We start from the raw sequence: 56154 nt of genomic DNA on the forward strand, positions 1-56154 counted from the left end.
TCCCGGAAGAGTTTTTGTCCACTTACCGCGCCTTCGGGGGCCTCGAAGTCGCTCCATCTGGACAAAAACTCCAAGCTAGCATCTGCGTTCATGTTGTTTTCGTTGACAAACCAACATGAACAAAGATAAAGTCAAACAATTCAACATCATGTGATGGCAGTCACTGGAAGCCGGTCCTGAAGCCAGTCCCAGAACTACCTGCAGTCTTTTACGCAACGGAGGGTAAGTGTTCGCCGAGGAGCGCCAACAGCTGATCGCGGGTCTAGTCGCCGAAAGCGGCCGGGCCAGCGTCACCGCCCTTGCCGAGCGCTTCAACATCACCACCGAGACCGTCCGACGCGATCTTGCCGCGCTGGAGTCAGCCGGTACCGTCCGCCGGGTCCACGGCGGCGCGGTCGCCCCGGACCGGATCAGCACCACCGAGGAAAGCATCCTGGAGCGGACCGTACAGCGGCAGCCGGAAAAACTGCGCATTGCCGAGGCCGCCCTGGCGTTCATCCCGCAAAACCCGGCCGGCAGCATCCTGGTGGACGCCGGCTCAACCACCGAAGCCCTGGCGGACCTGATCGCCCTGCGCCTCTCTGACCCCTCTGCTGCCCCGGACTCCGGTCCGGAGAACGAACTCGTGGTCATCACGCATGCGATCCCCATCGCTGCGAAACTCGCCGGCGAGCCGGGCATCGCCCTCCATCTCCTGGGCGGCAGGGTCCGCGGGCTCACCCAGGCTGCCGTAGGGCAGTCCACCGTGGAGGCAGCCCACCGGATCCGGCCGGACATCGCCTTCATCGGCGCCAACGGAGTTCACTCGGCCTTCGGGCTGAGCACGCCCGATCCTGAAGAAGCAGCCGTCAAGGCTGCCTTCGTCCAATCGGCACGCCGCATCGTGGTGCTGGCCGATTCGTCCAAGCTGGATGCGGAAACGCTGGTCCAGTTCGCCTCGTTGAAAGATCTGGACACCTTGATTACAGATAGTGAACCCAGCCCGGAACTCGCAGCGGCGCTTGCTGACGCCGGCGTGGACGTGGTGATCGCATGATTGTCACCCTCACCGCGAACCCAAGCCTTGACCGCACCGTGTCCCTGCCTTCGCCCCTGCTGCGCGGCGAAGTGCAGCGCGCAACGTCCGTCAGCCAGGAGTCCGGCGGGAAGGGCGTTAACGTCTCCCGCGCACTGGTGGCCTCCGGCCTGGAAACAGTGGCCGTCCTCCCGGGCGGCGACTCCGATCCCGTCCTGGCGGGGCTTCGTGACAGCGGCGTCCCCTTCGCCGCCCTTGCCATCCACGAGCCGCTGCGCACCAACGTGGCGTTGACGGAGCCGGACGGGGTCACCACCAAGATCAACGAACCCGGCCCGGTGCTGAGCGAAGACCAGCAGGAAGCCCTGATCGGGCTGCTGCTGGAGCGTTCCCGCGGTGCCAGCTGGGTCGTCCTCGCCGGTTCGCTCCCACCCGGAGTTCCGGCGGACTTCTATGCCACCGTCACCCGGCGGCTACGCTCCACAGATGCCGGCAACGGCACTCAACAGTCGACGCCGCTCATCGCCGTCGACTCGTCCGGCGCTCCCCTCGCCGCCGCCCTCTCGGGCGACGCGTCAGGCATGCCGGACCTCCTCAAGCCCAACGCCGAAGAACTGGCTGAACTGGCTGCCGCAGCCGGTTTCGCCACGGCGTCCACCGCTGACGAACTGGAAGCGGATCCGGAGGCTGCCGCGGCAGCCGCCGCCGCCGTCGTGCGTTCCGGTGTAGGTGCCGTGCTGGCAACGCTCGGTTCCAAGGGTGCGGTACTTGTGACGGCCGACGGCGCGTGGCTGGCCACGCACCCGCCGGTCAAAGCGGTCAGCACGGTCGGCGCGGGAGATTCATCCCTTGCCGGCTACCTGCTCGCCTCCAGCCTGGGCGCCGCCCCGGCCGACTGCCTCCGTCAGGCAGTGGCACATGGTGCCGCTGCCGCCTCCCTGCCGGGCTCCACAGTTCCGGCGGTCCACCAAACCACCCCTGATGCCGTAACCATCACGGCCCTCCGGAAGGACTGACAGTGACTCAGCTCATTACTACTGATCTGGTCGAGCTAGACCAGAACCTGGGCAACTCGCCCGAGGACGTGATCCGCCATCTGGCCGGCAGGGTTGCCGCCACAGGACGCGCCAGCGAGGCGGAAGGCCTCTTCACGGACGCCTTTGCCCGGGAGTCCAAAACCGCCACCGGCGTTCCCGGCGGCATCGCCATTCCGCACTGCCGCTCTGCAGCAGTGACCGTGCCCACCCTGGCCATGGCCCGGCTGTCGCAGCCCGTGGACTTCGGCGCCAAGGACGGCCCGGCGGACCTGATCTTCTTCATCGCGGCCCCCGAAGGCGCGGACCAGGAGCACCTGAAGCTCCTGTCCAAGCTGGCCCGCTCGCTGATCAAGAAGGACTTCACCGCTTCCCTGCGCGCAGCCACCACCCAGGCCGACATTGTCGAACTGGTGGAGGGCGCCCTTGCCGACAAGCCCGCAGCCGCCGCGGAACCCGCAAGCGCAGCCGCAGCACCGTCCGCCGGTGCCGCCACCGGCGCGCGTTCAGGCGGCCCCAAGCGCCTCGTGGCCGTGACGGCCTGCCCCACGGGCATCGCCCACACCTACATGGCCGCCGACTCGCTCGTTGCCGCCGCCAAGGAAGTCGGGGTGGACCTCCAGGTGGAAACCCAGGGTTCCTCCGGCGCCAAACCGTTGGACCCCGCGGTCATCGCCGCCGCCGACGCCGTGATTTTCGCGGTGGACGTGGACGTCCGCGGCAAGGAACGCTTTGCCGGCAAGCCGGTCATCAATGCACCCGTCAAGCGCGGCATCGACGAGCCGGACAAGATGGTCCAGGAAGCGCTGGCCGCGGCTGACAACCCCCACGCACGCCGCGTCCCGCACTACGGCGCCGAGGAACAGGCAGAGGCCGAAGCCACCGAAAAGGGCGAGCACATCGGCCAGAAGCTGAAGAAGGCGCTCCTCACGGGCGTCAGCTACATGATCCCGTTCGTGGCCGGCGGCGGCCTGCTGATCGCACTGGGCTTCCTGATGGGCGGCTACCTGATCACCCAGTACGCGGACGCCATCGTGGTGGACAACAGCATCTTCAACCTGCCCACCGCATACCCCGAGAACGCTTGGGGCCCGTTCGGCGCCTACCTCGGTGCCGTGCTGTTCAAGATCGGCGCCCTGTCGCTCGGCTTCCTGGTGCCGGCCCTGGCCGGCTATATCGCCTACGCAATTGCCGACCGGCCGGGCATCGCACCGGGCTTCGTTGCCGGCGCCGTTGCAGGGTTCATGGGCGCAGGCTTCCTCGGCGGCATCGTCGGCGGTCTCCTCGCCGGCTACATCGCGCACGTCATCGGCCGGATCAGCGTGCCCCGCTGGCTGCGCGGCCTGATGCCCGTGGTGATCATCCCGCTGCTTGCCTCGCTCGTCGCCTCCGGCCTTTTGTTCGTGATCCTCGGTGCACCGATCGTCGGTATCACGAAGGGCCTGAACGCCTGGCTCTCCGGCCTCACCGGTGCCAGCGCCGTCGCCCTCGGCGTCATCCTTGGCCTCATGATGTGCTTCGACCTTGGTGGACCGGTCAACAAGGTCGCCTACGCCTTCGCCGTTGCCGGGCTGGGTGCCGCAACCCTGGACAACCAGGCACCGTGGCAGATCATGGCCGCCGTTATGGCCTCCGGCATGGTCCCGCCGCTGGCCATGGCACTCGCATCCACGGTCCTCGACAAGAAGCGCTTCAGCCTGGCCGAGCGTGAAAACGGCAAGGCTGCCTGGCTGCTGGGCGCGTCCTTCATCTCCGAAGGCGCCATCCCGTTCGCCGCGGCAGACCCGCTCCGCGTCATCCCGGCCAGCATGCTGGGCGGCGCAGTGACCGGCGCCATCTCCATGGCGGCAGGCGTAGGGTCGAAGGCCCCGCACGGCGGCGTGTTCGTCTTCTTCGCCATCGACAACTTCCTGATGTTCGTTGTCTCGATCCTCGTCGGAACGGTCGTCACTGCCCTGGCAGTCATTGCCCTCAAGCGCTGGGCCGTCCGCAAGTCCGTTGATACCGTGGAGCCGGTTCCAGTAACTGTCTGACCCGGTTCGGTATTTCCCAACCCTCTGTCTCGACCTGATATCCAAGGAGCACAAATGTTCGAACGCACCGCCACCATCGCCAGCCGCGTCGGCCTGCATGCCCGCCCGGCCGCCATCTTTGCCGAGGCCGCCGGCGAGTACCCGCACGAGATCACGATCGCCCGCCAGGGCGAACCGGCCGACGAGGCAATGGACGCAGCCAGCATCCTGTCCCTCATGAGCCTGGGCGCATCGCACGGCGATGTTGTGGTCCTGCGTGCAGAGGGCGACGGCGCCGACACCGCCCTGGACCACCTGGTCCAGATCCTGGAAACCGATCACGACGCCGAGTAGCAGCTCGACGACCGCTTAGGTCAGCGTCAGGCGGCCGGCCCGCTGCGCCACGGTAAGTCCCGAATTCCGGGCACGTGGCGCACGGGCCGGCCGCTGCATTTAACCTCCGGTTACCCCTCTAAACCGGTTTACCGGCTTTTAAGTCCCCTTCCGGTCTCCCCTGCCGCGTCCACGGCATGGTTCACTAAGCCGCCTTAGTAAGTTCCTTGTTTTTGCCGGATGGCCCTACTAGCGTGGAAAACGTGGCGACACACCGTTCAACAGACCGCATTCGGAGCCGTACCCGGACTGAAAGAGGATGAGACAGTGGCTACCCTGCAGGAAACCATCGAGGTGGATGTTCCTGTGTCCACCGCCTACAACCAGTGGACACAGTTCGAATCGTTCCCGGAGTTCATGCGGGGCGTGGAGTCCGTGGAACAGATCGACGAGACGTCCCTTCATTTCCGGACGGACATCGCCGGAGTCAGGCGCGAGTACAACGCCCAGATCACCGAACAACTGCCGGACCGCCGCATCGCCTGGGTCAGCACGGACAAACCGCGCAATTCCGGCGAGGTTTACTTCGAACCCCTCGGGCCGGAGCAGACGCGCGTCACCGTGGCGCTGGAATGGGAACCCGAGGGATTGGTGGAGAAGGCAGGCTCCGCCGTCCACGCGGACAGCCACCAGATCAGTGCCGACCTGAAGCGGTTCAAGCAGTTCATCGAGGAGCGCGGCATTGAAACCGGTGCCTGGCGTTCCGCCGTGGACGGCGGCGAAGTCGAAGAAACCGACGAAGAGGCCGGCTTCGCGGCCGGCGCACCGGCTCCGCACGCCGGAGCCGACGCACACCACGCGCAGTCGCCCCATACGCCCACGCCTTCGCCGCAGCGCCCGGCCGGTGTGGACCCCTTTATTGACGACGCCGAACCATCGGATCCGAGCTGACCATGCCTGAGAAGAAGAACCCCAGCCTGAAAGATCCCGAACTGTATGAGGAACTCCGGGAGGATGGCGCGTCAAAGGAGAAAGCAGCGCGCATTTCCAACGCCGCGGCCAAGAAGGGCCGTTCGGCCGTGGGCCGCAAAGGCGGCAAGGCCGGCGACTATGAGGACTGGACGGTCGCCCAGCTGAAGTCCCGCGCCAAGGAGATCGGCCTTACCGGATACTCCGCCAAGAAGAAAAGCGAGCTGATTTCGGCTCTCAGAAACCACTGACCGCAGCCGCAATGGGTTACCGTACAGGCCGGCGCCGCGCCCGCCACCCCGTTCCGCGCCAGTACGGTGGGATGCACTCCGTTCCGGGCCGCCGCCGTTGCGGTACGGCCGTGTCAGGCCTCTTTGCGCCGGCTCTTGGCCGGTTCCTTGGCTGCAGTCTCCTTCGCAGCAGGCTTTGTTGCCGTTTTGCTGGCAGTCTTCGTCGCCGTTGCCTTGCTGCCCGCCCCTTTCGCTGCGGTGGACCGGGCCGGGGCCGCCTTGGCCCGGGTTGCCTTCGCGGGAGCATCCCCAGCGCTGCCTGTTTTGGACGCGTCGCCTTTGGACGCGTCGCCGGTGCCGCCACCCCGCTTCTTTTCAAGGCTTCGCTTGAGAGCCTCCATCAGGTCGATCACTTCGCCGCTGCCGGCTTCGGCAGCCTCGGCGCCGAACGTCTGTTCCGTGTCCAGGGACTCCCCCTGCTCGATCTTCGCGTCGATGAGTTTGCGGAGCTGCACCTGGTAATCGTCAGTGAACTGGCCCGGATCGAAGTCTCCGGCCATGGAGTCCACCAGCGCCGCGGACATTTCGCGCTCCTGGGCGGAGATGCGGACCGTTGCCTCGAGGGCGGGGAAGGCCGCTTCCCTGACTTCGTCGGACCACAGCAGGGACTGCAGCACCAGGACGTCATCCCGGATCCGCAGGGCGCCAAGCCGGGTCTTCTCCCGGAGGGCAAACTGGACAACGGCCACCCTGTCCGTATCCTCCAGCGCCCGGCGGAGGAGTACGTACGCCTTGGGCGACTTGGAGTCGGGTTCGAGGTAGTAGCTCTTCTCGAACATCATGGGATCGAGCTGCTCGGACGGGACAAACTGCACCACTTCGATCTCGTGGCTGCTCTCCGCCGGGATGGACTTGAGCTCATCCCGGGTGAGGACCACCGTGCGGCCGTCCTCCTCGTAGGCCTTGTCGATGTCCGCATAGTCCACGATCTCGCCGCACACTTCGCAGCGGCGCTGGTAGCGGATGCGCCCGCCGTCGGCGCCATGGACCTGGTGCAGCCCGATGTCGTGATCCTCGGTGGCGCTGTAGACCTTGACCGGCACGTTGACCAGCCCAAATGCGATAGCGCCTTTCCAGATGGCTCTCATGGATCAAGTGAACATCAGAGTTGCCCGGAGGTGAAGACCTTTGGCAGGCAGTAGGGAACGTGTCCGGGTCCAGGGCCGCGAACTGGTGGTCACCAACCTGGACAAGGTGATGTATCCGGCGACGGGCACCACCAAGGCGGACGTCCTGGCGTATTACGCCGCAGTGGCCCCGGTGCTGATCCCTGCCGCGGCCAACCGGCCCGCCACCCGGAAGCGCTGGGTCAACGGCGTGGGCACTGCCGAGGCGCCGGGAGAGATGTTCTTCCAGAAAAACCTGGAAGACTCCACCCCCGGCTGGATTCCGCGCGCTTCCATCCGCCATAAGGAGCGCAGCAACCAGTACCCCCTGGTCAACGACGCCGCCACCCTCACGTGGCTGGCCCAGATGGGATCGCTGGAAATCCACGTCCCGCAATGGCGCGTGGATCCGCACGGGAATCCCATGTTCCCCGACCGGCTGGTGCTGGACCTGGATCCCGGGGAGGGCGCCGGCCTGGCTGAATGTGTCGAGGTGGCCCGGCTTGCACGCGCCATCCTCAAGGACGTGGGCCTGGATCCCGTTCCCGTGACAAGCGGCAGCAAGGGCATCCACCTCTATGCCGGCCTCGACGGCACGCAGAGCTCGGACCAGATTTCCGACTTCGCCCATGAACTTGCCCGCGCCCTGGAGGCGGACCACCCCGACCTGGCCGTCAGCGACATGAAGAAGACGCTGCGCACCGGCAAAGTGCTGGTGGATTGGAGCCAGAACAATGCCGCCAAGACCACCATCGTGCCCTACTCGCTCCGGGGCCGGCTGAAGCCCACGGTGGCGGCTCCGCGGACCTGGCGTGAGCTGGCCTCGCCCGCCCTGAAGCAACTGGACTACCGCGAGGTCATGCGGCGCGTGAAGCACGGCAAGGACCCCTTCGCGGCGGTGTCCGCCCACGGCGGCCACGTCCAGGGACCTTCCGGCGGCGGCGCGGGCGGCAGCACGTCCGGTGGCGCGTCCGGCAACACCAAGCCCGACGACGGCGGAGCGGCTCACGGCGGAGCGGCCAACGGTGGAGCAGCCGAGGGCGGACACGCGGATCCGCGGCTGGAGAAATACCGCTCCATGCGGGACCCGGAAGGAACCCCTGAACCGTTCAGCGCGGACCGGCACCGGGCAGACCCGAACGCCGGCACCATCAGGGAGCGGTTTGTGATCCAGGAGCACCACGCCAGCCGGCTGCATTTCGACTTCCGGCTGGAGCGGGACGGTGTGCTGGTGTCCTGGGCGCTTCCGAAGGGTGTGCCCACGAGCGGGACGCAGAACCACCTGGCGGTCCAGACGGAGGACCACCCCATGGATTACCTCGACTTCGAGGGCACCATCCCCAAAGGCCAGTACGGCGCCGGAACGGTCACCGTCTGGGACCACGGCTACTACGAATGCGATAAATGGATCGCGGGCAAGGAAGTCATCGCCACGCTGACAGGGGCCGACGGCGGCGGCCTGGGTGGAACAAAGAGGTTTGCGCTGATCCGGACCAGCCGGGACATCGACACTGCGCAGGGCACCGAACAGTCCCAGTGGCTCATTCACCTGATGGACCGCAAGGGGCACGGAGCCCCGGCGAAACAAGCTGCTCCGGCAAAGAAGGAACCGGACAGGACACAGCAGTCTTCCGCGGCTTCCCCACGTGCGGCGCAGACTGCTGCACCGTCTGCCGCCCCGGATTTCTCGCCGATGCTCGCTGGCTCCGGGACGACTGCCGATCTTCGCGGCCTGGACTGGCAGTTCGAACTGAAGTGGGACGGCATCCGGGCCATCATCATCGGCGATGCGGACAGGATCCGGTTGATCAGCCGCAACGGGAACGACGTGTCCGCAAGCTACCCGGAACTGACGGACCGCAAGTGCTGGCCGGAGCAGAGTTTCACCGCCGACGGCGAGATCGTCGCCGTCGGGCCTTCCGGGCGGCCCGACTTCGGGCTGCTGCAGACGCGGATGAAGCTGACCAAGGCAGCCGACGTCGCCAAGGCGCGGGCCGCCACGCCGGTCCGGCTGATGGTGTTCGACCTGTTGTCCGACGGCGGCGAGGACCTCCGCCGGATGCCGCTGCGGAAGCGGCGGGCGCGCCTGGATGACCTGGGCTGGCCGGCAGGCTGCCCGGTGCACCTGTCCGAAGTGCTCGACCACGAGGTGGAGGACCTTCTGGCGAGCGCCAGAGAGCTGGGACTTGAAGGGATCATGGCCAAGCGCCTTGACGGCCGGTACGTCAGCGGCGAGCGCAGCAAGTCCTGGCTGAAGCTGAAGTTCGAACGCACGCAGGAAGTGCTGGTGGGCGGCTGGCGTCCCGGCAAGGGGTCACGGCAAGGCTCCGTGGGGTCGTTGCTCGTGGGGATCCCCGAGGGCGGCAAACTGCGGTACGTGGGACGCGTGGGCAGCGGCTTCAGCGACCGGGAGTTGAACGAACTGCGGCTGCAGATGGATTCCCTGTCCCGGAAGACCTCCCCGTTCACCGAGGTACCCGCCGCCGATGCCTCGGACGCGCACTGGGTGACGCCCGGGCTGGTGGGTGAGGTGACGTTCGGGGACTGGACCGGGGCCGGGAAGCTGCGGCATCCGGTGTGGCGGGGCTGGCGCCTGGACAAGAACGCGGAGGACGTCGTGGCGGAGTCCGGCTGACCTGGGACACTTCTTGGGCGCGGAAATGCCCTGACGCCCATCTCCTGCAGGGTGGGCGTCAGGGCATGGCGGGCATCGCCGGCAGTGCGTCCGGTGCCGCGTCCCTAATCGTGGTGCGGAATCTGCGGCCGGCTGGTCCGGTGGATGGCTCCCACCGCAGTCTCGTGATCGCGGCCATGCAGGGTAGCGCGGTCCTTCGGGTGCTTGTGCTTTCCGCTTCCATCCGGCCACTTGGGGCCAGTAGCCGAGGCCGGGACCGCGGCGGGCTCCGTTTCAGGAGCCGGCACCTCGTCCATGGAATCAGCCAAGTGGCTGGCCAGTTCCGGCTCGAGCTGTCCCCCAGGAATTTTCTCAGCCATTGCGCTCTTCCTTTCCGCGTTGAAATGAAGTGTCCACCAATACTAGGTCTGCTGGAACTGCTTGTCTGCAGGAACTACCAGCGGACTTTTTTCTCGGCAGGGCCCTGCTTGCCGCTTGCGTGCGTGGGTTTGTGGCCGTGCGAAACGCTCTTCGAAACGGTGCCTCCACGGGACTTGCTGGCCAGCATTTCCCGCTGGGCGTCCGTCAGCTTGGACTTGATGCCCCCTGCCGCCGGCGCCCCGGCCTTGGGGTCAGTTGCGGGCTCGGCGTTCTGGCTGTTGGTTTTGTCGGTCATGGAAGCTCTCCTTGTGGGACGGAATCGGGTGGCGGTGATGAGATGCGGACGCACACGCTGGAAGATCGCGGTGGGGAGATCACGACGACGGGGGTCGCCAGGAGGGATCAATGCGGGGCGTACGCCTCAACTAGCGCGGATGGCTGGTGAATACGGCAGCGGGACGGGCCAGCAGGTACAACCGCTGACGGCCGCTAGCCTATCCAAAGATCAGTGTTCCCATGGCTCAACCTTAGACAGTGATCCGGTCCGTTGGAAACCCCCGTTTTGGATGGATTCCTGTGCTGCACGAACGCGGCCTGCCTCCGGGTGCAGGGGCCGGATTCCGGCGCATTTTGGCGTTTTTCCGGCCTGTCGGCGGAAAAGGTTTGGTAACGATGCCCGGCACCGCCGGATTTCCAGTGCTGGCGCGGTGAAACGGCGCAAAACAAATTCGGCTTTTGAGCCGAATACCGGCCTGAAACGCGGGATCATACGCCACGGAACTCGGAAACGCCACGGAAATCGCGTAAAATTGAAAGCCTGCCCGGAGCGGGGCAGCTACAAGTCGCAAGCAAATGACCTCCACAGGAGCAGCCCAAATGCCCAAAGACCGAAGCATGACCGACTCTTCAGCAGGCGTGGACAACGCCCGCGGGACCAACCGTATTTTGCCTCACGGCGTTTCGCCTCAAGGCGATTCGCCCCAAGGCGCCAAGAAGCAGAGGCTGTTGCCTCGCCGCAGGCTCAAAGTCTCCGACATCAACGTCGTCAACAAGCCGATGCTTAAGAAAGCACTCGGCGGAACCATCGTGGGTAACACCATGGAATGGTACGACGTCGGCGTGTTCGGCTACCTGATCACCACCATGGGACCGGTGTTCCTGCCTGAGGCTGACAAGTCCGTGCAGACCCTGTTCCTGCTGGGAACCTTCGCCGCCACCTTTATCGCCCGTCCGCTGGGCGGAGTCATCTTCGGCTGGCTCGGCGACAAGATCGGACGCCAGAAGGTCCTCGCCGCCACGCTGATGCTGATGGCCGCCAGTACTTTCGCCGTCGGCCTGCTGCCCGGCTATGCGCAGATCGGAATGTGGGCCGCGGCCCTGCTGGTGCTGCTTAAGCTGGTCCAAGGTTTCTCCACCGGCGGCGAGTACGCCGGTGCCACCACCTTTGTGAGCGAATACGCCCCGGACAAGCGCCGCGGCTTCTTCGCCAGCTTCCTGGACATGGGCAGCTACCTCGGCTTCGCCCTCGGCGCCGCCCTCGTCTCCGTGCTGCAGCTGACCCTGGGTCAGGGCACCATGGAGGAATGGGGCTGGAGGATCCCGTTCCTGGTTGCCGGCCCGCTCGGCCTGATCGCTGTCTACTTCCGTAGCAAGATTGAGGAATCCCCGCAGTTCCAGGCCACCCTGGATGCCCAGGAGAGCCTCGCCAAGGACGCAACCGCCTCGGACACCACAGCCTCCAAGGGCCCGGTGGGCATCGTGAAGGCGTACTGGCGCTCCCTCATCGTCGCGATGATCCTGGTTGCCGCCGCGAACACCGCCGGCTACGCGCTGACCTCCTACATGCCGACGTACCTGACGGAGTCCAAGGGCTACGACGAGGTGCACGGCACGCTGCTGACCATCCCCGTCCTGGTCATCATGAGCCTCTGCATCCCGCTGACCGGCAAGCTCTCCGACCGGATCGGCCGACGCCCTGTGCTCTGGATCGGTGCCATCAGCACCGTCGTCCTGGCCACCCCTGCGTTCCTCCTGATCGGCGTCGGTGAAGTCTGGTCCACGCTGGCCGGCCTTTCCCTGATTGCTTTCCCGGTGACGTTCTACGTGGCGAACCTGGCCTCGGCGCTCCCGGCACAGTTCCCGACTGCCAGCCGTTACGGTGCCATGGGCATCGCCTACAACTTCTCGGTGGCAATCTTCGGCGGAACCACGCCGTTCATCGTGGCAGCGCTGATCACGGCCACGGGCAACGACATGATGCCCGCGTACTACCTGATGGCCACCTCTGCCATCGGCGCCGTCGCGATCTACTTCCTGAAGGAATCGGCCAACCGTCCTCTGCCGGGCTCCATGCCCAGCGTGGACACCGAGGCTGAAGCCCATGAGCTTGTGGCCACCCAGGATGAGAACCCGCTGATCGACCTGGATGACATGCCTTTCGAGGATCAGGCCCCGGAGCCCGAAAAGGTTCCGGCCAAGGTCTGACCGACCCTGTAGTCCAGACCCCCGCCCGGTGAGGCCTGCTTTGCACGATGTTCCTTTGTGACAGCGTGCAAAGCAGGCCTCTCGCGCGTCTGGCAGACTTTTTGACGGCAGCAAGCACAGAAGAAGGGAGGTACGCATGATCGACGCCGGCATGCGGCATCTCCGCGCCCTGCATCGGCTTGGCCCCGCAAACAACGATCACCTATCGGCGCTTCGCGTCGCCGTGAGTGTGGCTGTTCCGTCATTGGCGCTGCTCTTCCTGGGCCGCCCTGAACTGATCATCTACGCCGTCTTCGGCGCCCTGACGGGGATGTATGGACGGTCTGAGCCGCACCAGCTCCGCCTCGCGCACCAGGCGCAGGCCGCACTCGTCCTGCTCAGCGGGGTTGGCGTGGGCATCGTCCTGTCCGTCAACCACCTCCATTCGTGGTGGCTGGTGGGCGTGGAAGCCGTACTGGCCGGCGTCGGCTCGGTGTTCTCCGACCGGGTGAACCTGAAGCCCAACGGTCCGTTCTTCGGCATCCTTGCCCTGGGCGCCTGCGCATCCGTCCCCACGACGGTTCCCTGGTTCGCGGCGCTGCTCATCGCCGCCGCCTCCGCTGCGTTCTCATTGGTTATCGGGTTCGGCGGCTGGGTCCGCGGCCGCAGGTGGCAGCCCGGAGCGGTCCGGACTGCGGTACCCCTGCGCGGACCGCGCAGGCAGGCTGCCATGATCCACGCGGCACGATACACCGTGGCCGTGGGAGCCGCCGGTGCCATCGGCGTCCTGAGCGGCAGCGGCCACCCGCACTGGGCCATGGCCGCCGCCGCGGTTCCCCTCGCAGGGGCCGACCTGCCCAGCAGCGTGCACCGCGGGCTCCACCGCATCATGGGGACTTTCCTCGGGCTGGTACTGGTCGCCGTCGTGCTTCTGCCGGCCCCGTGGGCCCCGCTACAGGTCTTTCCGGGGGCGGAAGCCGCCGTGCTGGCGTTGCTGGTGATCATCTTCCAGTTCACCACCGAGCTTTTCATGACCCGGCATTATGGCCTCGCCATGGTGTCCTTCACGCCCGTGATCCTGCTCATGACGCAGCTTGCCGCTCCCGCGGATCCGTACGTCCTCATCACCGAACGGGCCGTGGAAACGGTTGTCGGAGCGGTGGTCGGCATTGTGGTCATCGTGCTGGTCCGGCGGCGGCGCCGGATTAACTGACCCACGTCGCCTACTTCGCGGGCCTCTTCGCCGGACCTGAGGTGAACCGCGCCGGCAGCATGCGCGAAACGGTGGCCACTATCTTGTACCGCTTCGTGGGGATGGAAACGGCACGGCCGCGGTCGTTGTCCGCCAGCCCTTCCCGGACCACCCGTTCGGCGGAGAGCCACAGCCAGCGCGGGGCCACCGTTTTGTCCATGCCCATGCGGTCATGGAATTCGGTGTGGGTGAAGCCGGGGCACACCGCCGTGACCTTCACTCCGCTGCCGGCATAGGCCAGGTTGGCCCAGCGGCTGAAGGTCACCTGCCAGGCCTTCGCCGCCGAGTAGCTCCCCCGGTTGGCAAAGGCGGCGACGCTGGCCACATTGATGATCCTGCCTGAATGGCGCGCCAGCATGCCCTGCAGGGCCGCGTGGCACAGTTCCATGGGCGTCTGGACATGGAGCCGGAGGTGCCGGCGTTCCTCCTCCATGCTGTTTTTGTCGAAAGGCTTCAGCAGCCCGATCCCGGCGTTGTTGACCAGGATTTCCACCGGCCGTGACGCGTCGGACAGGCGTTCGACGACGGCGGCCACCCCGGCATCGTCCGTCAGGTCCGCGGAAAGCACCTCGGCGGTGATGCTGTAGTTGTTCTCGAGTTCGTGCGCGGCCGCCCGCAGCCGCTCCCTGTCGCGGGCGACCAGCACCAGATGGTGGCCCTGCTCTGCCAGCTGGCGGGCGAATTCGGCGCCAAGGCCAGCCGTGGCGCCGGTGATCAGGGCTGTGGGTCCGGGAACTTGTTCCGTCATGGCAAGATCCTAGCCGGGCGGGCCCGTCCGCGCTGCTGGCGGGCCCGCCGGCCGGGCATCCCTAGGCGAACTTCGCCAGCGGGTTCTCCAGCCTGCCGGCCATCTGCAGGCCTCCGGACGGGTCCGTGAGGTCCAGCATCTGCTGGTTGTTGCGCAGCTGCAGCCTGTTGAGGCAGGAGAACTGGAAGTCCGGCGCGAACAGGTCGTGGCGGGCAAACTGGTCCGCCAGTTCCGGGTGCTCTGCCTGGTAGCCGTGAACGGCCGCGGCCGCGATGCGCCAGAATTCGTCGCCGCCGAGCACGCCGTCCTCCTCCAGGAGGGCGCCGAGGAACCGGAAGATGCAGTCGAACACGTCGGTGAAGATGGCCAGCACCTTCTCGCCGTCGGGGATATCGACCTTGATCCGGGACACGGCCTCGGGCAGGTCAAGCCTGTCCCCCATCACCACGATTTCCTCGGCGATGTCCTTCATGACCGCCCGGACCGGCACGCCGTTTTCCAGGACCAGGATCACGTTCTCGCCGTGCGGCATGAACGCCAGCTCGTAGCGGTACAGGCAGTGCACCAGCGGGACGAGGTACGCCTCGAAGTACCGGCGCAGCCACTCCCCGGCCTGCAGGCCGGACCGTTCGATCAGTGCTGACACCATGGGTTTACCCGCCGCGTCGACGTGCAGGAGCGAGGCCATGGTGGCCAGCTGCTGTCCGTCCTCAAGCAGCGGCAGGGGACTTTCCCTCCACAGGGCGGACAGCATCTTCCGGTACGGCGAACCCTTCGCGGATGCCGCCTCGTAGTAACCGTTGTGGTACCCGATGGCGGCCACTTCGCGGATCATGGCGAGCCCGCGGTCCTGCAGGGCCTCGTCGCTGACGATCAGTTCCTGGAGCCAGTCGTTGATGGCCGGTGTTGCCTTCATATACTGCGGCGACAGGCCACGCATGAAACCCATGTTCAGCACGGACATGGCCGTCTTCACATAGGCCTTTTCTGGTGCGGCCGTGTTAAAAAAGGTCCGGATGGACTGTTGCGCCTGGTAGCTGTCCGCCCCGGTCCCGAGGTGGACGATGTGCTGCTGGGCGATCTCGGCGGCGAAAGTCACCGTCAGCTTGTTCTCCCACTGCCACGGGTGCACCGGCATCAGGAAGTACCGGGCCGGGTCGAGCCCGAGCGCGCCGAGTTCGGCGTCGAAGTAGGCCAGGGCCCCCGCCCCCAGTTCGGCGTCAAGGTGGGCGGCGTAGTCCAGGCCCTCGCTGGAGGTGAACACGGCCCTGGTCCGGTGGACCGCGATCCATTCCAACTGCACGGGGGCGCCGGTTTCCGGAGCAAACGCACGGTAGTCGCTGATGCCGAAACCCAGCCGGCCGTTGTTGGCCACGAAACAGGGGTGGCCCTCGGTCATGCTGCGTTCAATGGTCTGGAAGTCCGTGGCGACGTCCGCTCCGCGGGTCACGCCGGCTGCCAGTTCAGCGGACGACGGCTGGCCCATCCACTGCTTGTACGCGTGGCTGGAGAGCGTGCTGCTGATCTCCTCGAGGTAGACCGGGAGCATCTCCTCCCGGATTCTCAAGGCGTCGCGGAATTCGGTGATGAACCGGAGCGCATCCAGCGGCGCGTCCTGGCCCTCGCGGCTGCAGCTGATGGAGGCGGCGTCGACGGACCAGTGGTCGAGGTGCAGGACCCTGGCCGAGAACCGGTATTCAACCGAGGCGTCATCGCTGAGCACCCGGTATTCGTGGCCTGTACTCCCGGACGGGTCCCCTGCGCCGGTCCGTTCCGGGCTGAGGATCCGTTCGTGGGAGAACTCGGCGAGCGCTTTGCGGACCAGATGCCGGTTGGCGGCCGCCCAGCGTTCCGGCGTCAGATGGGTTGCGGCGTTGCCTGCGGTCAGGACGGATTCAAGTTCAGCGGTGGTCATAGCGATGCTCCCTGGTGGATCGGGGATGAGTGTAGGGCTGCGCGGGCCGAGTGGAAGGCCTCACGGGTGCAGAAGCTGAGGAGCGCCTGCTTGTCCGGAAGGGTCACTTCCCCGGCGGGCTGGAAACCCAGCCGCGCGTTGAGGACATGGATTTTGTGGTTCCGGGCGTCGGGCTCAACCACCACCCGGTCCACCTTGTCCTTGGCAAAGAGCCTGTCCAGGACCTTTTCCATCACGGCGGCGGTGTAGCCGGTCCGCGGCGGGCCGTCCGGCGGGGCAACGAGGAGGTGCATCCCGATGTCCCCAGGCAGGACGGCGTACAGGCCCGCCAGCGGCGACAGCACCGGAAGGTACTCCTCCATCAGGAAGGCGGGGACGCCGCCGTCGAGCCCCAGCAGCGCATGGTGGTGCCCGCTGGACTGGATTTTGGAGTATTCCTCCACAACGTCGTCCACGGTAGCGGACTGCATCCCCCAGAAGGCGGCGTACGGCCGGGTCACCCAGCTGTGGAGGAGTTCCGCATCGGCTTCCGGGTCGAAACAGCGGAAAGTGAAACTCATGCGTGCACCCCCGCCGATTCACCAAAAGCCGCTTCGCGGACGACGGGTTCGCGGACGCCGGGTTCGCGGACGCCGGCCGGGAACTCCGGCTGCTCCTGCACGCCGAACTCCTGGAACGCGATGCTGCGCTCCACGGGATAGACCTCGCGTCCGGTGATCTCGCGCAGGATGCACGAGTTGCGGTAGGCCGCCATGCCCAGGTCCGGCGTGACGAAGCCGTGGGTGTGGAGCTCGGCGTTCTGGACGAAGATCTCGCCGGGTTCGACGCCGGTGCTGTAGTTGCGTTCGACGGCGAACCTGCCGGTGCTGTCCCGTGCGATCCGGTCCTGCACGCCGGCAAGGAATTCCGGCTCGCGGTAGCCGTAGCCGGTGGCAAGGACCACGGCTTCGGTGTCCAGCGAGTAGTCAGCACCCTGTTCCTCGTGCCGCAGCGCCAGGGTGTGGGACCCGGCTGCCGGGTCCCACGACGCCCCGGTGAGCGCCGAGTGCGTCAGCAGCCGGGTATCCACGATCCCGGAGAGGCTCTTGGCGTACAGCAGGTCGTATATGGCATCGATGAGCTCGGAGTTGATGCCCTTGTAGAGGTTTTTCTGGCTCTTGATGAGGCCGTCGCGCTGTTCCTGCGGGAGCCCATGAAAATAGTCCACGTATTCCGGCGACGTCATTTCCAGGGTGAGCTTGGTGTACTCCAGCGGGAAGAACCGGCCGGAACGGGTGACCCAGTTGAGCTGGTACCCGTGGACGTCGATCTCCTGCAGCAGCTCGTAGTAGATTTCCGCGGCGCTCTGGCCGCTGCCCACGATGGTGATGCTCCGCTGCGTCTTCAGTTCAGCCTTCCTCGACAGGTAATCGGCGTTGTGGAGGACCAGTCCCCCTCTGTCGTTGGCCGCCGCGCCGATTATTCCGTCACAGGCCGCGGGCACGTGGGGCGACGTTCCGGTGCCCAGCACCAGCCGCCGCGCGCGCAGCACCTCGGACCCCGCGGGACCGTCCACGGACAGTGTGTACACGCCGTCGTCGTACGTGATCTCCCGGACGTCCGTGCCGAAGCGCACCGAAGCGAGCTGGCCGGCCACCCACTGGCAGTACTGGTTGAACTCGGCGCGCAGCGGGTAGAAGTTTTCCCGGATGTAGAAGCGGTAGAGCCGGCCGGTCTGCTTGAGGAAGTTCAGGAACGAATACGGGGACGTGGGGTCCGCGAGCGTCACGAGGTCGGCCATGAAGGGGACCTGCAGATGGGCCGGCTCCAGCATCATCCCGGGGTGCCATTCGAACGAATCGCGGCGTTCCAGGAACACCGCATCCACGCCGTCCACCGGTTCGGTGAGCGCGGCGAGCCCCAGGTTGAAGGGCCCGACGCCGATTCCGGCGAAGTCGTAAATGCGGCCTGCGCTGGCGGTGCCGGTTCCGGCTGCAGCAGTGTTGGACTTGGCGGCGCTCATGCTGCCGCCTCCTGTCCGGCCAGCAGGGCTGCGCCGGTGCTGCGGAGCAGGGTGATGATCGCGTTGATGTCTTCAGGCGTGGCCTCGGCGTTCAGCAGGGTGAACTTCAGGTAATGCCGGCCCGCCACCTTGGTTCCGGCCACCACGGCCGCACCCGAGGCGAACACGGCTGCCCTGATGGCCGGGTTGAGGGCGTCCGCCGCATCCTCGTCCAGGCGGGTACCGTCCGCCAGGACCGGGCGGTAGCGGAACACCAGCGTGCTGAGCTGCGGCTTGGCAACGAGCTCAAAGTCGGGGTCCGCGTCCAGTGCCTGCCCGGTGCGGGCGGCAAGGTCGATCGCTTCGTCCAGCAGGGCACCCACCGCGTCGGCTCCCATGATCCGCAGGGTAAGCCAGAGCTTGAGGGCATCAAAGCGGCGGGTGGTCTGGATGCTCTTGTCCACCTGGTTGGGGATGTCCGCCAGCGCGGCGCTCTCCGGGTTCAGGTAGTCCGCGTAGTACGTCACGTGCCGCAGCATGGCGGTGTCCCGCACCAGCAGGGCACTGGAGCTCACGGGCTGGAAGAACGTTTTGTGATAATCCACCGTGACCGAATCGGCCAGCCGGATTCCATCCAGGCGGTGTCCGTAGCGGCCGGAGACCATCAGCCCGCCGCCGTAGGCGGCGTCCACGTGGAACCATGCGCCGTAGGCCTTGGCGAGCGCGGCAAGTTCGGCGAGCGGGTCCACCGCGCCGAAGTCGGTTGTCCCGGCTGTTCCCACCACGGCCATGGGGACAAGCCCGGAGCTGGCGGTCTCCGCGAGCGTGGCGGCCAAGGCGGTGGGGTCCATGCGGTGGTCCGGCCCGTACGCGACCGGCACGACGGCGTCGTAGCCCAGGCCCAGCATGGACGCGGACTTGCGGATGCTGAAGTGGCTGTCCTCGGAGGAGAAAATCCGCAGCTTGTCCAGCAGCCCGGGCAGCCGGAGGGCCTCATTGCCGGGAAGCTTCCGCAGCCCGGCCACCGCGTGGTTGCGCGCGATGAGCAGCGCCTGGAAGTTGGACTGGCTGCCGCCTGACGTGAAGACGCCGTCCGCCGCGTCGCCGAGGGACAGCCGCTCCGCCGTCCAGTCGATGAGCCGGCGCTCGATCATGGTGGCACCCGCGCTCTGGTCCCAGGTGTCCATGGACGAATTCACCGCGGAGAGGATGCTCTCCCCCACCAGCGCCGGAATGACCACGGGACAGTTCAGGTGGGCGGCGTACTTCGCGTCGTGGAAGTAGACGGCGTCCTGCAGGTAAACCTCTTCGAGTTCCGCCAGCGCGGCAGCAGTGTCCGGCAGCGGGCGGTCCAGGTCAACCCCGCCGACGCGTGCTTTGAGTTCCTCGGGCCCGACGCCGGTGAACGGCTTGGTGGTCCGCTCCAGCTTGGTGGCCACGGCATTGACGCCCTGGAGCACCTGCGCCACGTAGCGGGGCGCGTTGCGGGAGTTGAACAGGTGGTTGGTGGCGGAGAGGGCAAGTTCCACCCGGGAGCCGAAATCATGCCCGGCAGTCGGGGCAGGCAGGTCCAGGATCTCATCATCCACACGGGGCAACAGCGTCACAGGTTTTCCTTTGGTAGGCGGTTGGGCGCGCTAACGTAGCAAGGCAAGCCTTACTTAGGGGAACCTTTTAGTCAAACTTTTGTGAGCTAATTGATTTTTTGGCGGAAATCCGGGGTTCTTGCCGCTCAAACAGACGTCATTGACTGTCGCCCGGGCTGCGACTGAGGCAGAATATGCGGCTACTGCGGGGCGGTGGCCTCCGACTCGCGGCGGCAGAGCAACGTCCACCGGTTCCCGTCTTCCTCCTTGGCATAGGAAAACTGGTCCAGTGCCACCTTGGCGAGGGCCAGCCCGCGTCCGCTCGCGGACAGGTCGTCCGGCAATTCGGCTCTGGACAGGTCTATGCCTGCCGGCCTGGCGTTGTCCGTGAACTCTGCGTAGAGCCGCTCCGGTTCGCACTCGAGCGTGAGGACGAAGCGCACGGGGTCGGCGCCGGCAGGCCGGGAGTGCTCAATGATGTTGGATGCCACCTCAATCAGCGCGGTTTCGAACCTGATGCGGTCCATGGGTTCGATCCCGGGTTCGCCCTCCCAGAGCTCGCCGAGCAGGTCATGGACCAGTTCCAGGCTGTCGGGAACGGCCGCGGCACGCAGGCTGAACCGGCTGCCCATCAATAGGCCCCGTCCACGGAGGACACCGGCTGCAGCACCTTGTTCAGGTTGGTCATTTCGAGGACCGCGGTGATCTGCGCCGTGGGGTTGGCCAGCCGAAGGTCGCCGCCCGCCTGCCGGGTCTTTTTCAGGCCCGTGATCAGGGCACCCAGGCCGGACGAGTCAATGAAATCAGTACCGGCCAGGTCCACCACCAGCCGGACCGTGCCGTCACTGATGAGCGCATCGATGTTGGCGCCCAGGTGCGGCGCCGAGACCATGTTGAGCCGGCCGACGGGACGGATCACGCCCACTCCGTTCGCCAGGGTCTCGTTGTTGAATTCGATCACGGATTTCCTTCTTTCTTTTTGGTGCTGTCCAGCCAGGCATCGTAGCCGGGGTAGCGAACGGCCTGGATGACCACGCTGAAGATCAGCAGGTCAAAGGCTATCCACACAAAATTGACGGAACTGCCCAGGAGGTCCCCCTGGCCCAACAATAAACGGATGACGCCCACCGCGGCCGCCAGCACCAGGACAGACATGGCGATCAGCTGGGGCCGGACCAGGTGCCACGGCAGCCGTTTGCGTGCCTGCAGCGTCTTGGGTGTGACCCGGAAATCCAGGTCCCGGCCCAGGAACACGTTCCCGAATGCGGAGGTAACGGACTTGATCCACGTGGGGAACAGTGCCAGCGAGTACTGCTGGCCGCGCCATGTCTTCACGCCCCGTCCCACCACGAGGAACAGGACCTGGTTGACCACCAGGAAGGGGATGAGCCGGAGGAAGAACTCGTTGCTCAGCGACTGCACGGGCAGGATCCCCAGGATGAGGTAGATGACCGGTGCCGCGATATAGGCCACGGCGGCGAAGCCGGCGAGGTAGCTCCACATGGTTGCCAGGTACATCAGCCGCTGGGCCAGGCTCAGCCCTTTTTGCAGCAGCGGGTTCTCCCGGAACATGACCTGCATGGTGCCCTGCGCCCACCGGAGCCGCTGGGTCAGCATCGAATCGAGGTCCTCCGGGGCCAGGCCGTCAGCCAGCTTCTCGTGGTGGTAGGCAGATTCCCAGCCGAGGGAATGCAGCCGCATGCACGTGGCCATGTCCTCAGTGACGGAGATGGTGGCGAGCGGCATGACGGCCTGCGCCTCGCCCGCCTTCTCGGCGTTGACGGAATCGATCAGCAGGCGGACGGTTTCCACCGCTCCCAGCGGGGACCAGTCCCGTTGCGACAGCCTGTCCAGCGCGACATCGTCGACGACGGCGAGTGAACCGTCCACGTCGATGGTCCGGGACAGCCCCTCAATGGAGTTCAGCTCCGCGTGCAGCGCCGCGAAGTCTTCCGCGACCAGGTTCCGTGCCACTGTGTCCACCCGTTCCTGGAAACGGTAGGTGACGTCGGCGATGGCCTGCCCTTCGCTGAGTTCCCGCCGGACCTGCCGGAGGTCCGCCGCCACCGTGGACAAGGCGGCCGCCAGCCGTTCCTGCCCGGGACCAAGCTGGCGCCTCGCCTTGGCCACCACCTTGTCCGCCGTCCGGAGTGCCTTGTTCAGCGCCAGCTCGGTTTCCGAGACATAGCGCATAACGCCCAGCTGCATCAGGGCTTCCCGGCGGATGATCGCGTTCGAACCGCAGAAGAAGGCGGCGTTCCAGCCGTCCTTCCCCTGCTGGATCGGCCCGTAGAACAGTGGCGCCTGGCTGCCCAGCGGATCGTGGGGCGGGACATTCACGAACACCTGGGGTGTTTGCACCAGGGCCATCCTGCGGTCGTTGAAGTAGCCGAGGGTGTGGTCAAGGATCCTGGGATCCGGTATCTGGTCGGCATCCAGGATCAGCATGAACTCGCCGTCGGTGGCGAGCAGCGCGTTGTTGAGGTTGCCGGCCTTGGCGTGGCGCGGGCGGTTGGCCCAGTCCTCGGACCGGGTGATCCAGCCGATGCCTTCCGCTTCGGCGATGGCCCGCAGTTCGGCCCGGTTGCCGTCGTCCAGGATCCAGGTCCTGTGCGGGTACGCGATACTCCTCGCTGCCCGCGCCGTTCCCATCACGAGGTCCAGGGGCTCGTTGTAGGTAGTGATGAAGACGTCCACCGTCAGGCCCGCCGGCGGCGGCGGCGGGGTGTCCCGTTGCCTGTAACGCCACATGGTGACGCCGAACAACAAGGAGTCCAGCAGGGAGTAGGTCTCGGCCAGGACGAGCGGTACCGCGATCCACCAGGCATCCCAGTTGATGGACACCATCCAGCGCCAAATGATGTAGTTCAGGCCCAGGATGGCCGTCGCCAGGACGATCAGCCGAATGGCAAGCTGCCGCGATGTCATAGCCCGGCTGCCCCCTGGATTCTGGTCGGTTCGGCCAGCCGCCCGGTGGGGATCCGGCTCCAAAGTGAGACCAACGGAGCGGAAAAGACGGACTGTCCTGAGTCAGTCCAACCTTATCCGCCCGCCGGGAAAACGGCTAAGGGCGGAGCGAAGTGTCCGACGCAAATGAGGCGGGCCGTCAGCTGGCGGCGACTTCCTCCGGCGACGGACCGTCAGGTTCCGTGAGGTGCCGCTGATGGAGTTCCTCCGCCGCCAGTTCGTACCAGGTATGGGCACCGAACGACGGGTTGCGGGTGTCCAGATGCCGGTACAGGGCATCGGCCAATTTGCTGAGGGCATCATCTGACATGGCCCGGACTGTTGAGGCGGGATCCATGTTCCCTTCGAGGTATTCGGACAGTTCCAGGCCGTTGATGGTGCGTTGCTCACCGGCGGCTGCCAGGACTCCGTCGGGGTCGGGCCCTGGGGTGGTTCCGCCGTCCAGGAGGGCGTTGATCTCCCCGTCCAGGGCGGCCTCGTCGCCGCCGGACAGTCCGGCGTGCTCCAGGCAGATGGGCAATTCCGCGGGCTCGGCCAGTTTGAGGCGGAATGCCTCGGAGCCGGTCGCCACGTCTCCGGGGTTTCCGTTGGCTTCAGCGGCGCTTCCGGCGATGTGGCGCAGGTACATCAGGACTTCGGGGTCCAGATGCGACGCACCGTGGAGGTCTGCCGTGATGTCCTGTTCCGGGGAGAGCCGGCGCGCGCGGCGCATGATGTGCAGCAGCACGGGGTAATTGGCTTGGGTCAGGCAGCCGGCGACTTCCAGGGTTACCCGTCCGGGATCAATATCCACACGGACCAGCACACGCAGTTTATGGTTCAAGGCTTCTCCTACAGAGACTTCCAAGAGCCAGCTTCATAACTCACCTAAACAATACGAAATTGTTGCCCACGCCACAAGCCGCCTCTCCGGCCCCGGCCAATCGGCCCCGGACAGACCTAGACTTGAAGTATGAACGAGAGCACGCTGGACGCATCCGTGGCCGGAGAGCTGCAGGATCTTGTCATCAGCAGTAGCGATGTCAATAGCTTCCTGGCGGAGCTCTGCGAGCTTTCCGCTGTTTCGCTTTCGGACGCCCTCGGCCACGAAGTGTCCTGCGCGGTCACCCTTAACCGGCACCACAGGACCACCACGGCGGCATGGAGCAACCCGCAGGCCCGGCTCTTTGACGAGATCCAGCACAGTTTCGGCGAGGGACCCTGCCTCCATGCGATGACGACGGGCACCACGGTGCTGGTCCGGGACACGCGCACGGACTCCCGCTGGCCCGAATACGGCCTGGCGATTGCCACCCAGGGTCAGCTCAGCGTGCTGGGTGTGCCGCTCACCCTGGACGCAGGGGCTACCGCAGCGCTGAACGTTTTTGCTCCGGCCCCGGACGTCTTCGATGCCACCGCGATCCAAAAGGCCGAACTGTTCGCATCACACGCCGAAAAGGCGCTCCGCCTTGCGGTACGGATCGGCGTCCGGCAGCAGCTGGCCGAGGACCTGCGGTCTGCCATGAAGTCCCGCACCGCCATCGACCTTGCGGCCGGCATCATCATGGGCCAGAACAGATGCTCGCAGGCAGAAGCAATGGCCATCCTCACCAAAGCCTCCAGCGGCCGGAACCAGAAGCTCCGGGACGTGGCGGAAAAGCTGGTGGGATCGTTCGCCGGCGAGGGACACGCCACCCACTTCGACTGCTAGGCGGCTGGCTGCTAGGCGGCTGGCAGCGGCTTCGACCAGGCCGCAGGGGGGCCGGCCGGTTGCCTATGACGCCGTTGCCTATGAAGCCGTCACTTCATCCGTGGGCGGCTGTTCCGGCCAGTCAATGAACTGCTCGTAAGCGTCGTGCTTCTTGAGGTAGGCGTAGATGAAGGGGCAATGCGGGATGATCCGCTTCCCCGAGGACACCACGTCATCCAGGGCGAAATGCGCCAGCACCTTTGCCAGCCCCTGGCCCTTGAAATCCTCCGCGGTGTCCGTGTGGATGAAGTCCACGTGCCCTGGTCTGTCCATAAAGCGCGACTGAACCGCCAACTTGCCGCCCACACGCAGTTCGTAGCGGTGGAGGTCATCATTGCGGATGGTGGTGACGTCCGGGCTGAACGTGTCTTCAGTGGATACCGTGTTCTCCGTCATGGTTCGACATTGGCACTTAAAGGCGCCGGTGGCAATGGCCCTCCGGCCCCGCCCGGCGCGCCGTTGGCCGTGCCCTCCGGGCTGCCGGTCGCGCCGCCGGTCGTGCCCTCCGGGCGGGCATGCAGCGATTGCCCGCGAACCGGAATCCGGCCCAACAGGAGCACGGCCAGGGCAAAGCACGCCGCGCCTCCGCCCAGCAGTCCAAGCGTGAGTCCGTTGATCGCTGCGTCGGCCACCGGGATGAACACCACAACGGCGGCGGTCACCACTGCGGCGGCGGGCCGACGGCGGGAGTGCGCGGACGCCGTCGGACGTTCTTCGAGCCGGCCGAAGGCGGCCAGTACCGGTATCAGGAGCACGATGATGCCGAGCAGGACCAGAGGCCGCGACCACCACCATCCGGCGGTCCCCGCCGCCGGTTTGGGGAAGCCGGTGAGCAGGAGCAGCCCGGACATGGCTGCCAGCAGCGGCAGGTGCCACAGGTAAACGGTCATGGCCCGCCGTCCGGCCAGCCCGACCACCGTCCGCACCCACCGTGACGCGGCCACGCCGGCGAGGACCGGACGGGAGAGCTGCAGCGCCGCGGCCTGGGCCACGCCAAGGAGCAGGAGACAGAAGGTGGGCGGATTCAGGTTCACCAGCATGTTGCCCGAATACAGCCCAAGGCCCGTGACGAGGCCCAGCAGGAGGTTGCTGCCGACGATGACGCCCACCAGCGCGGAGGCCCTGGGCCTCCCTTCGGGGGCGTCGGCGAGGATGAATCCCAGCTGCTGGACGGCGCACCACAGGAAGACGATGTTGGCATAGGCAAGGAGCGGCAGGGCCTCGCGGAAGCAGTCCACTGCCACCACCAGCGTGGTGAGTCCGGCCAGCACAAGCCATGGGGCCCGGTCATGGAGCGCAGCCAGCAAGGGGATATTCAGCTGGGCGGCCAGATACGCGGCGAGGAACCAGAGCGGCATCCCGGCGCCGGTGACGATCAGCTCCACCACCTGGGGTTCCACGCCAAACAGCCGCGCCGCCCAAAGTCCGGCGAACATAACAGCCAGCAGGGCCGCGGCCGGGCGGATGAGGCGCAGCAGCCGGGCCTGGGCGAATTCCGTTCCCGTGCCGCCGTTTGCCTTGAGCCGGCGCCAGGACTGCAGGCCGGTGATGCCGCCGGCCACGAAGAAGAGCGGCATCACCATGAATATCCAGATGATCGGCTCGAACCAGTCCTGCAGGGCCAGCGTGTTTTCGGTGGTCACCGTGCCGTCAGGGTGGAGCACCGGGCTGACCATCATAGTGTGTCCTACCACCACCAGGGCCAGGCAGAAGAAGCGGGCGAGGTCGATCACCGGGTCGCGTTCCCGTGGGGGCAGGTCCGGCACATCGCCTGCCTGCTGGGACTGTCGTTGCTGCGGAACACCCATTGCGCTCCCTGTGGACGCGGATCGATTCTCTGCGTACCTTCCATTGTCCGCCGGGCATCCGTCAAGGGCCACAACCGGGGCGGCGCTCAGGCGAGCAGCAGCCCCAGCAGGCCGAGGACGACGGCGAGCAGCGGCGTCGTGCCTTGCGTGGCGGCCGCACGGAGGTACTTCCGCCCGGTCAGGGCCAGGACGGCGGCAGCCAGCAGCATGGAACCGCACGAGCTGAAGATGAGGGTCCAGCCCACTGCCGGCTGGCCGAGGAGGACTGCGACGGCACCGATCAGCGCACCGAGGGCCAGGAACAGGTTGTAGAAGCCCTGGTTGTAGGCGAGCGGCCGGGTGGTCTCGGCGTCGGACTGCGAGGCGACGCCGAAGCGCTTCCAGGTGGCCGGCCGGGTCCAGGTGACGGACTCCATGGTGAAGATGTAGACGTGCAGCAGGGCCGCGATGAACGCGAAAACGAGGGAGGCCGGGATCATGGCTCGATCCTAGCCTCCCCCGCCGGGAGTTTTTGTCCACTTATCGCGAGCTAATGGCCCTCCAACTCGCGATATGTGGACAAAAACTCCCTTCTCCCTTACTTCGTGAGGGTGGACAGTGCTCCGGCGGCGAAGTCCTTGGCGGAGGCGTTCCAGGTCCCGAGCAGGCCCTGGAGGTTTTCGCCGTCGGCACGGTACGAACCGGTTTGGGCTTCCAGCGTGGCCAGCACGCCGGTGCGGAGTTCGGTGTTGAAGTTCACCTTGCCCACGTTCATGGCGGCGGCCTTGACCAGTTCCTCAGCCGGGATGCCGGAGGCGCCGTGCAGGACCAGCGGGATGTGGGTGCGCACTGCGATGTCCTGCAGCACGTCCCACCGCAGCTGCGGTTCCCCCGTGTACTTGCCGTGCACATTGCCGACGGCCACGGCCAGGAGCTGCGCACCGGTGCGGGCGATGAAGTCCTCCACCTGGGCGGAGTCAGTCAGCCCGGCGGTGCCGGCGCCTGTGTCCATCGACACGGGGCCGGACGCGTCCGCACCGAAGGCACGGTCCTCGTCACCGGCCAGGCCGCCCAGTTCCGCTTCAATCACGACGTCGGCATGGCCTTGCGCGGCCAGCACGGCGCGCGCTTCGCGGACCAGCGCGATGTTTTCCTCGTACGGCAACGACGAGCCGTCCGCGAGGACCGAATCCGCCCCCGCCGCGACGGCGTCGGCTATCACCCGCAGATCGGAGGCGTGGTCCAGCTGCAGCGCGACAGGGACGCTGGCGGCGTCCGCCAGCCCGCGGAGCGCCGTGATCAGCCGCAGCCCGTTTGGGGTGGCGGCAGTCTTGGGTGCCACCAGCAGGATGGCGCCGCGGCCGGCCTCTTCCGCCGCTTCCACCACGGCCAGGGCGGTGGTGAAGTCGTAGCAGGTGAAGGCCGGGACGGCTGCACCCTGCTGGAGGGCGGAAACTACCAGGTGGTCGAGTCGGGCACGCATCAGGCGCTCAGGCCTCCCACCAGGATCCAGGCCACGAAGGTCAGGGCGAAGCCGGCCAGGCCCAGGACGGTGGTGAGGACGGTCCAGGTCCGGAGGCCGTCCGCGACGGTGAGTCCGTAGTAGCGCACCACCACCCAGAAGCCTGCGTCGGTCACATGGGAGAGGCCCAGGGAACCGAAGCCGATGGCGATGACGATCACGGCGATCTGCGCCGGCGTGTAACCGCCGCCGCTGACGGCGGCGGAGAGCAGACCAGCGGTGGTCACGATGGCCACCGTGGCCGAACCCTGGGCGGCGCGGAGGGCGAGCGAGATGATGAAGGCGAGCAGCAGCAGCGGCACCCCCAGCGTGTCAAGGGTTTCGGAGAGTGCCTTGCCGATGCCCGAGACCTGCAGCACGCCGCCGAAGACGCCGCCGGCCGCGACGACCATCAGGATGGAGGCGATGGGCGGCAGTGCGCCTTCGAAGATTTCCCCGGTCTCCTTGAGGGACCACTGGCGGCGGACGGCCAGGAGGAAGAACGAGAGCGCAACAGCCACCAGGAGGGCCAAGAACGGGTTGCCGACGAACGCCGCCACTCCGTACCAGGCGCTGTCCTTACTGATGGTCAGTGTTCCCACGGTGCCAAGGAGGATCTGGGAAATCGGGGCGGCGATCAGGAAGATGATCAGGCCGGGGCGCGGCGGGGCAACCGCCCGGGCTCCGGGGCCGTCGTGGCCCACGTGCACCAGGGAAGCGGAACCGAACTCGTCCACCTGGGCCTTGACGGCGGGCAGCAGATCGTAGTCCTTGCGGTTCATGATCGACGCGACCCAGTAGGACAGGAAGCCGAGCGGCACGCAGATGGTCAGCGAGATCAGGGCGATCAGTCCGATGTCGGCGCCAAACACGCCGGCGCCGGCAACGATTCCGGGGTGCGGCGGTACGGCCACGTGGATGGCAAGCATGATGCCGGCCATGGGCAGGCCGAACTTGACGGGATGGACGTTGGCGATCTTGGAGAAGGCGTAGACGATCGGGACGAGCACGATGATGCCCACCTCGAAGAACACCGGTATCGCGACGAGGAACCCCACCGCGGTGAGGGCGACGGCCACACGCTTGGCGCCCAGTTTGGCGGTGAAGTGGTCGGCGAGGGACTGGACGCCGCCGGAGACTTCGATCATCCGGCCCAGGATGGCGCCGAGGGCGATCAGCAGGGCGACCTTGCCCATGGTGCTGCCCACGCCGTTGGAAACTACGGTGAACACGTCCTTGAGCGGGATCTGGGCCGCCACGGCCACCAGGATACTGACCGTCAGCAGCGCCACGAAGGCCTGGATCTTGAAACGGATGATCATAACCAGCAGGAGCGCGACGCCGGCGGCGGCAATGGTCAGCAGCAGCGGAGTACCCAGCTCCACGGCCGGCTTGATGACGGGGGCGTCAGCCGCCCGCACCATCAAGGAGTTGATCAGGGGGTTCATTGCGGATTGTCTCCTTTGACAGGCCAGAACGGCCGGACGGTGGTTCGACGACGGCGGAGGGGGGACCGCCGTCGTCGGGCTTCAGTTATTGTGGAGTTTTTGTCCAGATAATGGCGCCAAAGGGCGTTCTAAGTCGCATTATCTGGACAAAAACTCCGGGGGAGGGAGCGGGGTTAGGCGGTGCGCTTCGTGGGGGCGACAACCTTGATGACGGCGGAGTCGTCTGCTGCGGCGAGGCCCTGGGCCTGGCCCAGGAGGTACAGCTGCTCGGCTGCTGCCGCGACGGGAGCGGCGAGGCCGGCGGCGCGGGTGGCTTTGCCCACGATACCCATGTCCTTGACGAAGATGTCCAGGCGGCTGAGCACCTCGGCGCCTTCCTCCGTGTAGGCCTCGAGGATGCGCGGGCCGCGGTTGGAGAGCATGAAGGATCCGGCGGCGCCGGCTTCGAGGGCTTTGAGGGTCTTTTCCTGGTCCAGGCCGAGGGCGTCGGCCAGGGCCAGGGCCTCGGCTGCGGCAGCGATGTGGACGCCGCAGAGGAGCTGGTTGACGGTCTTGAGGGCCTGGCCGTCGCCGGGCTTGTCGCCCACGACGGTGAGGGTGGAGGCCAGCAGTTCCAGGGCCGGGCGGGCCTTTTCCTGCGCCTCGGGCGAGGCGCCCACCACGATCAGCAGGTCGCCTTCACCGGCGCGCTTGGGGCCGCCGGACAGGGGCGCGTCCACCAGTTCGACGCCGTATTCGGCCAGGCGGTCCACGGTGGCCGGAATGGCGTCGGTGCCCACGGTGCTGCCGAGGATCACCACGGCGCCCGGCTTGAGCACGGAGGCCACGCCGTTCTCGCCGAAGAGGACGTCGTTGAGCTGCTCGCCGTTGCGCACTGCCAGGAGCAGGGCGTCGGCACCTTCGGAGGCTTCGCGGGCGGAGGCGAAGGTGCGGATCCCGGCTTCTTCGGCGAGCTTCAGGCGCGGCTCGGCGATGTCGAAGCCGTGGACAGTGAGCTGGCTGGCCAGGCGGGTGGCCATGGGCAGGCCCATGGCGCCAAGGCCAAGAACGGTGATGGTGTAGCTGCTGGTCATGGTGTTCTCCGTTGAATGCGGTGTGTGGTGTGGGCCCACACCTGCCGGGTTCCCTGGCCGAGCTTGCGAGGTCAGGGGGCAGGGGGCAGGGGGCAGGTGGGGATTAGAAGGTGTTGCTGAGCTTGCGGGTGACGTCGGCGAGGGACTGGTCGTCCCCCACGTTGCCGGCGAAGACGATGTACGGGATGCCCTTGGCGGGGCCGTCCACCGGCTCCCACAGGCTCACGATGCCGGGGAGCATGGGGCCGCGGACAATGGCGTGCCGGATTTCCAGGCCGTGCGCGGCGACGTCCGAGGACGTGATGCCGCCCTTGGCGATCACGAAGCGCGGCGGGAAGGTCTTGAGCGTGCGGTTCACGACGGCGACGACGGCGGCGGACACCGTGCGGGCGATCCGCAGGCTTTCGGCGGCGTCGTCGGTCCTGATGAGCAGGCGGCTGGTGTGGACGATGACGTCGCCGCTGTGCAGGGCGTTGACGACGGCGGCCACTACCGTGTCGAGGTAGGCGTCCGCTACGTTTTCGGCAGCGAGGAGTCGTTCGACGTCGATCTCCACAATGCGCGCGGCGCTGTGCTGTTCAGTGAGTGCCTTGAGTTGGCGGGTAGTGACGCCGACGTGTGAGCCGACCACGATGAGCCCGCCGGCTTCCGAAGGGTTGTTGCCGGCGTAGGCCTCTTCGCCGCTGAGCTCGGCGCGGATTTCCTGGCCGATCCGGGCGCGGACGAACGGCGGGCCCACGCGGTAAAGCAGTTTCTTGCCGCGGCGTTCGGCTTCCTCGAGGCCCAGCGAGAGGGCGCGCAGGTCGTTTTCGGACACGATGTCGGCGACGATCGGGGTGGAGTTTGTGGCGGACTCGATGGCGTCCGCGATTGCCTTGGCGGAAACAGTGGGATCGCCGTCCGGTCCCGCGGCGCGGATGATGTTGAGGTCCAGGACGATCACGGAGTCCGCGGCAAAGCGCCCCTTGGACTTCTCCTCGACATACTTGGCCATTTCGGAGTTGGCGAAGCCGAAGGAGGCGTCCTTGGCGAATTCGGTCTCGGCCACGGGTGTCAGCTTGCCGGCGTCGTCCCCGGTGCCGCGCATGTAGTGCACGCCCCCGATGGTCACGCGGCCGGCGTCGGGGAACGCCGGAATGATGACCACGCCGTCGGTCTTCTCGCCGCTGACAGCGGCCACGGTGGCGGCGATGACATCCGGTTCCAGCGGGTAGTGGCCGCGGAGGGTGGAGTCGCTGCGGCTGACAAACCCCAGCCGGAGCCGTTCTCCCTCGGTGGCGCCCGCGGCAGCCAGGGCGTTGCGGACGATTTCCTCGTTTCGCAACGCGGCCTCGGCAGGGTCCAGGCTGCGCGTGTTGGTAAGCACGTAGACGGCAGGCTTGCCCTCCGCAAAGGCCCAGGTGAAATCGGCAACGTCCCAGCGGGTGAGGACCGGCAGGTCCGCAACGGACTGCGTGCCGGTGGGGTCGTCGTCGAGCACTACGAGTACTCGGGGCGAGTCTGCCGATGACGCCGCTACAGCGTTGGCAACCAGCTCAGCGGGAATCTGGATCTCTGCCGGGAAGGCGGCCAGTACATCTGCTTCAAGGGGCACTTTGCACTCCGTTGTGTATGAAATCTCTGCTGCGGGTAGGTACTTGTAAGATGTCTGACATCTAACATTTGAATGCTAGTGTGGCACAAGGCACAGGGACGCGCAAGTAGACTTGTCGGACAAATCGTCGCTCATTGCGGAACGGGGGAAAGTTGGCACGGAAATCACTGGTCGGCGTGGTGGCCGATGAACTCCTGGACCGGATCATTGCCGGCGAGTTCCCGCCCGGGGCCAGCGTCCCGGGCGAGCTGGAACTGAGCGCGAAACACGAAGTCAGCCGCATGACCGTGCGCGAGGCGATGAAGACGCTGGAAGCGCAGCGCATCCTGAGCGTGGAGCGGGGACGGGGCACGTTCGTCAATCCGCTCAACCGCTGGGCCTCGCTGGAGGCAGTCCTCCGCGCGGCTTCAGAGGGCAAGAATGATGCGTCCGCAGCGGTCCAACTGATTGAGCTCCGCCGGATGCTGGAAACCGGCGCCTGCGAACTGGCGGCCGGACGCATCAGCGACGCCGAGATTAAGACACTCCACGGCTACGTGGCGGCCATGCGCAAGGCTCACCAGTCCGACGACCTGCCCGCGTTCGTGGAAGCTGACCTCGCCTTCCACGACGTGATCCTGCGTGCCTCCGAAAATGTTTTTGTAGCCGTCCTGTTCGAGCCGCTGCACCGGGTGCTGGAGAAGCGCCGGACACAAACCTCCAAGGTCCGGGACATCCAGGAGCACGCCATCGGCCACCACCAGGCGATTGCCGAGGCTTTGGAATCACGGGACGCCGCGCGCTCCCGCGCGGCCATGGATGCCCACATGCAGCAGACCCTGGATGACCTGAAGACCTACGTACTCGAGGCGAAGAGCGCCTGACGGCCTAGGCGAGGGAGAGGAAGAGCTTCTCCAGTTCAGCCCGGTCGAGGCTGGGGTCCTCCTGCTGCATGCACTGCTGCAGTCCGGTGGCAATAATGGAGAATCCGGCACGGTCAAGGGCGCTGGAAACGGCTGCCAGCTGCGTGACCACGCTCTTACAGTCACGGCCCTCCTCGATCATCCGGGTCACAGCCGCGAGCTGCCCCTGCGCACGGCGCAGCCGGTTGATGACAGGCTTCATGTCGGCGGGATCGAGTTCCATTGCTTCCTCCGTGGCTTCAGGACTCCCCTATCATATACCCCCCTTGGTATTTCCTCCGCCCGGCTTCGTGGCAGCAGGCATCACCATCAGCCTTCGCCGGGCAGGGTGAATTGCGCCCTTCGGCCCTGTTTTCCGCGGAAACAGGGGGTCACGATGGGAGGGTGAGCACGTTCAGCATTCCCGGACCTGCGCGGAAACCCTCCGCGGCCCACACCCCCGTGCCCCACCCGTGGAACCGCTTCGTGGCGCTGGGGGATTCCTTCACCGAGGGCTACGGCGATCCGGAGCCGCGGAGCCCCGGCGGCGTAAGGGGCTGGGCTGACCGGGTCGCGGAAGAGCTGAGCCTGGGCCACGCGGACTTTGCCTACGCCAACCTCGCGGTCCGGGGTCTCCTGCTCCAGCAGATCGTTGATGACCAGCTGGGTCCGGCACTTGAACTCAAGCCGGACCTGGTCACGCTCTCCGCGGGCGGCAACGACATCGTGTTCCGGGGCAGCGACCCGGACAAATTGGCCGAGAAACTGGACCCGGCAATAAGGCTGCTCAGCGCCACCGGCGCAACGGTGGTGCTCTTCACCGGACCGGACTGGGGCAACACCCCGGTGTTCAACCGCATCCGCGGCAGGGTGGCCATCTTCAACGAAAATCTCCGCACCATCGCGGCCAGCCACGACGGCGTGGTGGCCGACCTGTGGAGCCTTCGCCAGCTGACCGGTTCGCAAATGTGGGATCCGGACCGCCTGCACTTCTCGCCCCTGGGCCATCACACCATCGCGGCCATGGTGCTCGAGACGCTGAACGTGCCCCATACCCTGCAGCCCATGCAGCCCAAGGTGCTGCCCACCAGCAGCTGGAGGCAGGCCAGAAGCAGCGATCTGGTCTGGGCCAGGGATTACCTGTTCCCGTGGGTGCTGCGCCGGGTGAGGCAGCGTCCCACCGGCCCGGGCCTGAAGGCGAAACGTCCGGAGCCGGGCCCGGTGTTCGGGCCCGGGATACCGCACGGCCCGCTTCCCGCCGGCCCCGACCGCTGAGCACTGACTGCAGGGTTCCTCACCGCGATGGTGTCCTGCGGCGGCCACTGCAGCAATCACTGCAGCAATCACCGCGGCGGCCACTGACGCGGCGAACCCCTAGTCGTTCCGACCTTCGTCCGCTAATCTGCAGGGACGGCCCGCAGTTCCGGGTGTCAATGGAGATTATGAGGAGCGAAGTTGTCGAATCACACCTACAGCATTTCTGAAATTGTCGGAACTTCAAATGAGGGCGTCGACGCCGCCGTCCGCAACGGGATTGCCGAGGCCGCGAAGACCCTCCGCAACTTGGACTGGTTCGAGGTCAAGGAAATCCGCGGCCACCTGGCCGACGGCAAGGTGGCCGACTGGCAGGTAACCATCAAACTGGGCTTCCGCCTGGAGCGCTAGCGCCGCAGCCTCAGCGCGAGGTTGCGCCCGCCGTGTTGCGGCGCCAGAGGGTGGGCGATCCGTTGTAGGACGGGAAAATGTGTCCTTCAAAAAAAGTCTGTCCGTCATGCGGTGCGTCGTCAGGAGCCCACAGCCCGGATACCGGGCAGTGGGTGCCTGTGGCGCCGGAGGTGGCCACTCGCTCTCGGAGCAGTGCGATGCGCTTCATCGTTGAATCCCATCCTTGGTAGTGAAAAGGTCTACCCCAAGGCTAGGAAACCGGCCGTACTCCCCCAATGGGCGTTCGTCCAGAATCACCCTGTTTGATGGGGCGGCTGCACAGTCGCCGTTGCCGCAGGGCCATCCTTCGGAACATGGATGCTGACGGCCCATGGCGCGCGCAGGCTAGCGGCGGTCAAACACCAGGCCGCCGGGGACCTGGAACGTGGGCATGATTTCCATCATTCCAAGGTTCACGTGGGCCGGAGCTTCGATGGCGTAGTCGAGGGCGTTGACGATGTCATCGGTGGTCAGCGATTCGAAGCCCTCGTAGTATGTCTGCCACGCTTCCTCCATGGCCTCGGGCGTGCCGCCCATGTTGCGGCCGAAGATCTCCGTCTCCACCCGGCCGGGGCAGATCTCGGTGACGCGGATCCGCTTGCCCACCGTGTCGTTCCGGAGCTGGCGGGAAATCTGGTGCACCGCTGCCTTCGTTGCGTGGTAAACCGTGTGCCCGTAGAAGTTGTAGACGCCGGCAATGGAGCTGATGTTGACCACGTGGCCGAGGTCGCGCTCCACCATGCCGGGCAGGATCAGCCGGGTCAGGTGAAGTAGACCGCGGAGGTTGACGTCCACCAGTTCGTCGACGTCGTCCTCGGAGGAATCCAGAATGTTGCCGGGGCGGGAGACGCCTGCGCAGTTCACCAGTACGTCCACCTTGAGGCCGTGAATCGCTGCGGCGAGGGCCTTGGTGTCGGTGAGGTCGACGACGTGCGGCACGGCGCCGGTGCGGTCCGCCAGTTCGTCCAGCCGCTCCTGGTTGCGGGCGACGGCGTGGACGGTCAGGCCGCGTTTGGCAAGCCGTTCACTGATGGCGGCTCCCATGCCGGTGGAAGCGCCGGTGACGAGGGCTGTGGTGTAGTCGGAAAAGGGCATCAGGTCTCCAGTGAAGGGTTGGGCGGCCGGGCCCCGGAACGGGACCCGGCCAAACGTGCTATGGATTTGCCGGCGGAGTGGATCAGGTACGGCTGCGGGTCAGGCGTCCCGGAGCGGCACATGGGCCCGGTCTTTGACCGTGCTGACCGCCGCGAGGGTGCCGAGAGCCGTGATGACGGCGTAGAACGCGGGCATGTAGATGTTGCCGGTGCTCGAGATGAGCCAGGTCATCAGCAGCGGGGCCGTGCCGCCGAACAGGGCCGAGGAAACGTTGTAGCCAAGGCCGTAGGCGGAGTAGCGGACGCGGGTGGGGAAAAGTTCCACGATCAGGATGTGGATGACGGCGGTGTGCCCGGCGAAGACCACCGCCATGATGCAGGCGCCGAGGATGGCGAGGCCCATGTTGCCGGTGGCGATCAGGGCGTAGGCCGGGATGCCGACGATTGCCATGGCGATGGCCGAGCCGGCGATCACCTTCTTGCGTCCCACACGGTCCGACAGGGCTCCCATGAACGGAATGGCGATGCAGATGGCGACGAGGCTGCAGGCGGTGACGATGAGCGCCTCACCGATGGTGAAGTTCAGCTGCTTGCCCTTCAGGAACGTGGGCATGTAGGAGAACAGGACGTAGTAGCCGGAGCCGTTCATCAGCGGGATGAACAGGGCCAGGACCATGGCACGGCGGTGTTCGGCGGACCTGAACGCTTCCTTGAGGGGGTTCTTGGACAGGCCGCCCTCTTCCTTCAGCTTCACGAAGTTGGGGGTGTCGCTGATGGCCTTGCGGATGTACCAGCCGATGATGCCCATGGGGATGGCGACAAGGAACGGGATGCGCCACGCAAAGGCGCCGAACCCGCCGCCGTCGATGGCCGCCTGGCTGAGCCACGGCGACATGGAGAACGCCACGAGGGTGCCGGTGAGGAGCGCCGCGAAGGATGCGATCTGTGCGTAGGAAGTGATGATGCCGCGCTTGCCTTCGGGGGCATGCTCAGCCAGGAACGTCATGGCACCGGCAGCCTCGCCGCCGACGGAGAAGCCCTGCAGCATCCGCAGCAGCACAAGCAGTATGGGTGCGGCGACGCCGATCGCCGAGTACGCGGGCAGGAGTCCGATGCCTGCGGTGGCCACGCTGATGAGCAGGATGACGAAGACCAGCAGTTTCTGGCGTCCGATCCGGTCCCCGAGGAAGCCGCAGACCACCGCGCCGAGGGGCCGGACGAAGAACGAGACCGCGTAGCCGGCGAAAACGAACAGCAACGCGTTGTCCGGGTTGCCGGGCGCCAGGAAGACGAGCGCCAGCGTCCCCGCCATGAAGGCGAAGATGCCGTTGTCGTACAGTTCCACGAAAATGCCGACGCAGCCGGCTGTGACGACTTTGCGGGTCTGCTTGCTGCTGAGCCGCTCTTGGTGCGGCTGGGCCGCACGCGTTGAAGTTGACATGGCTTTCCTAACTAAGGGGAGGGTAGCAAGGCTTTGGAGCTGATGCGAGGGTTTTTAGCTTCCTACTGCCGGGGCCAGATCGTGCCAGTGGGGCTGGGCGCCGATCCCGAGGAGGCCGAACACCGTGGTGACGGCGGCCCGGAGGTTTTCGAGTTGGCGTGTTGCCGTCCGGAGGGCTCCGGCGGCTTCGGCCACGGTGGTTCTGCGGAAGGTGACCGTGTGCCCCGGCCTGGCCTGGGCCAGGATGTCCAGGGACATGCTGGTCACCACGGCCAGGACCGGATAGCCGGCGGTGACGCCGCGGCCGCGGTGCAGGACCAGGAGTTCGTCCCGGGACGGGACTTCCACGGCCCCGACCGGAACGCCGCGGGAGAGCAGCTCGGCGGACGACTGCCGTTCCGGCAATTCACCGCCAAGGCGGAGGCCGATGTGGTTGCTGCGTCCGCTGACTGTATAGCTTGAGGAAAACAGCAGGCCGGCCGAGTCGCCGAACTCGTCGATGTCCGGGCCGTCGGTGACGTGCACTGCGAGCTCGGTTCCGAACTCGGGGCGGCTGAGCCCCAGCCGGAACAGCGGCAGGTCGAAATAGGGCTGGCGGATCGGGGGCACGCTGCGGCGGACCTCCAGTTGCGTCCCTTCCGCCAGTTTGAGGCCGAAGCCGACGACGGTGTCCGGTGCGCAGCTTCCCAGCAGGACCGGTGCCGCAACTGAACCGTGGACGGCCAGGTAGGCGCGGAGCCCGCCGGTCATCCCCCGGACCGCCAGGGTTTCGCCGGCCCGGACCGAGACGGGTTCCCACTGCGGGCAGGTCCTGCCCCCGACGGACAGGGTGACCGGCGCCCCCGTGACGGCAACGAGGATGTCGGTGTCCGTCCGCAGCCGGAAGTCCAGTGCCGTGATTTCGATGAGGGGATCGTTGTCCTCGTTGCCGGCGAGGATGTTGGCGGCCCGGGCGGAGAACTGGTCGAGGGCGCCGTTCACGGGCAACCCGTAACGCGGCCCGCGGAACCGGCCGAGGTCGGTGACCACGGAGTTTCCGGGCTGGCTGATGGTCAGGACGCCGCTCATCGTGCCGGCTCCAGGTACCGTCCGGCGTACCCGCCGAAGTCAGCCGCCGGGATGGGGATGAAGCTCAGCCTGTCTCCGGGCAGATAGGGAACCAGCGGTTCGTTGGCCAGGTTCAAGATAGTCAGCGGCGTCTGCCCGATGACGCACCATCCGCCGGGGGCGGTGGCCGGGGCGATGACGGCCTGACGGCCCGCGACGGCAACGGCACCTGCCGGCACGCTCAGCCGGGGATCCTTGAGGCGGGGCACGGGCAGCGGGAAACCGGGGCCGTCCATCATGGGCGATCCAGCGGGGGCTCCAAGGCACCGGATGACGTAGGAATCGGCGCAGTGCAGCCTGACGACGTCTTCCGTGCTGAGCCCCTGCTGGTCCGCAACGCGTTCCAGGTCGGGGCCGTATCCGCCGCCGTAGACCACCGGCACCTCAAACTCCCGGGATGCCCGGACCTGGGTGTCAGCGTGGCCGAGCTGGCGCAATCCGAGCTGAACGAAGGCTTTGACCTGGCGGGCCGAAGTCGAGCGGGCATCGAATTCGACCAGCACGGAGTCGTAGGTGGGAACGGCGCCGTAGACTCCCTCGGCTCCCGAGGATTCCAGCCACTCGGCGAGGCGGTGAACCGTTGCCCAGTTGGCTTCACGGTCTGCATCCATTGCCACCACGCGCAGGGCAGAGTCGCCTGACTCGTGCACCTCGATGGCCGCTGCGTTGACGGACATGTCAGGCCACCTTTTCCTGCCTGGCGGCAAGCACCTGTGCCAGTGGGGCGATGGTGACCCCGGCCGCCGTGAGCCCGGCGCGGATGAGCCGCGCAAGCTGCACGGCTCCGGCGTTGTCGCCGTGGAGCAGGATGGTGTCTGCCTGAATGGGGATGTCGAAGCCGGCAACGGTTTCGATCAGGCCCTCGCAGACCATCCGGACAGTCCGTTCCACGATCACCGAAGGATCATGGATGACCGCACCGTCCCGGTCCCGGGGGACCAGGGTGCCGTCGGCTTCGTAGGCGCGGTCCGCGATGCCAACAATGGCAACATCGAGGCCGCGGTCAGCGGCGGCCAGGGCAAGTTCGCCGTCCTGGGCCAGGATGATAAGCCGGGGGTCGGCGCCAAGTGCGGCATCTGCCACGGCGGCCGCATAGTCCGCCCGCGTGGCCACGAGGTTGCCCAGCCGTCCATGCGGTGCCAGGTGGGCAACCCGGGTCCCGTGGTACGCGGCAAATCCGGACAGCGCGCCAAGCTGGTAGAGGACGTCGGTACGTACTTCGGCAGGGGTCAGGTCCATGGCGCGGCGGCCGAAACCCCGGAGGTCCGGGAAGCTGGGGTGGGCGCCAATTCCGACTCCGCGGCGCACGCATTCGGCTACCGTGGCGTCCATGATGTCCGGGTCACCGGCGTGGAAACCGCAGGCGATGTTCGCACTGGACACAACCTCGAGCAGGGCCGGGTCATCCCCCACGGTGTAGGCGCCGAAGCCCTCGCCCAGATCGGCGACGAGATCAACTGTCGGATTCATCTTTGCCTCACTAACGTGGATGGTGGTCAATGTCTTTTCAGGAACATTAGGGGAAGAATATTTCATGTAAGTAAATTTGAAAGTCCATAAATAATCGGAATGACCCCACAGGAATTTGTTATGAATTCCTATATTCCGGGCCGTCTTTGCCTGAATAGATTCTGGCATCGAGACGGAGCTCACACAAAGACCGATTCAATGTCACGTGATAGGCAGGCGCTATGACCCGGGAGCCCCGGTCACCAACTTCACGCGGGTCCGGGAGACATAGAATCGGGCTATGACCACTGCCTTCCGGGAGCGGCGGAGAAAGGTGGAGAGGCATGGACACCAGGAAGTTGGCCTACTTCGTGCAGATCGTTGATTCCGGCAGCATCACCAAGGCGGCCGCGGCCCTGCATGTGGCACAGCCCGCCCTGAGCCAGCAGGTTTCATCGCTCGAAAACGACCTGAAACAGCGGCTGCTGATCCGCAGCAAGAAGGGCGTCGAGCCGACGGCGGCCGGCCACACCCTGTACCGGCACGCCCAGACGATCCTTCGCCAGGTAGAGCAGGCACGCCAGGACGTGGAAACATCCGGGGCAACACCTTCGGGCCGCGTTTCCGTGGCAATTGCCCCGTACAGCATGGCTTCCAGCCTGGCGCCGCAGATCATCAGCGAGGTCAACCGCCGGTACCCGGACGTCGTCGTGCACCTGACGGAGATCTATGGCGGCGTATTGAGCGAGGCCATCAAAAACGGCCGGCTGGACATGGCCCTCATCTACGAGCCGGGGCCGATCCGCGGCGTCCAGTTCACCACCATGATCGTCGAAGACCTCTACCTGGTGATCAGCCCGGAAGCCGGGATCCAGGCGGCGGACGGGGAGATCAGCCTCCGCGAGGTGGCCGGGCTGGGGCTCTTCCTGCCCGAAAAGATCCACACCCTGCGCCAGATCGTGGAGCGTGGTTTCGACGAGAACAACCTCCGGCTGCGCCTGATGGGCGAGGTGGAATCCGTCCCCTCGCTGGCAAGGCTGCTGCGTGCAAACCTGGGCGCCGCGATCCTGCCACGGTCTGCGGCGGACGCCCTGTTCCATGAAGAGGACTTCCAGGTGCTGCGGATCACCGGCCCGGCGCTGCAGTCAAAAATTGCACTGTGCACCCCCGACCACGAACCTCTTTCCGAGGCCGCATCCGCCGTTCTGATTATATTGAAGGAAATGCTTCAGAACATGATGAGCCAAAAGTATGGCCAATAGATCGCACTCCCGGGCGGCGGTAAACCAGCCATAGTTCCGCCTTATCAGATCACCCGAATTAGGTATTATTCACGGCGCTGGAATTTCCCTAGGATCAAGAAAACAAATTGATTCAATTTCCCACCCCAAGGGAATTGACCAGGGAAGCCGTGAGGAATACCGCCATGAAGAAATCAGGCACAACCGCTGCACTCACCTCCCGCCCCGGTAGCCGGCTGGCGGCCAGGACAGGAAGCCACTGCCCCGTCAACGGTTTCTGGCGCGCCGAAGCCGACACCGCCGATCCGCTGTTCGTCTTCGAGGGCAGCATCATGCCCACCCGCGCAGGTCGCGGCACCACCTGGTACCTCGTCGATACCAGGAGCAGGCTGGCGGATTGAGCCAACGAAAGCGCGAACGGACACTTGAGGCCCGGGCCTCAAGTGTCCGTTCGCGCTGCTCGCGGAACCGGCCCGCTACCTAGACCTCCACGAGCAATCCCTTGGCCTTCAGCACGTCGGTCAGCTTGCAGAGCTCAATGGTGGTTCCGCCGTCGTGATACTGCCTGATCAATTCGCGTTCGGCGTCGTCGCGTGCCTGTGACAGTGCGATGACTTCCTCGGCTTCCTCGCGGCGGACCACAACGACGCCGTCAGCGTCGCCGCGAAGGATGTCACCGGGGTAGATGATTTCGTCGCCGAACACGACAGGGTGGTTGATCGGACCCAGGGTTTCCTTCACCGTGCCCTTGATGCAGATGTTGCCGGAGAAGACGGGCAGCCCCAGCTCGATCAGGTCCTGTGTGTCGCGCACGCCCGAGTCCGTGACCATCGCGGCGATCCCCTTGGCCTTCATTGCGTTGCCCAGCACGTCTCCGAACGTCCCGGCCTCCTCGTACTCCCCTGCCGCCACCAGGACAACGTCGCCGGCTTGGGCGTAGTGGATGGCAACCTGCAGCATCAGGTTGTCCTGTGGCGCGCACCGGACAGTGACGGCCGGCCCGCAGAAGGACATGGACCGGTCGATCGGCTTGATCCGCGAACTCAGGGCACCCTTGCGGCCCTGGGCTTCGTGGATGGTGGCGGAGGAAAACGCGGCGAGCCGGCTGACGACGTCGGCGTCCGGGCGTTCGATGTTGGCCTTGACATGGATCATGGGAGATTTCCTAACAGGAGTGGGCTTGCTGGTTGGGTGCGGCGGAGGCGCCGCCGGATGGTGCCGGAGCTCAGCTGAGGGCCCGGACAGCCTTGTCGATGGCCGCCGTGGCTTCCCGGATGATGTCCAGGCTGGTGGCAAAGGAGATGCGGAAGTACGGTCCGAGCCCGTAGGCGGATCCATGGATCGTGGCAACGTGCGCCGCGTCGAGGAGGTACAGCGTGAAGTCCTCATCGGAGCTGATTTCGGCGCCGTCGGGTGTCCGCTTTCCAATGACGCCGGCGCAGTTTACGTAGGCGTAGAAGGCGCCTTCGGCGGGGGCGCAGTGCAGGCCGTCGACGGCGTTGAGCCCGGCCACGGCGGCGTCGCGGCGGTCCCGGTAGACGGCAACGCTCCCGCTGACGAAGTCCTGGGGACCCGAGAGGGCTGCCGCGGCTGCTGCCTGGCTGACCGAGGACGGGCAGGACGACATTTGCGACTGCAGCTTGTTCACGGCTGCGATGAGCGGCGCGGGACCGGCTGCATAGCCAAGCCTCCACCCGGTCATCGCATAGGCCTTGGACACCCCGTTCACCAGGAGGATCCGGCCCCTCAGCTCCGGAGCCACTTCGACGAGGCTGGCAATCCGACCCTGGCCGAAGTGGATCTCGTCGTAAATTTCATCGGTGAGGACGTTGACCTGCGGGAAGTCCCGAAGTGCGGCGGCCAGGGCACGAAGTTCCTGGCGGCTGTAGACGGCGCCGGTGGGGTTCGACGGCGAGTTGAGGATCAGCCACTTGGTGCGCGGCGTAATGGCACCGCGCAGCGCTTCCGGCGTGAGTTTGAAGCCGGCCTCCTCCGTGCAGGGGACAATGACGGGCGTGCCCTCGTTCGCCAGGACCATGTCCGGGTAGGACACCCAATACGGCGCCGGGATAATGACCTCGTCCCCGGCGTCCAGTGTGGCCATGAGCGCCAGGAAGATCACCTGCTTCGCACCGCCTCCGATGGTGATCTGGTCCGGTTCGAACCTGACCCCGGTGTGGTATTTGAGCCTGCCCAGGATGGCTTTCTGGAGCACGGGGGTGCCGCTGACGGAGGTGTATTTGGTTTCACCGGCCTCGATGGCGGCGACGGCCGCGGCCTTGATGTGCGGCGGTGTATCGAAGTCAGGTTCACCGACCGTCAGGTCAAGGATCCGGCGGCCCTCGGCTTTGAGTTCACGTACCCTCGCGGCGGCCGCCACGCTCGGAGACGATTTGATGCGGCTGACACGGGCTGCTGGGGAAAAATCAGGCATGGTCTCTTCCAGGTTCTTGAGTGGGACGCAACCAAAGAACGGTTCCTTCATTCGAGCGTAGGGACTCGGTGGAGGAATGGATAAGACCTATTCTGCGTGGACGGATAAGCAGAACTTATGTCAGGGCGCGGGAAGATCCAGCCTGTTACCGGCCGTTACGGGCTTAGGACGCGCTGCCGGCGTCGCTGACATCCGCTATCTGTGTGGCCCGCGGTCCGCCGGTGGTTCCCGACGCATCCCCGGCCTCTCCGGCACCGAAGCTGCCCAGCAGGGTCAGGGAATCGGCCGACGGCGAACCCGGCTTCGCGGAAAACACCCGGAGGACCTGGTCCGGATCGTCCGGCAGCACCAGGTTTTCAAAGTTCAGTTCCAGGTCCCCGACCACGGGATGGTGGAGCCGAAGGCTGCCGGCGGACGGTGCGGCCACCCTGTGCCCGGCCCACCACTGGCGGAAGTGTTCGCTGTGCACCGCGAGTTCGCCCACCAGCTGGTTGGCCTGGGCATCGTTCGGGTGCCGGCCGACATCCACGCGCAGGGCACCGACGGCTTCAGCCGCCACGGTCTTCCAGTCCCGGAACAGTTCGCGGGTGCGAGGCTCGAGCATGAGCCAGCGGGTCAGGTTACGCTCCCCGGCCGGCATCGCAAGGAAGTCCGCAAACAACAGGAAGGCAAGGCGGTTACCGGCCAGGACATCGTTGCGGCGGCCCAGGACCAGCGCGGGGACATCGCCCACTGCGCCCAGCAGCTGGCGCAGCGCCGGCCGGACGCCCTGGGCCGGGATCGGCGGGCGCTGCGATTCAGCGCAGTGTTCCAGGAGGTCCATCATGTGCGCCTGTTCGCTGGAGTCCAGCCGCAGCGCCCGGGCCACGGAATCGAGCACGGCCCTGGACGGGTGGATGTTGCGGCCCTGCTCCAGGCGGGTGTAGTAATCCGTGCTCACATCCGCCAGCCGGGCTATCTCCTCGCGGCGCAGCCCGGGAACCCTCCGGGCACCCGTTGTGCCGGGCAGCCCGGCGTCCTCCGGCTTCAGCCGTGACCGCATTGCTTTGAGGAATTTTCCAAACTCGGCACTCTGACCCATGCCTTCCATTGTGCACGGCGGGGAACCTCCCTTTCTACAACGAAGGTAGGACTGCCAGTCCTAGGAAAAACAGGAACAGGCATGCCTACTGACAGGGCACCGGAAAGTGCATAGGCTCGATGCATAGCCCACATGAAAGCGGTTTCCCGCGAGCCCTACGACCGGAAGAACTGACAATGTCCCACACGCACCAAACCACCATTCCGCAGCTGACCCTCAACAACGGCGTACAGATTCCGCAGCTCGGCTTCGGCGTCTTCCAGGTGCCGCCGGAAGAAACACAGCGCATCGTCGAAGACGCGCTCGAGGCCGGCTACCGCCACATTGACACCGCCGCGGCCTACCGCAACGAGGCAGGCGTCGGGGCCGCCATTGCCGCCTCCGGCATTCCGCGCGAGGAAATCTTCATCACCACCAAGCTCCGCAACGGCGAACAGGGCACCGCCCACGAAGCTTTCCAGAACAGCCGCAAGGCACTCGGCGTCGACTTCGTGGACCTCTACCTGATCCACTGGCCGGTGCCGTCCCAGGGGCTCTTCACCGACGCGTGGAAAGCGATGGAAAAGCTCTATGCCAACAGCCAGATCCGCGCCATCGGCGTCTCCAACTTCCTCCCGGAGCACCTGGACACCCTCCTCCCGGCGGCGGATGTGGTCCCGGCCGTGAACCAGTTCGAAATCCACCCCACCTTCCAGCAGCAGGAACTGGCGGCCAAATGCCGGGACCTCGGCATCGCCGTGGAGGCCTACAGTCCGCTGGGCCAGGGGTCTGACCTGAATGCAGGCGCAGTAAAAGCGCTGGCCGGCAAATACGGTGCAACGCCGGCCCAGGTGGTGCTGGCCTGGCACCTCGCCCAGGGCACCATCGTCATCCCCAAGTCCGCCGATTCGAAGCGCATGCGGGAGAACCTCGGTACCATCGCCGTCGAACTCTCCCCCGCCGAACTGACCGAAATCACCGCGCTGGAGTCCGGTGCCCGGGCGGGCGCCGACCCCGCCGTCGCCGCCTTCAGCCAGATGTAGCAAGCACCGCGCTGGCGCCAGAAACCAAAACCCCACAATCCAAAGGACCCTCAGCATGCAGTACACCCACCTTGGCCGTTCAGGCCTGAAAGTATCCCGCCTGTGCCTGGGCACCATGAACTTCGGCCCCCAGACCGAAGAAGCGGCCGCGCACTCCATCATGGATTCCGCCCTTGATTCCGGCATCAACTTCTTTGACACCGCCAACGTCTATGGGGGCTCGGGCCGGCACGGCTGGACCGAGGAAATCATAGGCCGTTGGTTCGCCCGGGGCGGCGAGCGGCGGGAACGCACGGTGCTGGCCACCAAGCTCTACGGCACCATGACGGACCGGCCCAATGAGTCCAAGCTGTCCGCCCTGAACATCCGGCGGGCCCTCGACGCCAGCCTCAAGCGGCTCCAGACGGACTACATCGACATCTACCAGTTCCACCACATCGACCGTAATACGCCGTGGGACGAGATCTGGCAGGCGATGGACGTGGCCGTCCAGCAGGGCAAGATCCTGTACGCGGGCAGCAGCAACTTTGCCGGCTGGCACATCGCCCAGGCCCAGGAGTCCGCCGCCCGGCGCAACTTCACCGGCCTGGTCAGCGAGCAGTCCATCTACAACCTCCTCACCCGCAACGTGGAGCTGGAAGTCATCCCGGCTGCTCAGCAGTACGGACTGGGGCTGATCCCCTGGTCGCCCCTGCACGGCGGCCTGCTGGGCGGGGTACTGAAAAAAGAGCGCGACGGCGTCCGGCGCACCGAAGGACGGGCGGCCGAAACGCTGAAGAAGCACCAGGAACAGATCCGCCAGTACGAGGATCTGGCCGACGACCTCGGCCACGAGCCCGGGGATATTGCCCTCGCGTGGCTGCTGCACCAGCCCGCGGTCACCGCACCGATCGTGGGTCCGCGCACGCAGGAACAGCTCGACGCCGCCATCAGGGCCCTGGAGGTGACGCTCGACGCTGATGCGCTCAAGCGCCTCGACGACATCTTCCCCGGCCACCGGACGGCCCCGGAAGACTACGCCTGGTGACTCCTCCCGCAACGGTGGCGGCACCGTCGGACATCCTGTTCATCGGCGGAACCGGCGTCATCAGCGCGGCGGCGGCGGAACTCGCCGTCGCGCTGGGCCACCGGCTCACCCTCCTGAACCGGGGAAAGTCCGCAGCCCGGCCGGCGCCCGAAGGCGCCGAGGTGGTCACCGCCGATATCCGGGACGCCGCGGCAGTGCGCGAGGCGCTGCGTGGCCGCGAGTTCGACGCCGTGGCGGACTTTATTTCCTTCACCCCGGACCACGCGGCGGCGGCTGTCGAGCAGTTCTCGGGCTGGACCGGCCAGTACGTGTTCGTCAGCTCAGCCTCCGCGTACCAGAAGCCGCCCGCCCGCCTGCCGATCCTGGAATCGACGCCGCTGCGCAACCCCTTCTGGCAGTATTCGCGGGACAAAATCGCCTGCGAGGACCTGCTCATGCGGGCCTACCGGGACGACGGCTTCCCGGTCACGGTGGTCCGCCCATCGCACACATACGACCGCACCAAAATTGCGCTGCTGGGAGGCTGGACGGACATCCACCGCATGCGGCAGGGCCTGCCGGTGCTGGTCCACGGAGACGGCACGTCGCTGTGGACGCTGACGCACAGCCGGGACTTCGCCAAGGCGTTCGTGGGCCTGCTGGGCCGGTCGCAGGCAGTGGGCGAAAGCTACACCATCACCTCCGACGAGTTCCTCCCCTGGGACCAGGTGTACCGGCTGTTTGCCCGGGCTGCCGGCGTTGCGGCGCCGGAGCTGGTGCATGTGGCCTCGGAAACCATCGCGGCCCACGATGCCGGACGCGGGCCGTGGCTGCTCGGCGACAGGGCGCACTCCGTGGTGTTCGACAACTCGAAGATCAAATCGCTGGTACCGTCCTTCCACTGCTCCATCCCGTTCGCGGACGGCGCCCGGGAAATCGTCCGCTGGCACGACGCGCACCCCGAACGGCAGCAGGTTGACGCCGGCTTCATGGAGCTCAGTGACCGGCTGGTCGACTGGGCCCGCCGGCCGTAAACGAATCGCTGGAAGACTGTGCCGTTGGAGATCTGTGCAAACCGACTCCGATACGAAAGACTCATTGAATGGCACTTTCACCAGTGATTGAGCTCAACGACGGACACCGGATTCCTCAGATCGGACTGGGGACCTGGCCCCTGGACGACGAGCAGGTGGCTGCCGCCGTCGTGCAGGCCGTGGAAGCCGGTTACCGCCACATCGATACTGCGGTGAAATACGGCAACGAAGCGGGCGTGGGTAACGGCATCCGCTCGAGCGGCCTGGACCGGTCCGAGCTGTTCATCACCACGAAACTGGACGGCGAATTCCAAGGTCAGGACAGGGCCGTGGCCGGACTGGACGGATCACTCAAACGCCTCGGCCTGGACTACGTGGACCTGCTGTTGATCCACTGGCCCCTCCCCCGGCGGGACGAATTCATCTCCACCTGGAAAACTTTTGAACGGCTGCAGGCCGACGGCAAGGTCCGCTCGATCGGCGTCTCCAACTTCAAGCCTGCGCACCTGGAAAGACTGATGGACGCCTGCGATGTGGTGCCGGCCGTCAACCAGATCCAGGTCAGCCCGTCCATCACCCGGATAGTGGATATCGCCTACAACCGGCGCCATGGAATCGTCACTGAGTCGTACAGTCCGCTGGGCGCGGGCAGCGACCTCCTGAACGCCCCAGTACTGGGAAGGATCGCCCAAAAGCACGGCAAGACCCCTGGCCAGATCGTGCTCCGCTGGCACATCGAGCAGGGCCTCGTTGCCATCCCCAAGTCGGCCAATCCACAACGCATGAAAGAGAACCTGGGCATCTTCGGCTTTGCCTTGGACACGGACGACGTAACTGCCATCGCCACGCTGGACGGAGGTGACGAGTCCGGAGTTAATTCTGACGTCCAAGGTCACTGAAAGCCGGTGCTCCCCGGAAACTCACATGGCCGCCGACTGGCAGATTAATACTAAGCATGATTAGTATTAGGTAGAAGGATGAAGCGTGCCCGGGATCCGGGCACCTCCTCAATGAAAGAAGAAGGAACGATAAAATGGGTTTTTTCGCATTTCTGATTCTGGGCCTTATCGCCGGAGCCATCGCTAAGGCAATCCTCCCCGGCCGGCAGGGTGGTGGCCTCTTCATGACGCTGCTGCTCGGTGTGGTCGGCGCCCTCCTGGGCGGACTGATTGGCGGCGCGCTCTTCGGCGTTGGCATCAACGAGTTCTTCTCGCTGTCCACATGGCTCCTGGCCATTGGCGGTGCGATCATCGTCCTGCTTGTTTACGGCATGATCACCAAGCGCACAGCCCGCTAAAGCGGAGTCTGGCCTGGAAAAGCGGCCCCGGGATTCTTTCCCGGGGGCCGTTTTTTCATTCACTGCCCTCTATTCTGTGGCCTTTTGTTTGTGGGCAACCCCTTGAACGGTCCGCCCGAGTACGGAACCTTCTCACGGAGCAGGAGTACAACATGAAAGCAAAACTTCTTTTTGGTACAGGTGTGGCAGCCGGATTTATCCTGGGATCCAGGTCCGGCCGCGCCGCCTACGAGAAAATCAAGGCACGGGCTGCCGCCCTGTGGGACAGCAAACCGGTCCAGGACAAAGTGGCTGCCGCGACCGAGGCGGTCAAGGAAAAGGCTCCCGAAGTCTCTGACCAGCTGACCGAGGCAGCCCGCCGCGCAGGCACGGTCATCAGTTCCGCCGTGCACCGTGACAACGGGGCCGGCCCCGGCAAGGCCGGCGCCAATGGCAAAGCGAAAAGCGGGGATTCGAGCACGGAGAGCCTGCTGCCGGCCGGCGACTACGTCCCGTCCCACAGCACGCATCCGGAGACCGTCAACCTCGGCACCTCGGAAGGCAGCACACCTGAAGGCAGCGCACCTGACGTCACCAGCGATCCGGCGCTGAATGACTCAACCGGCCAGGACTGGTCCGACGAAGGCGGCGCCACCCCGGCCGGTGCCGCCACGAACACCAACCCTGAGCGGACCTCCAGCTAGCTCGCGGAGTCCAGCCTCAACACGGCGGGGTCCTCCCTGCCGGGCGCATTGTCCGGCAAGGGGAGGGCCCCGTTCCGTGTTCCCGGCGGCACCCCTTCGTTCGCACCGTACCTGCACTGTTTGCGTCCCTGCAGGCCCCAAAATCCTTGCCCGAAGTCAGCCGGAAATCTAGAATATGGGTGGCTAAGCAGTCAGCCATTGAATCCTCGGTCCGGAGTGAATTCATGAGCTTTCGACGCCTGGCCCCAATCCGCAAAACCTCCCCGGCGCATCCGGCTCGTCGGCGGCGGCCATGAACGGCTGGAACCTGGACACCGCCGGCTCAATCGGCCACAACGCAGTGACCATCGTTGAAGGCTCCTCCTTCTTTATTTCGGCCGGAAACGGCGATCTGGACCTCACTTTGGCGCATGGCGCCTTCTATCAGGACACCCGGATCATCTCGCGCTGGAACCTGATGATCAACAACCACCTGGTGGAAGAACTCACATCGGTGAACCCGGAGCCGTACCGGGCAGTGTTCACCGGCCGTGCGCCCCAGCCGGACGGCGCCGCCGACCGGCCCATGGTGATCGAGCGTGACCGGCAGGTGGGCGACGGCGTCCGCGAGACGCTGACCGTGCACAACTACTCCAGCGCTCCCGCACCCTGCAGCATCAAACTGGCGGTGGAGGCGGACTTCGCGGACCTGTTCGAGGTTAAAGCCGGCCGGAAGACCCGGCAGTTGCGCCCCTCCCACCGGCCGGAGGGCGACCGGCTGATCATCAGCGGCCGCCACAACGGCAGGCTGCTGGCTGTGACGGTCAGGGCGCCGGGAGGGGACGTCAACCGGCACGGCGTGATGTACAAAGTGATAATTCCGCCGAAGGGATCCTGGACCGCCACCATTGTGGTCACGCCAAGCTCGGACGGCAGCGAACCGGCGGGCAAGTTCTCCGCCGGCATCCCGCAGCACGAGTCCGTTCCCGCGCTGCGGCACCGACGCTGGGGCGCCGCTGCACCACAGGTCAGCATGGACAATCCAGCGCTCGAAAGGGTACTGCGCCAGAGTCAGCGGGACCTGGGCTCGCTGCGGATCGCGGACCCGGCGCATCCGGACCGGACGGTTACTGCCGCGGGAGCCCCGTGGTTCATGGCCCTGTTCGGCCGCGACTCCCTACTGACCTCCCTCATGGCTCTGCCGGTGGATCCCATGATCGCACTGGGCACCCTCCAGACTCTCGCCGAGCACCAAGGCCAAAAAATCAACAAGCTCACCGAGGAGCAGCCCGGACGGATCCTCCACGAGGTGCGACTCGGTTCCGGCGCCGCCCTGTCGCTGGGCGGGGATACGACCTATTACGGGACGGCGGATGCCACGCCGCTGTTCGTCAAGCTCCTGGGGGAAGTCAGCCGCTGGGGGCTGGAGGCCCGGGCAGTGCAGGAACTGCTGCCCAGTGCGGACCGTGCGCTGGCTTGGATTACCAGCTACGGCGACCGTGACGGGGACGGCTTCGTGGAGTATGAGCGCGCCACCCGGCACGGGCTCCTCAACCAGGGCTGGAAAGACTCCTACGACGGCGTCAACTTTGCGGACGGCACGCTCGCCGAGCCGCCCATCGCCCTGTGCGAGGTCCAGGGCTATGTCTACAGCGCCTATGTGGCCCGGGCACTGCTGGCCCTGGACGCCGGAGACGCCACCCTGGCCCGCGTCTGGGGCGACCGGGCTGCCGAACTGAAGGACGAGTTCAACCGCAGGTTCTGGCTGCCGAAACGCGGTTACTTCGCTGTGGCCCTGGACAAGGACAAACGGCCCGTGGATGCCTGCGCCTCCAACATGGGGCACTGCCTGTGGTCGGGCATCGTGGACGATGACAAAGCGGCCCCTGTGGCGCGGCGCCTGATGGAGCCGGACATGTTTTCCGGCTGGGGCGTCCGTACGCTGGCTTCCACCATGGGTGCTTTCAACCCCGTGAGCTACCACAACGGCTCCGTGTGGCCGCACGACAATGCCCTCATTGCCGACGGGCTGATGCGCTACGGTTTCGTCGAAGAATCCCAGCGCGTGGCGATGGCCATCTTCGACGCCGCCGAGGCTTTTGGCGGCAGGCTCCCGGAGCTTTTCTGCGGCTTCCCGCGCGAAGCGGGCCGGGCCCCGGTGGCCTACCCGTCGTCGTGCTCACCGCAGGCCTGGGCCGCTGCCACCCCCATCCACCTCATCCGGGTCCTGCTGCGCTTTGATCCTTCCGTCTCCACCGGCCGGCTCTGGCTGAGCCCGGCCTTCCCGGACGGATTCGGTTACCTGCGGAAAGAGCAGGTGCCGCTGGCCGGTTCCCGGCTGACCATCGAGGTTTCGGGAAATGACGTACACGTGACGGGGCTGCCGCCGTCGATTGAGCTGCATCTGGGGACGCAGGAACCCCTGGCGGACCTCATTCGGGTCCACCACCACCCCGGCCGGAAGGCTGGCTGATGTAGGAGGCACAATGCGTATTGGAATTGTGGCGCCGCCGTGGATTCCGGTTCCCCCACCAAGCTACGGCGGGACGGAATCGGTGGTCCACACGCTTGCCGTGGGACTCGCGGAGGCAGGGAACGACGTCGTGCTCGCCGCCTCGGGCGATAGCACCTGTCCCGCTCCGAGGGTTCCAAACCTCGCGGAATCGTCGGCGCTCTGCATGGATTCGGGACGGCAGGAGATCCTGCATGTCCTCCGCGCCTACGAAGCGATGCAGGATGTGGACATCGTGCATGACCACACGCTGCTGGGTCCGCTGTGCCGGCGGAGGGTTCCCGATGTTCCACGCGTCACCACCCTGCACGGGCCGTTCGACGACGAACTTACGCAGATCTACCGCGCCATGCATGAGGAAACCTCACTCGTGGCCATCTCGCGGCACCAAGCCGCCACCGCCCGCGGAGTGAAGATCGACGCCGTCATCCATCACGGCATCGACCTCCGCTCCGTCCCGTACAGCCCGTCGCACAATGGCGGAGCCTGCTTCCTGGGCCGCATGCACCCGAGCAAGGGCCTCCTCCAGGCCATCATGGTGGCACGACTGGCGGGCATCCCGTTGCGGATCGGCGCGAAGATGCGCGAACCGTTTGAACAGGAATACTTCCACGACGTGATCGAACCACTGCTGGGCGCGGATATCGAATACCTGGGCGAGCTGGGCACTGCTGACAAGTACCGGCTCCTGGGCGAATCCGTTGCCCTGCTGAATCCGATCCAGTGGCCGGAACCGTTCGGGATGGTCATGATCGAGGCGCTGGCCGCAGGCACGCCCGTAGTGGCCACCCGCCGGGGTTCGGCACCGGAAATCATCAGCGACGGGGAAACCGGGTTCCTCGCGGACAGCCTCCAGGGCCTTGCAGAGTCGCTTCGGGGCTGCGGCCGGCTGCGCCGCAGTGACTGCCGGCGGGCGGCAGACCAGCACTTCAGTTCCCAGCGGATGGTCCGGGAGTACATCCAGCTCTACTCGGGGCTCGTGACAGGATCACCGCGGGCCGCCGAGGAGCAGGCCGCCGTAGGGTCCTAGCCAGTCCTACCCATCGCTGCAGTTCCGATCGCCGCCGTGCCGATCGCCGCCGTGCCGATTGCCACAGTGGCGTCCAGCTCCGGGTCGCTCGCCAGCCGGGCTGACAGTCCTGCCTGTCGCATGAGCCCGATGGTCTGCCGTGCCTGGCCCAGGCTCGTCTCGATCAGCACGTGCCCGCCGGGTGCAAGCCAGTCTGCCGCCCCGGCAATAACCCGCCGCTGGATGTCCAGCCCGTCGGGACCGCCGTCCAGGGACATCCGCGGCTCGTGCGTGCGGGCCTCCGGCGGCATGGTCCCGATCGCCGTCGTGGGGACATAGGGCGCGTTGGCCACCAGGACCCGGATGCGGCCGCGGAGCCCGGGCGGCAGCGGGTCGAAGAGGTCGCCCTCATGGACGCGGCCGCCGGCCGGTTCCAGGTTCCGCCTGGCGCAGCGCACTGCGTTGGGATCCAGGTCCGAGGCGTGCAGTTCGATTCCGGCCAGGCGCGCTGCGAGGGCAGCCCCCACGGCACCGGAACCGCAACAGAGGTCGACGACGGCGGCGCGGCGGCCGCCGTCGTCGGAACCGCCGTCGGAACGGCCGCCGTCGTCGGAAGCGCGGAGCAGCAGCTCCGCCTGACGGACAAGAAACTCGGTCCGGCGGCGGGGCACAAAGACGCCTGTCGCCACACCGATGCGAAGCCCGCAGAATTCGGCCCAGCCAAGAATGTGTTCAAGCGGAAGTCCCTCGATGCGCCGTTCGATCATCGACTCCAGCTCCGCGGCTGAGGTTGCTGCCTCTGCGAGCAGGCGGGCTTCGTCCTCGGCAAAGACGCAGCCGGCAGCGCGGAGACGGCGGACCGGGCTGTCCGGATTGTCCGCAGTCCCGGTGCGGCCGGTCCGCAATGTGCTTTCTGATGGCAAGTACAGGCTCCCTCAGCGGCAGGCGGTGGGATTCATGCTACCGAACCCGGGACGATACCAAGCAACCTTGGAATTTGCTGGAAAATGTCAGTGCAAGCGCTTACAGTGTGACTTGGCTCTCAGGAGCCGGTCTCCCGCATCGTCCTTCACAGCAGCAATGTCGCTTACCGGAAGGTTTCCTCATCGTGTTTTCCCGCAGTGCAATCCACAAGAATCCACCCTGCAAAAATTCACCCCCCAAGCTTCCTGCCAGACGTGCCGCCGCGGCGGTCGCGGCGCTGGTCATCGCGGCCGCGCTGGCGGCACCGGCTAACGGGGCACCGGCCCACGCGGCGCCGGAGCCGAAAGGCCCCGGCTCCCCGTCGGCCGCCCATTCGCTCCGCGCACCGGTGACCGATGAGAACTTCTACTTCGTGATGGCGGACCGCTTCAGTAACGGAAGCAGCGCGAACGACGACGGCGGGCTCGGCTCCGATCCGATGGTCTCCGGCTTCGACCCCACGAAAAAGGGCTTCTACAACGGCGGTGACCTTAAAGGCCTGCTGGACAAGATCGATTACATCCAGGGCCTGGGCACCACGTCCATCTGGCTGACGCCCAGCTTCAAGAACAAGGCGGTCCAGCCCGAGGACAAATCGGCCGGCTACCACGGCTACTGGGTCACCGACTTCACCCAGATCGACCCGCACCTGGGGACCAACGACGAACTGAAGGCGCTGATCGACGAGGCACACTCGCGCGGGATGAAGGTCTACTTCGACATCATCACCAACCACACCGCGGACGTGATCGGCTACGAGGAAGGCGCCCGCCAGCCCTACGTCTCCAAGGACACGGAGCCGTACAAGACGGCCGCCGGCGATCTATTCGACGACCGCGACTATGCCGGGACGGACACTTTCCCCACGCTGGATCCGGCCACGTCGTTCCCCTACACGCCGGTCCTGGATAGTGCCGAAAAGGACCTCAAGGTTCCGTCCTGGCTTAACGACCCCACGCTGTACCACAACCGCGGCGACACCACTTTCCAGGGCGAGGACTCCTTCTACGGCGACTTCTTCGGCCTGGACGACCTCTTCACGGAAAACCCCCGGGTGGTCGAGGGAATGACGAAGGTCTACGAAGACTGGATCAAGGATTTCGGGGTGGACGGCTTCCGGATCGACACGATGAAGCACGTGAACGACGAGTTCTGGCAGGAGTTCGGGCCCAAGGTCCTTGATTACGCGAAGGACCAGGGTAAAGACGAGTTCTTTATGTTCGGCGAGGTCTTTGACACGTCCAAGAGCTTCACCTCGCAGTTCACCACCCGCAACAAAATGCAGGCCGTGCTTGACTTCCCGTTCCAGGACGCAGCCAGGAATTTTGCTTCCCGTAGCCAGGGGGCGGCCCAGCTGGAGGCGTTCTTCGCCGCGGACGACTGGTACACCGACGCCGACTCCAACGTCTACCAACTCCCCACGTTCCTGGGCAACCACGACATGGGCCGGATCGGCAGCTTCATTGCCGCGGACAACCCGGACGCTGACGACGCCGAACGCGTTGCCCGGGACCGGCTGGCCCACGAGCTGATGTACTTCTCGCGAGGCAACCCCGTGGTGTACTACGGGGACGAGCAGGGGTTCACGGGTCCCGGCGGGGACCAAGATGCCCGCCAGACACTCTTCGCCAGCCAGGTGCCCGAATACCTTGACGATGACCTGCTGGGAACCGACGCCACGCATGCCACGGACAACTTCGACACCGGCCATCCGCTCTACAGCAAGATCAGCGAACTCGCGGCGCTGACTGCCGGGCACCCGGCCCTGCGGGACGGCGCCCACCAGAACCGGTATGCCTCGGACGGTCCGGGAATCTACGCGTTCTCCCGCACGGACGCGGCGGACCAGCGCGAATACGTGGTGGCGGTGAACAACAGCCAGACTGCACAGACGGCGGCCGTTCCCACGTACATCGCCAAGCGCACGTACAGCCGGATCTATGGCGACGCCGGCTCCGCAGCGGAATCCAAGTCGGCCGCCGACGGCAAGCTCACCGTCACCGTCCCGCCGCTTTCCGCAGCGGTCTACGAATCGTCAGGCCGGATCCCGCACTCCAAGGCGGCTCCCGCCGTCGTGCTTCAGGAGCCGGCAACAGCGGAAGGCGACAACGGCAGGATCCGGGTGGCGGCCGACGTCGACGGCTCCTCGTTCTACGAGGTCACCTTCCAGGCGCGGACAGCGGGCGGAGAATGGGATCCGATCGGCACGGACGACACCGCCCCGTACCAGGTGTTCCACGAGGTCACCGGGCTGAACCCCGGCACGGCCGTGGAATACCGCGCGGTGGTCCTCGACAACGGCGGGCACACCTCCGCGAGCGCGGCCCGGACCGGCACTGTCCCCTCTCCGGTCCTCGTGATGCAGAAACCGGCCGAGGGCAGCAGCGTGGACGGCAAGGTGGAAGTCAGTGCCACCGCC

Annotated in this window: 54 protein-coding genes (1 of these 54 only partly in view); 24 read left to right on the top strand and 30 right to left on the bottom strand. The window is 66.1% G+C overall.

Annotated elements, in window-relative coordinates:
- Positions 1 to 226: 226 nt before the first annotated feature.
- The 6 genes from AC1DRE_RS21840 to AC1DRE_RS21865 all read left to right on the top strand — a co-directional run bounded on the left by AC1DRE_RS21840 (position 227) and on the right by AC1DRE_RS21865 (position 5614).
- Positions 227 to 1036 carry a DeoR/GlpR family DNA-binding transcription regulator gene (locus AC1DRE_RS21840; RefSeq protein WP_364123528.1) on the top strand — a complete coding sequence of 270 codons (810 nt, stop codon included), beginning with the start codon at positions 227 to 229 and terminating at the stop codon, positions 1034 to 1036.
- Positions 1033 to 2031: a 1-phosphofructokinase family hexose kinase gene (locus tag AC1DRE_RS21845; protein WP_476986594.1), complete on the top strand. Its 999-nt coding sequence runs from the start codon at positions 1033 to 1035 to the stop codon at positions 2029 to 2031. Before AC1DRE_RS21840 ends, AC1DRE_RS21845 begins: the two co-directional genes overlap by 4 nt.
- A 2-nt stretch (positions 2032 to 2033) precedes the next feature.
- Positions 2034 to 4082 carry a PTS fructose transporter subunit IIABC gene (locus AC1DRE_RS21850; RefSeq protein ID WP_476986595.1) on the top strand — a complete coding sequence of 683 codons (2049 nt, stop codon included), beginning with the start codon at positions 2034 to 2036 and terminating at the stop codon, positions 4080 to 4082.
- A gap of 54 nt (positions 4083 to 4136) precedes the next feature.
- Entirely contained in the window at positions 4137 to 4415 is a 279-nt protein-coding gene (locus AC1DRE_RS21855; RefSeq protein ID WP_028270626.1) for an HPr family phosphocarrier protein, read from the top strand.
- 306 nt (positions 4416 to 4721) lie between these two features.
- Complete coding sequence (locus AC1DRE_RS21860) at positions 4722 to 5345, top strand: SRPBCC family protein (RefSeq protein ID WP_476986596.1); 624 nt, start codon at positions 4722 to 4724, stop codon at positions 5343 to 5345.
- A gap of 2 nt (positions 5346 to 5347) precedes the next feature.
- A complete protein-coding gene (locus AC1DRE_RS21865; RefSeq protein WP_214956171.1) occupies positions 5348 to 5614 on the top strand; it encodes a DUF7218 family protein in 267 nt (88 codons plus the stop codon).
- A 113-nt stretch (positions 5615 to 5727) separates the two neighbouring features.
- On the opposite strand, the gene ku is transcribed toward AC1DRE_RS21865, so the two are convergent.
- Positions 5728 to 6741, bottom strand: a complete 1014-nt coding sequence (ku, locus tag AC1DRE_RS21870; protein ID WP_476986597.1) for a non-homologous end joining protein Ku — start codon at positions 6739 to 6741, stop codon at positions 5728 to 5730.
- A gap of 40 nt (positions 6742 to 6781) precedes the next feature.
- Here ku and AC1DRE_RS21875 point away from each other — a divergent pair, with 40 nt between their 5' ends.
- On the top strand, positions 6782 to 9394 hold the full coding sequence (locus tag AC1DRE_RS21875) for an ATP-dependent DNA ligase (RefSeq protein WP_476986598.1): 2613 nt from the start codon (positions 6782 to 6784) through the stop codon (positions 9392 to 9394).
- Between the two features lie 104 nt (positions 9395 to 9498).
- Here the strand turns inward: AC1DRE_RS21875 and AC1DRE_RS21880 are convergent, their stop codons facing one another.
- Together AC1DRE_RS21880 and AC1DRE_RS21885 are read right to left on the bottom strand one after the other, a co-directional pair.
- Positions 9499 to 9753, bottom strand: coding sequence for a hypothetical protein (locus AC1DRE_RS21880; protein WP_476986599.1), 255 nt, complete (start codon positions 9751 to 9753; stop codon positions 9499 to 9501).
- 74 nt (positions 9754 to 9827) lie between these two features.
- On the bottom strand, positions 9828 to 10049 hold the full coding sequence (locus AC1DRE_RS21885) for a hypothetical protein (protein WP_476986600.1): 222 nt from the start codon (positions 10047 to 10049) through the stop codon (positions 9828 to 9830).
- A 581-nt stretch (positions 10050 to 10630) separates the two neighbouring features.
- Between AC1DRE_RS21885 and AC1DRE_RS21890 the strand changes: the two genes are divergently transcribed.
- Positions 10631 to 12238: an MFS transporter gene (locus tag AC1DRE_RS21890; RefSeq protein ID WP_476986601.1), complete on the top strand. Its 1608-nt coding sequence runs from the start codon at positions 10631 to 10633 to the stop codon at positions 12236 to 12238.
- A gap of 136 nt (positions 12239 to 12374) precedes the next feature.
- Entirely contained in the window at positions 12375 to 13430 is a 1056-nt protein-coding gene (locus tag AC1DRE_RS21895) for an FUSC family protein (protein WP_476986602.1), read from the top strand.
- 10 nt (positions 13431 to 13440) lie between these two features.
- On the opposite strand, the gene AC1DRE_RS21900 is transcribed toward AC1DRE_RS21895, so the two are convergent.
- The 9 genes from AC1DRE_RS21900 to AC1DRE_RS21940 form a co-directional block, all read right to left on the bottom strand.
- Positions 13441 to 14217 (bottom strand): SDR family NAD(P)-dependent oxidoreductase, encoded by a 777-nt coding sequence (locus AC1DRE_RS21900; protein WP_476986603.1) that lies wholly within the window; start codon positions 14215 to 14217, stop codon positions 13441 to 13443.
- A gap of 61 nt (positions 14218 to 14278) precedes the next feature.
- On the bottom strand, positions 14279 to 16132 hold the full coding sequence (locus AC1DRE_RS21905; RefSeq protein ID WP_476986604.1) for an IucA/IucC family protein: 1854 nt from the start codon (positions 16130 to 16132) through the stop codon (positions 14279 to 14281).
- Positions 16129 to 16692 (bottom strand): GNAT family N-acetyltransferase, encoded by a 564-nt coding sequence (locus AC1DRE_RS21910; protein ID WP_476986605.1) that lies wholly within the window; start codon positions 16690 to 16692, stop codon positions 16129 to 16131. Before AC1DRE_RS21910 ends, AC1DRE_RS21905 begins: the two co-directional genes overlap by 4 nt.
- Positions 16689 to 18134: a lysine N(6)-hydroxylase/L-ornithine N(5)-oxygenase family protein gene (locus AC1DRE_RS21915; protein ID WP_476986606.1), complete on the bottom strand. Its 1446-nt coding sequence runs from the start codon at positions 18132 to 18134 to the stop codon at positions 16689 to 16691. The genes AC1DRE_RS21910 and AC1DRE_RS21915 overlap by 4 nt, the downstream gene beginning before the upstream one ends.
- Positions 18131 to 19720 carry a pyridoxal phosphate-dependent decarboxylase family protein gene (locus AC1DRE_RS21920; protein WP_476986607.1) on the bottom strand — a complete coding sequence of 530 codons (1590 nt, stop codon included), beginning with the start codon at positions 19718 to 19720 and terminating at the stop codon, positions 18131 to 18133. The genes AC1DRE_RS21915 and AC1DRE_RS21920 overlap by 4 nt, the downstream gene beginning before the upstream one ends.
- Before the next feature lie 179 nt (positions 19721 to 19899).
- Complete coding sequence (locus AC1DRE_RS21925) at positions 19900 to 20331, bottom strand: ATP-binding protein (protein WP_476986608.1); 432 nt, start codon at positions 20329 to 20331, stop codon at positions 19900 to 19902.
- Positions 20331 to 20660: an STAS domain-containing protein gene (locus AC1DRE_RS21930; RefSeq protein WP_104173822.1), complete on the bottom strand. Its 330-nt coding sequence runs from the start codon at positions 20658 to 20660 to the stop codon at positions 20331 to 20333. The genes AC1DRE_RS21925 and AC1DRE_RS21930 overlap by 1 nt, the downstream gene beginning before the upstream one ends.
- Positions 20657 to 22627, bottom strand: a complete 1971-nt coding sequence (locus tag AC1DRE_RS21935) for a glycosyltransferase family 2 protein (protein ID WP_476986609.1) — start codon at positions 22625 to 22627, stop codon at positions 20657 to 20659. Before AC1DRE_RS21935 ends, AC1DRE_RS21930 begins: the two co-directional genes overlap by 4 nt.
- A gap of 178 nt (positions 22628 to 22805) precedes the next feature.
- Entirely contained in the window at positions 22806 to 23489 is a 684-nt protein-coding gene (locus tag AC1DRE_RS21940; RefSeq protein ID WP_476986610.1) for an HAD family hydrolase, read from the bottom strand.
- Between the two features lie 129 nt (positions 23490 to 23618).
- Here AC1DRE_RS21940 and AC1DRE_RS21945 point away from each other — a divergent pair, with 129 nt between their 5' ends.
- Positions 23619 to 24356, top strand: coding sequence for a GAF and ANTAR domain-containing protein (locus AC1DRE_RS21945; protein ID WP_476986611.1), 738 nt, complete (start codon positions 23619 to 23621; stop codon positions 24354 to 24356).
- Between the two features lie 78 nt (positions 24357 to 24434).
- Here the strand turns inward: AC1DRE_RS21945 and AC1DRE_RS21950 are convergent, their stop codons facing one another.
- The 7 genes from AC1DRE_RS21950 to AC1DRE_RS21980 form a co-directional block, all read right to left on the bottom strand.
- Positions 24435 to 24791, bottom strand: coding sequence for a GNAT family N-acetyltransferase (locus AC1DRE_RS21950; RefSeq protein ID WP_104173825.1), 357 nt, complete (start codon positions 24789 to 24791; stop codon positions 24435 to 24437).
- Complete coding sequence (locus tag AC1DRE_RS21955) at positions 24788 to 26203, bottom strand: acyltransferase family protein (RefSeq protein ID WP_476986612.1); 1416 nt, start codon at positions 26201 to 26203, stop codon at positions 24788 to 24790. Before AC1DRE_RS21955 ends, AC1DRE_RS21950 begins: the two co-directional genes overlap by 4 nt.
- Before the next feature lie 86 nt (positions 26204 to 26289).
- Positions 26290 to 26682 (bottom strand): DUF1304 domain-containing protein, encoded by a 393-nt coding sequence (locus tag AC1DRE_RS21960; RefSeq protein WP_476986613.1) that lies wholly within the window; start codon positions 26680 to 26682, stop codon positions 26290 to 26292.
- 98 nt (positions 26683 to 26780) lie between these two features.
- On the bottom strand, positions 26781 to 27665 hold the full coding sequence (locus AC1DRE_RS21965) for a class II fructose-bisphosphate aldolase (RefSeq protein WP_476986614.1): 885 nt from the start codon (positions 27663 to 27665) through the stop codon (positions 26781 to 26783).
- Entirely contained in the window at positions 27665 to 29131 is a 1467-nt protein-coding gene (locus AC1DRE_RS21970) for a GntP family transporter (protein ID WP_476986615.1), read from the bottom strand. The genes AC1DRE_RS21965 and AC1DRE_RS21970 overlap by 1 nt, the downstream gene beginning before the upstream one ends.
- Before the next feature lie 173 nt (positions 29132 to 29304).
- On the bottom strand, positions 29305 to 30204 hold the full coding sequence (locus tag AC1DRE_RS21975; protein WP_476986616.1) for an NAD(P)-dependent oxidoreductase: 900 nt from the start codon (positions 30202 to 30204) through the stop codon (positions 29305 to 29307).
- 103 nt (positions 30205 to 30307) lie between these two features.
- Entirely contained in the window at positions 30308 to 31798 is a 1491-nt protein-coding gene (locus tag AC1DRE_RS21980; RefSeq protein ID WP_476986617.1) for a four-carbon acid sugar kinase family protein, read from the bottom strand.
- A 152-nt stretch (positions 31799 to 31950) separates the two neighbouring features.
- Between AC1DRE_RS21980 and AC1DRE_RS21985 the strand changes: the two genes are divergently transcribed.
- Positions 31951 to 32661 carry a FadR/GntR family transcriptional regulator gene (locus tag AC1DRE_RS21985; RefSeq protein WP_476986618.1) on the top strand — a complete coding sequence of 237 codons (711 nt, stop codon included), beginning with the start codon at positions 31951 to 31953 and terminating at the stop codon, positions 32659 to 32661.
- A 4-nt stretch (positions 32662 to 32665) separates the two neighbouring features.
- Here AC1DRE_RS21985 and AC1DRE_RS21990 read toward each other — a convergent pair whose 3' ends face one another.
- Positions 32666 to 32923 carry a metal-sensitive transcriptional regulator gene (locus AC1DRE_RS21990; RefSeq protein WP_028270603.1) on the bottom strand — a complete coding sequence of 86 codons (258 nt, stop codon included), beginning with the start codon at positions 32921 to 32923 and terminating at the stop codon, positions 32666 to 32668.
- Positions 32924 to 33084: 161 nt separating this feature from the next.
- Between AC1DRE_RS21990 and AC1DRE_RS21995 the strand changes: the two genes are divergently transcribed.
- Both AC1DRE_RS21995 and AC1DRE_RS22000 read left to right on the top strand, forming a co-directional pair.
- Positions 33085 to 33954 (top strand): SGNH/GDSL hydrolase family protein, encoded by an 870-nt coding sequence (locus AC1DRE_RS21995; RefSeq protein WP_476986619.1) that lies wholly within the window; start codon positions 33085 to 33087, stop codon positions 33952 to 33954.
- A gap of 180 nt (positions 33955 to 34134) precedes the next feature.
- Positions 34135 to 34344 (top strand): dodecin, encoded by a 210-nt coding sequence (locus AC1DRE_RS22000; RefSeq protein ID WP_104173833.1) that lies wholly within the window; start codon positions 34135 to 34137, stop codon positions 34342 to 34344.
- Between the two features lie 10 nt (positions 34345 to 34354).
- Here the strand turns inward: AC1DRE_RS22000 and AC1DRE_RS22005 are convergent, their stop codons facing one another.
- The 6 genes from AC1DRE_RS22005 to AC1DRE_RS22030 all read right to left on the bottom strand — a co-directional run bounded on the left by AC1DRE_RS22005 (position 34355) and on the right by AC1DRE_RS22030 (position 39495).
- Positions 34355 to 34552: a hypothetical protein gene (locus tag AC1DRE_RS22005; RefSeq protein WP_476986620.1), complete on the bottom strand. Its 198-nt coding sequence runs from the start codon at positions 34550 to 34552 to the stop codon at positions 34355 to 34357.
- A gap of 176 nt (positions 34553 to 34728) precedes the next feature.
- Positions 34729 to 35478: an SDR family oxidoreductase gene (locus AC1DRE_RS22010; RefSeq protein ID WP_476986621.1), complete on the bottom strand. Its 750-nt coding sequence runs from the start codon at positions 35476 to 35478 to the stop codon at positions 34729 to 34731.
- 99 nt (positions 35479 to 35577) lie between these two features.
- Positions 35578 to 36918 carry an MFS transporter gene (locus AC1DRE_RS22015; RefSeq protein WP_476986622.1) on the bottom strand — a complete coding sequence of 447 codons (1341 nt, stop codon included), beginning with the start codon at positions 36916 to 36918 and terminating at the stop codon, positions 35578 to 35580.
- A 54-nt stretch (positions 36919 to 36972) separates the two neighbouring features.
- Complete coding sequence (locus tag AC1DRE_RS22020; protein ID WP_476986623.1) at positions 36973 to 37986, bottom strand: 5-oxoprolinase subunit C family protein; 1014 nt, start codon at positions 37984 to 37986, stop codon at positions 36973 to 36975.
- The gene (locus AC1DRE_RS22025) at positions 37983 to 38702 is read right to left on the bottom strand and encodes a 5-oxoprolinase subunit B family protein (RefSeq protein ID WP_476986624.1); all 720 of its coding nucleotides are present in this window, start codon (positions 38700 to 38702) and stop codon (positions 37983 to 37985) included. Before AC1DRE_RS22025 ends, AC1DRE_RS22020 begins: the two co-directional genes overlap by 4 nt.
- Before the next feature lies 1 nt (position 38703).
- The gene (locus AC1DRE_RS22030) at positions 38704 to 39495 is read right to left on the bottom strand and encodes a LamB/YcsF family protein (RefSeq protein ID WP_476986625.1); all 792 of its coding nucleotides are present in this window, start codon (positions 39493 to 39495) and stop codon (positions 38704 to 38706) included.
- A 323-nt stretch (positions 39496 to 39818) separates the two neighbouring features.
- Here AC1DRE_RS22030 and nac point away from each other — a divergent pair, with 323 nt between their 5' ends.
- Together nac and AC1DRE_RS22040 are read left to right on the top strand one after the other, a co-directional pair.
- A complete protein-coding gene (nac, locus tag AC1DRE_RS22035) occupies positions 39819 to 40736 on the top strand; it encodes a nitrogen assimilation transcriptional regulator NAC (protein ID WP_476986626.1) in 918 nt (305 codons plus the stop codon).
- Positions 40737 to 40900: 164 nt separating this feature from the next.
- Positions 40901 to 41116 carry a hypothetical protein gene (locus AC1DRE_RS22040; RefSeq protein ID WP_476986627.1) on the top strand — a complete coding sequence of 72 codons (216 nt, stop codon included), beginning with the start codon at positions 40901 to 40903 and terminating at the stop codon, positions 41114 to 41116.
- Between the two features lie 79 nt (positions 41117 to 41195).
- Here AC1DRE_RS22040 and AC1DRE_RS22045 read toward each other — a convergent pair whose 3' ends face one another.
- From AC1DRE_RS22045 to AC1DRE_RS22055, 3 genes are all read right to left on the bottom strand, one after another.
- Positions 41196 to 41870 (bottom strand): 4-carboxy-4-hydroxy-2-oxoadipate aldolase/oxaloacetate decarboxylase, encoded by a 675-nt coding sequence (locus AC1DRE_RS22045; RefSeq protein WP_476986628.1) that lies wholly within the window; start codon positions 41868 to 41870, stop codon positions 41196 to 41198.
- Between the two features lie 70 nt (positions 41871 to 41940).
- Positions 41941 to 43149 carry an aspartate transaminase gene (locus AC1DRE_RS22050; protein WP_476986629.1) on the bottom strand — a complete coding sequence of 403 codons (1209 nt, stop codon included), beginning with the start codon at positions 43147 to 43149 and terminating at the stop codon, positions 41941 to 41943.
- Positions 43150 to 43312: 163 nt separating this feature from the next.
- Positions 43313 to 44230, bottom strand: a complete 918-nt coding sequence (locus AC1DRE_RS22055) for a helix-turn-helix transcriptional regulator (protein WP_476986630.1) — start codon at positions 44228 to 44230, stop codon at positions 43313 to 43315.
- 176 nt (positions 44231 to 44406) lie between these two features.
- Between AC1DRE_RS22055 and AC1DRE_RS22060 the strand changes: the two genes are divergently transcribed.
- The 8 genes from AC1DRE_RS22060 (at position 44407) to AC1DRE_RS22095 (ending at position 52793) form a co-directional block, all read left to right on the top strand.
- On the top strand, positions 44407 to 45252 hold the full coding sequence (locus AC1DRE_RS22060; RefSeq protein ID WP_476986631.1) for an aldo/keto reductase: 846 nt from the start codon (positions 44407 to 44409) through the stop codon (positions 45250 to 45252).
- 55 nt (positions 45253 to 45307) lie between these two features.
- A complete protein-coding gene (locus tag AC1DRE_RS22065) occupies positions 45308 to 46279 on the top strand; it encodes an aldo/keto reductase (RefSeq protein WP_476986632.1) in 972 nt (323 codons plus the stop codon).
- Positions 46273 to 47292, top strand: coding sequence for an NAD-dependent epimerase/dehydratase family protein (locus AC1DRE_RS22070; protein ID WP_476986653.1), 1020 nt, complete (start codon positions 46273 to 46275; stop codon positions 47290 to 47292). Before AC1DRE_RS22065 ends, AC1DRE_RS22070 begins: the two co-directional genes overlap by 7 nt.
- Positions 47293 to 47360: 68 nt before the next feature.
- Entirely contained in the window at positions 47361 to 48191 is an 831-nt protein-coding gene (locus tag AC1DRE_RS22075; protein WP_476986633.1) for an aldo/keto reductase, read from the top strand.
- Between the two features lie 134 nt (positions 48192 to 48325).
- Entirely contained in the window at positions 48326 to 48589 is a 264-nt protein-coding gene (locus AC1DRE_RS22080; protein ID WP_476986634.1) for a GlsB/YeaQ/YmgE family stress response membrane protein, read from the top strand.
- Positions 48590 to 48741: 152 nt separating this feature from the next.
- Positions 48742 to 49272, top strand: a complete 531-nt coding sequence (locus AC1DRE_RS22085; protein WP_476986635.1) for a hypothetical protein — start codon at positions 48742 to 48744, stop codon at positions 49270 to 49272.
- Between the two features lie 292 nt (positions 49273 to 49564).
- Positions 49565 to 51724 carry an amylo-alpha-1,6-glucosidase gene (locus AC1DRE_RS22090; RefSeq protein ID WP_476986636.1) on the top strand — a complete coding sequence of 720 codons (2160 nt, stop codon included), beginning with the start codon at positions 49565 to 49567 and terminating at the stop codon, positions 51722 to 51724.
- Positions 51725 to 51737: 13 nt separating this feature from the next.
- The gene (locus AC1DRE_RS22095) at positions 51738 to 52793 is read left to right on the top strand and encodes a glycosyltransferase family 4 protein (protein WP_476986637.1); all 1056 of its coding nucleotides are present in this window, start codon (positions 51738 to 51740) and stop codon (positions 52791 to 52793) included.
- Here the strand turns inward: AC1DRE_RS22095 and AC1DRE_RS22100 are convergent.
- Positions 52790 to 53677: a putative protein N(5)-glutamine methyltransferase gene (locus AC1DRE_RS22100; protein ID WP_476986654.1), complete on the bottom strand. Its 888-nt coding sequence runs from the start codon at positions 53675 to 53677 to the stop codon at positions 52790 to 52792. The two genes, AC1DRE_RS22095 and AC1DRE_RS22100, sit on opposite strands and share 4 nt — an antisense overlap.
- 203 nt (positions 53678 to 53880) lie before the next feature.
- On the opposite strand from AC1DRE_RS22100, the gene AC1DRE_RS22105 reads away from it, so the two are divergent.
- Positions 53881 to 56154 carry the 5' portion of an alpha-amylase family glycosyl hydrolase gene (locus tag AC1DRE_RS22105; RefSeq protein WP_476986638.1) on the top strand. It continues 837 nt past the right edge of the window, so the window shows 2274 of its 3111 coding nt (coding positions 1-2274); it begins with the start codon at positions 53881 to 53883; its stop codon lies beyond the right edge, outside the window.

The sequence above is a fragment of the Arthrobacter sp. P4_H3 genome (assembly GCF_056400885.1).

Bases quoted from the DNA above. Each gene is read 5' to 3' on its own strand.
- AC1DRE_RS21855 (WP_028270626.1), top strand. From the start codon at position 4,137: ATGTTCGAACGCACCGCCACCATCGCCAGCCGCGTCGGCCTGCATGCC.
- AC1DRE_RS21955 (WP_476986612.1), bottom strand. From the start codon at position 26,203: ATGGGTGTTCCGCAGCAACGACAGTCCCAGCAGGCAGGCGATGTGCCG.
- AC1DRE_RS22080 (WP_476986634.1), top strand. From the start codon at position 48,326: ATGGGTTTTTTCGCATTTCTGATTCTGGGCCTTATCGCCGGAGCCATC.
- nac (WP_476986626.1), top strand. From the start codon at position 39,819: ATGGACACCAGGAAGTTGGCCTACTTCGTGCAGATCGTTGATTCCGGC.
- AC1DRE_RS22010 (WP_476986621.1), bottom strand. From the start codon at position 35,478: ATGCCCTTTTCCGACTACACCACAGCCCTCGTCACCGGCGCTTCCACC.
- AC1DRE_RS22025 (WP_476986624.1), bottom strand. From the start codon at position 38,702: ATGTCCGTCAACGCAGCGGCCATCGAGGTGCACGAGTCAGGCGACTCT.
- AC1DRE_RS22060 (WP_476986631.1), top strand. From the start codon at position 44,407: ATGTCCCACACGCACCAAACCACCATTCCGCAGCTGACCCTCAACAAC.
- AC1DRE_RS21960 (WP_476986613.1), bottom strand. From the start codon at position 26,682: ATGATCCCGGCCTCCCTCGTTTTCGCGTTCATCGCGGCCCTGCTGCAC.
- AC1DRE_RS22075 (WP_476986633.1), top strand. From the start codon at position 47,361: ATGGCACTTTCACCAGTGATTGAGCTCAACGACGGACACCGGATTCCT.
- AC1DRE_RS21915 (WP_476986606.1), bottom strand. From the start codon at position 18,134: ATGAGCGCCGCCAAGTCCAACACTGCTGCAGCCGGAACCGGCACCGCC.
- AC1DRE_RS22090 (WP_476986636.1), top strand. From the start codon at position 49,565: ATGAACGGCTGGAACCTGGACACCGCCGGCTCAATCGGCCACAACGCA.
- AC1DRE_RS21910 (WP_476986605.1), bottom strand. From the start codon at position 16,692: ATGAGTTTCACTTTCCGCTGTTTCGACCCGGAAGCCGATGCGGAACTC.
- AC1DRE_RS21890 (WP_476986601.1), top strand. From the start codon at position 10,631: ATGCCCAAAGACCGAAGCATGACCGACTCTTCAGCAGGCGTGGACAAC.
- AC1DRE_RS22085 (WP_476986635.1), top strand. From the start codon at position 48,742: ATGAAAGCAAAACTTCTTTTTGGTACAGGTGTGGCAGCCGGATTTATC.
- AC1DRE_RS21945 (WP_476986611.1), top strand. From the start codon at position 23,619: ATGAACGAGAGCACGCTGGACGCATCCGTGGCCGGAGAGCTGCAGGAT.
- AC1DRE_RS21895 (WP_476986602.1), top strand. From the start codon at position 12,375: ATGATCGACGCCGGCATGCGGCATCTCCGCGCCCTGCATCGGCTTGGC.
- AC1DRE_RS21990 (WP_028270603.1), bottom strand. From the start codon at position 32,923: ATGGAACTCGATCCCGCCGACATGAAGCCTGTCATCAACCGGCTGCGC.
- AC1DRE_RS22030 (WP_476986625.1), bottom strand. From the start codon at position 39,495: ATGAATCCGACAGTTGATCTCGTCGCCGATCTGGGCGAGGGCTTCGGC.
- AC1DRE_RS21905 (WP_476986604.1), bottom strand. From the start codon at position 16,132: ATGACCACCGCTGAACTTGAATCCGTCCTGACCGCAGGCAACGCCGCA.
- AC1DRE_RS22055 (WP_476986630.1), bottom strand. From the start codon at position 44,230: ATGGGTCAGAGTGCCGAGTTTGGAAAATTCCTCAAAGCAATGCGGTCA.
- AC1DRE_RS21880 (WP_476986599.1), bottom strand. From the start codon at position 9,753: ATGGCTGAGAAAATTCCTGGGGGACAGCTCGAGCCGGAACTGGCCAGC.
- AC1DRE_RS22050 (WP_476986629.1), bottom strand. From the start codon at position 43,149: ATGCCTGATTTTTCCCCAGCAGCCCGTGTCAGCCGCATCAAATCGTCT.
- AC1DRE_RS21900 (WP_476986603.1), bottom strand. From the start codon at position 14,217: ATGACGGAACAAGTTCCCGGACCCACAGCCCTGATCACCGGCGCCACG.
- AC1DRE_RS21925 (WP_476986608.1), bottom strand. From the start codon at position 20,331: ATGGGCAGCCGGTTCAGCCTGCGTGCCGCGGCCGTTCCCGACAGCCTG.
- AC1DRE_RS21975 (WP_476986616.1), bottom strand. From the start codon at position 30,204: ATGACCAGCAGCTACACCATCACCGTTCTTGGCCTTGGCGCCATGGGC.
- AC1DRE_RS22095 (WP_476986637.1), top strand. From the start codon at position 51,738: ATGCGTATTGGAATTGTGGCGCCGCCGTGGATTCCGGTTCCCCCACCA.
- AC1DRE_RS21970 (WP_476986615.1), bottom strand. From the start codon at position 29,131: ATGAACCCCCTGATCAACTCCTTGATGGTGCGGGCGGCTGACGCCCCC.
- AC1DRE_RS22015 (WP_476986622.1), bottom strand. From the start codon at position 36,918: ATGTCAACTTCAACGCGTGCGGCCCAGCCGCACCAAGAGCGGCTCAGC.
- AC1DRE_RS22005 (WP_476986620.1), bottom strand. From the start codon at position 34,552: ATGAAGCGCATCGCACTGCTCCGAGAGCGAGTGGCCACCTCCGGCGCC.
- AC1DRE_RS22040 (WP_476986627.1), top strand. From the start codon at position 40,901: ATGAAGAAATCAGGCACAACCGCTGCACTCACCTCCCGCCCCGGTAGC.
- AC1DRE_RS21885 (WP_476986600.1), bottom strand. From the start codon at position 10,049: ATGACCGACAAAACCAACAGCCAGAACGCCGAGCCCGCAACTGACCCC.
- ku (WP_476986597.1), bottom strand. From the start codon at position 6,741: ATGAGAGCCATCTGGAAAGGCGCTATCGCATTTGGGCTGGTCAACGTG.
- AC1DRE_RS21965 (WP_476986614.1), bottom strand. From the start codon at position 27,665: ATGCGTGCCCGACTCGACCACCTGGTAGTTTCCGCCCTCCAGCAGGGT.
- AC1DRE_RS21845 (WP_476986594.1), top strand. From the start codon at position 1,033: ATGATTGTCACCCTCACCGCGAACCCAAGCCTTGACCGCACCGTGTCC.
- AC1DRE_RS22065 (WP_476986632.1), top strand. From the start codon at position 45,308: ATGCAGTACACCCACCTTGGCCGTTCAGGCCTGAAAGTATCCCGCCTG.
- AC1DRE_RS21865 (WP_214956171.1), top strand. From the start codon at position 5,348: ATGCCTGAGAAGAAGAACCCCAGCCTGAAAGATCCCGAACTGTATGAG.
- AC1DRE_RS22045 (WP_476986628.1), bottom strand. From the start codon at position 41,870: ATGATCCATGTCAAGGCCAACATCGAACGCCCGGACGCCGACGTCGTC.
- AC1DRE_RS21935 (WP_476986609.1), bottom strand. From the start codon at position 22,627: ATGACATCGCGGCAGCTTGCCATTCGGCTGATCGTCCTGGCGACGGCC.
- AC1DRE_RS22020 (WP_476986623.1), bottom strand. From the start codon at position 37,986: ATGAGCGGCGTCCTGACCATCAGCCAGCCCGGAAACTCCGTGGTCACC.
- AC1DRE_RS21950 (WP_104173825.1), bottom strand. From the start codon at position 24,791: ATGACGGAGAACACGGTATCCACTGAAGACACGTTCAGCCCGGACGTC.